51 protein-coding genes and 1 tRNA gene (2 of these 52 cut by a window edge) are annotated in these 56602 nt (G+C 71.3%); 30 read left to right on the top strand and 22 right to left on the bottom strand.

From position 1 onward, the window contains the following. Together QQX13_RS08250 and QQX13_RS08245 are read left to right on the top strand one after the other, a co-directional pair. On the top strand, window positions 1–818 hold the 3' portion of the coding sequence (locus QQX13_RS08250; protein ID WP_301119132.1) for an ABC transporter permease. It extends 49 nt beyond the left edge of the window; only the last 818 of its 867 coding nucleotides appear in the window; its start codon lies off the left edge, out of view; its stop codon occupies window positions 816–818. Further along, window positions 805–1545: an ABC transporter ATP-binding protein gene (locus tag QQX13_RS08245; protein WP_301153090.1), complete on the top strand. Its 741-nt coding sequence runs from the start codon at window positions 805–807 to the stop codon at window positions 1543–1545. The genes QQX13_RS08250 and QQX13_RS08245 overlap by 14 nt, the downstream gene beginning before the upstream one ends. Before the next feature lie 45 nt (window positions 1546–1590). Here the strand turns inward: QQX13_RS08245 and QQX13_RS08240 are convergent, their stop codons facing one another. From QQX13_RS08240 to QQX13_RS08225, 4 genes are read right to left on the bottom strand one after another with little or no spacing between them, the layout of a single operon-like run. Further along, window positions 1591–2802 carry a CDP-glycerol glycerophosphotransferase family protein gene (locus QQX13_RS08240; protein WP_301153088.1) on the bottom strand — a complete coding sequence of 404 codons (1212 nt, stop codon included), beginning with the start codon at window positions 2800–2802 and terminating at the stop codon, window positions 1591–1593. Further along, window positions 2799–3968, bottom strand: a complete 1170-nt coding sequence (locus tag QQX13_RS08235) for a CDP-glycerol glycerophosphotransferase family protein (protein ID WP_301153086.1) — start codon at window positions 3966–3968, stop codon at window positions 2799–2801. The genes QQX13_RS08240 and QQX13_RS08235 overlap by 4 nt, the downstream gene beginning before the upstream one ends. Continuing rightward, window positions 3965–5236, bottom strand: a complete 1272-nt coding sequence (locus QQX13_RS08230) for a CDP-glycerol glycerophosphotransferase family protein (protein ID WP_301153085.1) — start codon at window positions 5234–5236, stop codon at window positions 3965–3967. Before QQX13_RS08230 ends, QQX13_RS08235 begins: the two co-directional genes overlap by 4 nt. A 38-nt stretch (window positions 5237–5274) precedes the next feature. After that, window positions 5275–5676 (bottom strand): FAD synthase family protein, encoded by a 402-nt coding sequence (locus QQX13_RS08225; protein ID WP_301119146.1) that lies wholly within the window; start codon window positions 5674–5676, stop codon window positions 5275–5277. Between the two features lie 210 nt (window positions 5677–5886). On the opposite strand from QQX13_RS08225, the gene pdhA reads away from it, so the two are divergent. From pdhA to QQX13_RS08210, 3 genes are read left to right on the top strand one after another with little or no spacing between them, the layout of a single operon-like run. Then, entirely contained in the window at window positions 5887–7014 is a 1128-nt protein-coding gene (gene pdhA, locus QQX13_RS08220; protein ID WP_301119148.1) for a pyruvate dehydrogenase (acetyl-transferring) E1 component subunit alpha, read from the top strand. Then, window positions 7011–8024, top strand: a complete 1014-nt coding sequence (locus QQX13_RS08215; RefSeq protein WP_301119150.1) for an alpha-ketoacid dehydrogenase subunit beta — start codon at window positions 7011–7013, stop codon at window positions 8022–8024. The genes pdhA and QQX13_RS08215 overlap by 4 nt, the downstream gene beginning before the upstream one ends. A gap of 11 nt (window positions 8025–8035) precedes the next feature. Further along, window positions 8036–9424: a dihydrolipoamide acetyltransferase family protein gene (locus tag QQX13_RS08210; RefSeq protein ID WP_301153084.1), complete on the top strand. Its 1389-nt coding sequence runs from the start codon at window positions 8036–8038 to the stop codon at window positions 9422–9424. 4 nt (window positions 9425–9428) lie between these two features. Here QQX13_RS08210 and cysC read toward each other — a convergent pair whose 3' ends face one another. The 5 genes from cysC to QQX13_RS08185 are packed head-to-tail and all read right to left on the bottom strand — an operon-like array spanning window position 9429 to window position 14398. Then, window positions 9429–10538, bottom strand: a complete 1110-nt coding sequence (cysC, locus tag QQX13_RS08205) for an adenylyl-sulfate kinase (RefSeq protein WP_301153083.1) — start codon at window positions 10536–10538, stop codon at window positions 9429–9431. A 1-nt stretch (window position 10539) separates the two neighbouring features. Continuing rightward, complete coding sequence (locus QQX13_RS08200; RefSeq protein ID WP_301153081.1) at window positions 10540–11481, bottom strand: sulfite exporter TauE/SafE family protein; 942 nt, start codon at window positions 11479–11481, stop codon at window positions 10540–10542. Between the two features lie 12 nt (window positions 11482–11493). Then, on the bottom strand, window positions 11494–12741 hold the full coding sequence (gene cysN / locus QQX13_RS08195; protein ID WP_301119158.1) for a sulfate adenylyltransferase subunit CysN: 1248 nt from the start codon (window positions 12739–12741) through the stop codon (window positions 11494–11496). Beyond that, window positions 12741–13646, bottom strand: a complete 906-nt coding sequence (gene cysD / locus QQX13_RS08190) for a sulfate adenylyltransferase subunit CysD (RefSeq protein WP_301153079.1) — start codon at window positions 13644–13646, stop codon at window positions 12741–12743. The genes cysN and cysD overlap by 1 nt, the downstream gene beginning before the upstream one ends. Beyond that, on the bottom strand, window positions 13643–14398 hold the full coding sequence (locus QQX13_RS08185; protein ID WP_301119162.1) for an inositol monophosphatase family protein: 756 nt from the start codon (window positions 14396–14398) through the stop codon (window positions 13643–13645). The genes cysD and QQX13_RS08185 overlap by 4 nt, the downstream gene beginning before the upstream one ends. 182 nt (window positions 14399–14580) lie before the next feature. On the opposite strand from QQX13_RS08185, the gene QQX13_RS08180 reads away from it, so the two are divergent. Together QQX13_RS08180 and QQX13_RS08175 are read left to right on the top strand one after the other, a co-directional pair. After that, a complete protein-coding gene (locus QQX13_RS08180; protein WP_301119164.1) occupies window positions 14581–15048 on the top strand; it encodes a hypothetical protein in 468 nt (155 codons plus the stop codon). Then, window positions 15045–16070, top strand: coding sequence for a DUF2332 domain-containing protein (locus tag QQX13_RS08175; protein WP_301153078.1), 1026 nt, complete (start codon window positions 15045–15047; stop codon window positions 16068–16070). The genes QQX13_RS08180 and QQX13_RS08175 overlap by 4 nt, the downstream gene beginning before the upstream one ends. A 210-nt stretch (window positions 16071–16280) precedes the next feature. On the opposite strand, the gene QQX13_RS08170 is transcribed toward QQX13_RS08175, so the two are convergent. Then, complete coding sequence (locus QQX13_RS08170; RefSeq protein WP_301119169.1) at window positions 16281–18002, bottom strand: MDR family MFS transporter; 1722 nt, start codon at window positions 18000–18002, stop codon at window positions 16281–16283. 70 nt (window positions 18003–18072) lie between these two features. Here QQX13_RS08170 and QQX13_RS08165 point away from each other — a divergent pair, with 70 nt between their 5' ends. Continuing rightward, on the top strand, window positions 18073–19923 hold the full coding sequence (locus QQX13_RS08165; RefSeq protein ID WP_301153077.1) for a bifunctional copper resistance protein CopD/cytochrome c oxidase assembly protein: 1851 nt from the start codon (window positions 18073–18075) through the stop codon (window positions 19921–19923). Window positions 19924–19935: 12 nt separating this feature from the next. Here the strand turns inward: QQX13_RS08165 and QQX13_RS08160 are convergent, their stop codons facing one another. Further along, window positions 19936–20781: a hypothetical protein gene (locus QQX13_RS08160; protein WP_301153075.1), complete on the bottom strand. Its 846-nt coding sequence runs from the start codon at window positions 20779–20781 to the stop codon at window positions 19936–19938. Between the two features lie 54 nt (window positions 20782–20835). Next, window positions 20836–22218 (bottom strand): UTP--glucose-1-phosphate uridylyltransferase, encoded by a 1383-nt coding sequence (locus QQX13_RS08155; protein ID WP_301153074.1) that lies wholly within the window; start codon window positions 22216–22218, stop codon window positions 20836–20838. Window positions 22219–22817: 599 nt separating this feature from the next. On the opposite strand from QQX13_RS08155, the gene QQX13_RS08150 reads away from it, so the two are divergent. The 4 genes from QQX13_RS08150 to QQX13_RS08135 all read left to right on the top strand — a co-directional run bounded on the left by QQX13_RS08150 (window position 22818) and on the right by QQX13_RS08135 (window position 27455). Beyond that, complete coding sequence (locus tag QQX13_RS08150) at window positions 22818–23381, top strand: hypothetical protein (protein ID WP_301153073.1); 564 nt, start codon at window positions 22818–22820, stop codon at window positions 23379–23381. Window positions 23382–23385: 4 nt separating this feature from the next. Next, a complete protein-coding gene (locus QQX13_RS08145) occupies window positions 23386–24561 on the top strand; it encodes an MFS transporter (RefSeq protein ID WP_301153071.1) in 1176 nt (391 codons plus the stop codon). Window positions 24562–24852: 291 nt separating this feature from the next. Next, window positions 24853–26904: a putative bifunctional diguanylate cyclase/phosphodiesterase gene (locus QQX13_RS08140; RefSeq protein WP_301119181.1), complete on the top strand. Its 2052-nt coding sequence runs from the start codon at window positions 24853–24855 to the stop codon at window positions 26902–26904. Between the two features lie 2 nt (window positions 26905–26906). After that, complete coding sequence (locus QQX13_RS08135) at window positions 26907–27455, top strand: DUF5317 family protein (protein ID WP_301153070.1); 549 nt, start codon at window positions 26907–26909, stop codon at window positions 27453–27455. Here the strand turns inward: QQX13_RS08135 and QQX13_RS08130 are convergent. The 4 genes from QQX13_RS08130 to QQX13_RS08115 form a co-directional block, all read right to left on the bottom strand. Next, a complete protein-coding gene (locus QQX13_RS08130) occupies window positions 27452–28384 on the bottom strand; it encodes a DUF4349 domain-containing protein (protein WP_301153069.1) in 933 nt (310 codons plus the stop codon). The two genes, QQX13_RS08135 and QQX13_RS08130, sit on opposite strands and share 4 nt — an antisense overlap. Before the next feature lie 207 nt (window positions 28385–28591). Further along, window positions 28592–28665: transfer RNA gene (locus tag QQX13_RS08125), tRNA-Gly, on the bottom strand. Between the two features lie 33 nt (window positions 28666–28698). After that, entirely contained in the window at window positions 28699–31251 is a 2553-nt protein-coding gene (locus QQX13_RS08120) for a phage holin family protein (RefSeq protein WP_301153067.1), read from the bottom strand. Window position 31252: 1 nt separating this feature from the next. Further along, window positions 31253–31810 carry an LURP-one-related/scramblase family protein gene (locus tag QQX13_RS08115; protein WP_301119189.1) on the bottom strand — a complete coding sequence of 186 codons (558 nt, stop codon included), beginning with the start codon at window positions 31808–31810 and terminating at the stop codon, window positions 31253–31255. 42 nt (window positions 31811–31852) lie between these two features. On the opposite strand from QQX13_RS08115, the gene QQX13_RS08110 reads away from it, so the two are divergent. The 12 genes from QQX13_RS08110 to QQX13_RS08055 all read left to right on the top strand — a co-directional run bounded on the left by QQX13_RS08110 (window position 31853) and on the right by QQX13_RS08055 (window position 42863). Beyond that, window positions 31853–32671 carry a hypothetical protein gene (locus QQX13_RS08110; RefSeq protein WP_301119191.1) on the top strand — a complete coding sequence of 273 codons (819 nt, stop codon included), beginning with the start codon at window positions 31853–31855 and terminating at the stop codon, window positions 32669–32671. After that, complete coding sequence (locus QQX13_RS08105) at window positions 32647–33522, top strand: hypothetical protein (protein WP_301119198.1); 876 nt, start codon at window positions 32647–32649, stop codon at window positions 33520–33522. The genes QQX13_RS08110 and QQX13_RS08105 overlap by 25 nt, the downstream gene beginning before the upstream one ends. A 203-nt stretch (window positions 33523–33725) precedes the next feature. Beyond that, on the top strand, window positions 33726–33965 hold the full coding sequence (locus tag QQX13_RS08100) for a DUF6458 family protein (protein WP_301119200.1): 240 nt from the start codon (window positions 33726–33728) through the stop codon (window positions 33963–33965). A 116-nt stretch (window positions 33966–34081) separates the two neighbouring features. Beyond that, complete coding sequence (locus QQX13_RS08095; protein WP_301119202.1) at window positions 34082–34324, top strand: DUF4287 domain-containing protein; 243 nt, start codon at window positions 34082–34084, stop codon at window positions 34322–34324. A 116-nt stretch (window positions 34325–34440) separates the two neighbouring features. Further along, window positions 34441–34893, top strand: a complete 453-nt coding sequence (locus QQX13_RS08090; RefSeq protein ID WP_301119204.1) for a VOC family protein — start codon at window positions 34441–34443, stop codon at window positions 34891–34893. 150 nt (window positions 34894–35043) lie between these two features. Next, window positions 35044–36360 carry an ABC transporter substrate-binding protein gene (locus tag QQX13_RS08085; protein WP_301119206.1) on the top strand — a complete coding sequence of 439 codons (1317 nt, stop codon included), beginning with the start codon at window positions 35044–35046 and terminating at the stop codon, window positions 36358–36360. Window positions 36361–36591: 231 nt separating this feature from the next. Then, complete coding sequence (locus QQX13_RS08080; protein WP_301119208.1) at window positions 36592–37881, top strand: extracellular solute-binding protein; 1290 nt, start codon at window positions 36592–36594, stop codon at window positions 37879–37881. Between the two features lie 39 nt (window positions 37882–37920). Next, window positions 37921–38868, top strand: a complete 948-nt coding sequence (locus tag QQX13_RS08075; RefSeq protein ID WP_301119210.1) for a carbohydrate ABC transporter permease — start codon at window positions 37921–37923, stop codon at window positions 38866–38868. 20 nt (window positions 38869–38888) lie between these two features. Continuing rightward, window positions 38889–39725 carry a carbohydrate ABC transporter permease gene (locus tag QQX13_RS08070; protein WP_301119212.1) on the top strand — a complete coding sequence of 279 codons (837 nt, stop codon included), beginning with the start codon at window positions 38889–38891 and terminating at the stop codon, window positions 39723–39725. Window positions 39726–39763: 38 nt separating this feature from the next. Next, entirely contained in the window at window positions 39764–40258 is a 495-nt protein-coding gene (locus QQX13_RS08065) for a nuclear transport factor 2 family protein (RefSeq protein WP_301119214.1), read from the top strand. 125 nt (window positions 40259–40383) lie between these two features. After that, complete coding sequence (locus tag QQX13_RS08060) at window positions 40384–41847, top strand: C-glycoside deglycosidase beta subunit domain-containing protein (RefSeq protein WP_301119216.1); 1464 nt, start codon at window positions 40384–40386, stop codon at window positions 41845–41847. Beyond that, complete coding sequence (locus QQX13_RS08055; RefSeq protein WP_301119218.1) at window positions 41844–42863, top strand: sugar phosphate isomerase/epimerase family protein; 1020 nt, start codon at window positions 41844–41846, stop codon at window positions 42861–42863. Before QQX13_RS08060 ends, QQX13_RS08055 begins: the two co-directional genes overlap by 4 nt. Window positions 42864–42943: 80 nt before the next feature. On the opposite strand, the gene QQX13_RS08050 is transcribed toward QQX13_RS08055, so the two are convergent. The 3 genes from QQX13_RS08050 to QQX13_RS08040 are packed head-to-tail and all read right to left on the bottom strand — an operon-like array spanning window position 42944 to window position 46644. Next, a complete protein-coding gene (locus QQX13_RS08050; RefSeq protein WP_301119220.1) occupies window positions 42944–44434 on the bottom strand; it encodes an MFS transporter in 1491 nt (496 codons plus the stop codon). 49 nt (window positions 44435–44483) lie between these two features. Then, window positions 44484–45461, bottom strand: coding sequence for an ROK family protein (locus QQX13_RS08045; RefSeq protein WP_301119222.1), 978 nt, complete (start codon window positions 45459–45461; stop codon window positions 44484–44486). Window position 45462: 1 nt separating this feature from the next. Beyond that, entirely contained in the window at window positions 45463–46644 is a 1182-nt protein-coding gene (locus QQX13_RS08040; protein ID WP_301119224.1) for an ROK family transcriptional regulator, read from the bottom strand. A 243-nt stretch (window positions 46645–46887) separates the two neighbouring features. Between QQX13_RS08040 and QQX13_RS08035 the strand changes: the two genes are divergently transcribed. The 4 genes from QQX13_RS08035 to QQX13_RS08020 all read left to right on the top strand — a co-directional run bounded on the left by QQX13_RS08035 (window position 46888) and on the right by QQX13_RS08020 (window position 51925). Then, window positions 46888–47988: a Gfo/Idh/MocA family protein gene (locus tag QQX13_RS08035; protein WP_301119226.1), complete on the top strand. Its 1101-nt coding sequence runs from the start codon at window positions 46888–46890 to the stop codon at window positions 47986–47988. A gap of 139 nt (window positions 47989–48127) precedes the next feature. Then, window positions 48128–49210, top strand: a complete 1083-nt coding sequence (locus QQX13_RS08030) for a Gfo/Idh/MocA family oxidoreductase (RefSeq protein ID WP_301119228.1) — start codon at window positions 48128–48130, stop codon at window positions 49208–49210. 130 nt (window positions 49211–49340) lie between these two features. Next, window positions 49341–50474: an ROK family protein gene (locus QQX13_RS08025; RefSeq protein ID WP_301119230.1), complete on the top strand. Its 1134-nt coding sequence runs from the start codon at window positions 49341–49343 to the stop codon at window positions 50472–50474. 155 nt (window positions 50475–50629) lie between these two features. Further along, window positions 50630–51925 carry a C-glycoside deglycosidase beta subunit domain-containing protein gene (locus QQX13_RS08020; protein WP_367281260.1) on the top strand — a complete coding sequence of 432 codons (1296 nt, stop codon included), beginning with the start codon at window positions 50630–50632 and terminating at the stop codon, window positions 51923–51925. A gap of 88 nt (window positions 51926–52013) precedes the next feature. On the opposite strand, the gene QQX13_RS08015 is transcribed toward QQX13_RS08020, so the two are convergent. The 3 genes from QQX13_RS08015 to QQX13_RS08005 form a co-directional block, all read right to left on the bottom strand. Then, complete coding sequence (locus tag QQX13_RS08015; RefSeq protein WP_301144533.1) at window positions 52014–53117, bottom strand: Gfo/Idh/MocA family protein; 1104 nt, start codon at window positions 53115–53117, stop codon at window positions 52014–52016. Between the two features lie 48 nt (window positions 53118–53165). Beyond that, window positions 53166–54863, bottom strand: coding sequence for a GMC oxidoreductase (locus QQX13_RS08010; RefSeq protein WP_301119234.1), 1698 nt, complete (start codon window positions 54861–54863; stop codon window positions 53166–53168). Between the two features lie 126 nt (window positions 54864–54989). After that, the gene (locus QQX13_RS08005) at window positions 54990–55751 is read right to left on the bottom strand and encodes an IclR family transcriptional regulator (RefSeq protein WP_301119236.1); all 762 of its coding nucleotides are present in this window, start codon (window positions 55749–55751) and stop codon (window positions 54990–54992) included. Between the two features lie 135 nt (window positions 55752–55886). Here QQX13_RS08005 and QQX13_RS08000 point away from each other — a divergent pair, with 135 nt between their 5' ends. Further along, the gene (locus QQX13_RS08000; RefSeq protein ID WP_301119238.1) at window positions 55887–56579 is read left to right on the top strand and encodes a CoA transferase subunit A; all 693 of its coding nucleotides are present in this window, start codon (window positions 55887–55889) and stop codon (window positions 56577–56579) included. A gap of 2 nt (window positions 56580–56581) precedes the next feature. Then, on the top strand, window positions 56582–56602 hold the 5' portion of the coding sequence (locus tag QQX13_RS07995) for a CoA transferase subunit B (protein ID WP_301119240.1). The gene runs 621 nt beyond the window's last position; 21 of the gene's 642 nt are visible here — the first part of the coding sequence; the start codon lies at window positions 56582–56584; its stop codon lies beyond the right edge, outside the window.

Here is a 56602-nt window from a genome sequence, read left to right as displayed (position 1 = left end):
GCGTCGGCGCTCGCCCGTCCCTGTGGCGGTACCTCGTCGACCTCTGGCATCGGCGCCGCTTCGCGACCACGCTCGCGCGCTACCGGCTCGAGGCGACGCTCTCCGAGCAGAGGCTGGGCATCGCCTGGGTGGTGATCAGCCCGCTGCTGCAGGCGGCGGTCTACGGCACGGTGTTCGGGATCATCATGACCAGCGACTCGCGGCCGGACAACTTCGTGCCGTTCCTGGTCACCGGCTTCTTCCTGTTCACGTTCTTCTCGCAGTCCTTCTCGCAGGGCGCGAAGGCGCTGACGGGCAACGTGTCCCTGGTCAGGAGCCTCCACTTCCCGCGCATGCTGCTGCCGGTATCGGCGGTGCTCAAGGAGCTGTACACGCTCGCCCCCATGCTCGTGGTGCTGGTGGCGATCCTCATCGGGTTCGGGGAGCTGCCGACGCTGAACTGGCTGCTGATGGTGCCGATCCTCGCCCTGATGACCATGTTCAACCTGGGGGTCGCCCTGATCGCCGCGAGGCTCACCGTCCATCTGCGCGACATCGGCCAGCTCATCCCGATCATCACCAGGATCCTGTTCTACGCGAGCGGCATCTTCTACTCGATCGACCTGGTGCTCGCGCCGCCCGCGCATCCGGCCTGGATGCTGCAGGTCGCGCAGTTCAACCCCGTGCACGCGTTCATCGAGCTCGGCCGTGGCGCGCTCCAGACCACGCAGGAGCTCGAGCCTCTCCTGTGGGTGGTCGCGTCCGGCTCCGCGCTCGTCACTCTCGTGTTCGGAGTCGTCTTCTTCTGGCGGGCGGAGGAGCGCTATGGACGCGCCTGAGACCAGGCGTCCGACCGTGGTGGTCGACGGGCTCGAGGTGGAGTACCGCTCGTTCGCGTCGGGCAAGGCCGCGGGGGACCGTCCGTCGCTGCTGCGCCGGCAGCGGGGCGTGCGGGTGGTCCACGCGCTCAAGGGCGTCTCGTTCCGGGTGGACGAGGGGGAGTCGATCGGCGTCATCGGGCACAACGGCTCGGGGAAGTCGACCCTGATGCGCGCGATCGCCGGGCTCCAGTCGCCGGCCACCGGCGCGGTCTACGCGTCCGCCCGTCCGGCGCTCCTGGGCGTCAACGCCGCGCTGATCCCCGACCTGTCCGGGGACAAGAACATCACGCTCGGCGGTCTCGCGCTCGGCCTCACCCTCGAGGAGGTCGAGGCGGCCCGCGAGGAGATCGTCGAGTTCTCCGGGCTGGCGGAGTTCATCGACCTGCCCATGAAGACGTACTCGTCGGGCATGCAGGCACGGCTGCGCTTCTCGATCGCGATGGCGCGCCACCACCAGATCCTGCTGGTGGACGAGGCGCTCGCGGTCGGCGACAAGGAGTTCCGGGCCAAGAGCGAGCAGCGCATCCGCGACATGCGCGATCAGGCGAGCACCGTGTTCCTGGTCTCCCACTCGATGTCGTCCATCCGCGACACCTGCACCCGCGTCCTCTGGATCGACCACGGCGAGCTGCGCATGGACGGCGAGCCGAAGGCGGTCGTCAAGGCGTACAACGCCTCTCGCTGATCCTTCCCGGAGGCGGCCGGCCGTGCACCGTGCCGCACCCGCGGCTCAGAGGCCTGCGCGCTCCGCCATGACCCGCTCGGCGGCGGCGAGCCAGCGCGCCATGCTCGCCCCCGGCGTGGTGTCCCCGAAGTAGTGATGCACGAGCCTTGCGCGCGTCGCGCGCTCCTCCTCGCCGTCGGCGTCGGTCAGCAGCATCGGCACGTCGGCCGCGCGGTCCTGCGTCACCGTCGGCAGCGTCGCGGCGATGCCGTCCCCGTCGGTGTGCGCGTCGGGGCTCGCGGGCTCGGTGAGCACCAGCGCCTTGCCCGTGGCGAGCCAGTCGAAGGCGACGGCGGAGATGTCGGCGATGCACGCATCGGCCGCGTCGAGCTGCCAGCCGAACGCGCTCTCGGTGTCCACCAGGTGACCGGCGGCCGGGTCCGCGTGCGAGGCGTCCCGGAGCAGCTGCACCACCTGGTCGTGGGCCCGCCGGAACCGCGGGTCCGCGATCCCCGTCCGGGGGTGCGGCCGGTAGATCACGCGATCGCGGCCGGTCGCGAGCAGAGCCTGGACCATCGCGGTCCCGTGCGAGCCGAGCGACGAGTACGTCATCGAGGGGCGGTCGCCCTCCCACGTGGGCGCGTACAGGACCACGCGACGGTCGTCGGCGGGCAGCGGCGCAGGGGGCTCGTGATGGACGTCGAGCTGTGGGCGCCCGATCTCGAGGGTGCGCGACTCCACGTCGAACCCGACCAGCTTCCCGGTGAGCCGCGCGCGGGCGGCGTCTCCGGCGATGAACGTGTAGTCGTAGGCCTTGAGCTGGTTGGACGCCATGTAGTCCTTGTCGGACTCGCCGTGGCTGAGGAACACGTGCGCGGGCCGGCGGAACCGCAGCATCTGGAAGTTGCGCGTGTTCTGGTTGACGTAGAACACGGCGGTCAGGTCGTTGTCGTCGACGAGGGTCTCGATGTCCGCGATGGTGCGCGCGTGCACCACCGGGAGCGGGCACTCCCGCGCGAGCGCGACCGCGCTCTCGATGGTGCGCGTGATCACGGCCACCGGGTGCTGCTCCGCGAGACGGCGAAGGGGCTCGTACCACTGACGCATCTGGTACAGGTTGACCGGCGGGTCCGCGAAGTAGACCACCGCCTCGAGGGTGACCCGGTCCGGGACCGCCCGCTCGGAGGCGAGTCCGCGCCAGGCGTGCGCGGCCCGTCGGCGGTCGGCTACCTGGCGGACCAGGTCGACCGCGCGACGCGCGTCGTGCGAGAGTCTCATGCTGCTCCTGAGGGATGCGGGGGGACGGCGTCGGGGGCGAGCCCGAGCAGTCCGACGAGCCGTCGGGTCGCGAGCCCGTCCGTGACCGCCCAGTGCCCCGCGCGCAGGCGGTCCCAGGTGGCCACGACCTCGGGCGACCCGATCCGGTCATGCCCGGCGATCCGCTCGACCAGGTCGGTCGGGCTCGTGGACGTGATCGGGACCAGGTCGACGGTGGGGTCGGTGAACAGGCCCGGCGAGCGCCGGTACTCGTCGATGTCGTAGGTGAACAGCCAGGTGGGGACGTCGCGCGCCACGGAGTCGAACGCGAGCGCCGAGTAGTCGGTCACCAGGTGGTCCGCGACGGCGAGCCAGTCGGAGGTGGGGACGGCGCTGCCGTCCACCACTCCGGGGCCGTGGACCGCGGTGCGGGCGTCGAGCGGGTGGGGGCAGATGACGGGGGTGTAGCCCGCGTCCTGGAGGGCCGCGGACAGCAGCTCCCAGCGGATCGCGGCGTTCCGCCGCATGGTCGGGGCGTAGACGACGATGCGGCCGCGACCCACCAGGTCGGGGTAGGACGCGCGCAGACGGCGCTCCGCGCCCTCCCAGTGCTCCGGATCGCCGAGCCGGTCGTGGCGGGGCTGGCCGGTCTCGACGACCACCTCGGCGGGCACGCCGAAGCCGGCGCGGAACTCCGCCGCGGCATCGGGGCCGCCGGCGACGATCGCGGAGTACCCCCGATGCATCCGCATTCCGCGCGCGACCGCGGGCGACGCTCCCTCGTCGGTGCCGACGGAGGCGACGCCGAACCGCTTCATCGCGCCGCTCGCGTGCCAGATCTGCACCACCGGCCGGTCCGGCCGGGGGCGCAGCACGCTCACCGGGATGATGTAGGTGTCGACGACAGCGGCACGAGCCGCGCCCAGCAGCCTCGTCTGCTGCAGGATGCGAGCGGCCTCGATGAACGGGTTGCGGGTGCTGCGGTGGTTGAGCACCACGACGCGCGTCGAGGGCGACGCGCGAGCGATCTCCTTGCGGATCCGCGCGAAGTCGCCGGAGGTGGTGCGGTGCTGGCGGCTGATCATGACCACCAGGTCCTCCGTGGGACGGCGGCCGATGACGAGGTCGACGCCGCGCAGGAGCCGCACGGCCGCCTCGACGCCGATGCGTGTCGCCAGGGAGATCATGAGGCCGGCGCCTCGAGGAGCAGGTCGGCGGCGCGCCCGGATGCCCGGCCGTCGTCGACGGTCGCGTACGTCGCGCGGAAGGCGGCACGCGCCGCGGCCTCGTCGCCGGCGCGCTCGCCCGTGGTCGCGACGGCGTCGACCAGGGCGTCCAGATCCGTGACCACCGGCCCCGGGAGGTCGTCGGGCTCGAGGTAGAGCCCGCGCAGCTGCCGCCGGTATCGGTCGAGGTCGTGCATGAAGAAGACCATGGGTCGATCGAGCAGGGCGTAGTCGAACAGCGCGCTCGAGTAATCGGTGACCAGGACGTCGCTCGCGAGGAACAGGTCGTTGATGTCGGGGTGACGTGACGCGTCGACGACGTTGTCGGGGAGAGACCGGGCGTCGATCGCCTCCGACACCAGATAGTGAGCGCGGAGCACCACCACGTGGTCGGGCCCGAGGCGGGCCGCGAGCTCCGCGGGGTCGAGGCCCAGGCTGAGCCGGTAGCCGTGGCGGGTCGAGTGCTGATCGTCGCGCCACGTCGGCGCGAAGAGGACGACCCGTGCGCCCAGGGGGATGCCCAGCTCCTCGCGCGTGCGTGCCGCGTCGGCGGCGTCGGCGTGCACCAGCGCGTCGTTGCGCGGGTTGCCGGTCTCGAGGATCGTGGTCGCCGCCCGGTCCGGGTCCATCGCGAACGCGGATGCGAACGCCTGCGACGCGAATCCCGACGGGCTGAGCAGGTAGGTGGCGACCTCGCCGGCGCGGCGGTAGCGCTCCACGATCTCGCTCTTGCCGCTGGTCGCGGTCGTCGTGTTGTCGATGATGTCGGCCCCGAGCCTCTTCAGCGGGGTGCCGTGCCAGGTCTGGAGCTGTCGCTGCCCGGGCGCGAGCGCGAGGTACTCCGGCATGATCGCGTTGGTGATCCACCACCCGGCGGTCGCGGCCGCGCGGTGGTAGTCGGCACGGCGGTAGATCACCCAGGAGGTGCGAGGGTCGGACAGCGGTCCGGAGAGCAGCGTGGGCGCCGGAGGCTCACGGAACGCCCACACGAACCGCCAGTCCGCGAAGCGCGGGTCGGCCAGCAGGTGCTCGTACACGGCCCGAGGCGACCCGGCGTACGAGCGCGCCTGGAACGACTCGAACAGCGCGGTGCGGGGATCGGCGGGCGCGTCTCCGTGGCGTCGGGTGCCCAGTCGGCGCACCGACCGCACGGCGGCGCGCATCCGCCGTCGGAGCGCGGGGGAGCGCTTCATGAGGCCGCGTGCTGCCGTGGCGGCGAGGTTGTCCATCGCGGAGTCGACCAGGGGCGCGGAGGAGGCCGGGCCTCCTACAGGTCGAGCGCTCGGATGTTCGCGATGATCTCGGTCGTGGAGATGTCGCGCGTGCGCGGCAGGTAGATGACCTCGCAGACGTCTCGGAACTCGTCGAACTTGCCGGCCCAGTCGTCGCCCATCACCAGGATGTCCGCGCGGTGCTCGATCAGGTAGTCGCGCTTGAGCTCGAGCGAGTGCTCCAAGAAGACGTCGTCGACGCAGGACAGGCGGCTGACGATGCCGATGCGGTGCTCCTCGCGGTAGATCGGGTACCGACCCTTCTTCGAGAAGTTGAGATCGTCGGTGGAGACGCCGACGGTCAGGTGGTCGCCGAGCTCGTGCGCGCGCGTCAGCATGTTGACGTGACCGATGTGGAACACGTCGAAGGTGCCGAAGGTGATCACGCGAGTGCCCACGGTTGCGCCCCCTGACGAGAATGGTGGAATGAAGGTGAACATAAGGTTACACGTGGCGCCGAGGCCGGGGTGCGACCTTGGTCGGGAGCGTCGCGTCCCGTGCGCGCTGCGCGGGGTCCGCTTGAAACCTACGGTTCCGTAACCTACGATGGCGTAGGTTCGTGCGGCGGCCCCGCCGCACGCAAGATTGATGCAAGGACGGAGGGACACGTGGACGCTCACGGACCGCTCTCGGACCAGGGTCTGGTCCAGCTGCTGAACCGCCACGGCGAGCGCCTCGAGGACGAGCGCTTCTCGCGGTACGCGGCGGACCTCGATCTCGAGGCGCTGCTCGCGATGTGGCACGACATGACGGTGGTACGGGCCTTCGACAAGGAGGCCACCAGCCTCCAGCGCCAGGGCGAGCTCGGGCTCTGGGTGCCGTCGCTCGGCCAGGAGGCCGCGCAGATCGGCGCCGGCCACGCCCTGCGCGAGTCCGACTTCGTGTTCCCGTCCTATCGCGAGCACGGCATCGCCCTCACCCGCGGCGTGGACCTGCCCGAGATCCTGCGCATCTTCCGCGGACTGCAGCACGGCGCGTGGGACGCGGCGGAGCACGGCTTCCACCTGTACACGCTCGTGATCGGTGCGCACTCCCTGCACGCCACCGGCTACGCGCTCGCCATGGACCGTGACGGGCTGGTCGGCACCGGCGCGGATTCGGACGGCGCGGTCCTCTGCTGCTTCGGCGACGGTGCGACCAGCCAGGGCGACGTCAACGAGGCTCTCACCTTCGCGGCCGTGAACAACGCCCCGATCGTCTTCATGGTGCAGAACAACCAGTTCGCCATCTCCGAGCCCACCACCCGCCAGTCGCGCGTGCCGCTGGCGCAGCGCGGCTCCGGCTTCGGCATCCCCGCCGTGCGCTACGACGGCAACGACGTGGTCGCGTCGTACGCGGTCGCGCGCTGGGCGCTCGAGCACGCGCGCTCGGGCCAGGGCCCGGTGCTCATCGAGGCGTTCACGTACCGGATGGGAGCCCACACCACCTCGGACGACCCGTCGAAGTACCGCAGCCAGGCCGACGAGTCCTACTGGGCCGAGCGCGACCCGATCGCACGCCTCGAGACCTACCTCCGCGCCCAGGGCGCGCTGACGGACGATGCGGTGGACGCCGCCGGCGTCGAGGCCAAGGAGCTGGGGCGGCGCACGCGCGAGGCGGTGAAGGGGTGGGAGCGGCCGCCCGCCGCGAGCATCTTCGACCACGTCTATGCCGAGCCCCACGCGACCGTCGAGGCGGAGCGTGCCTGGTTCGCCCGCTACGAGGCGTCCTTCGCGGACCAGGGGGTCCACGCATGAGCACCATGACCCTCGCGGGCGCGATCAACCGCGGCCTGCGCGCGGCGATGGACCGCGACCCGAAGGTGGTCCTCATGGGTGAGGACATCGGCCAGCTCGGCGGCGTGTTCCGCGTCACCGACGGACTGTGGAAGGACTTCGGCCCCGACCGCGTGGTCGATACCCCGCTCGCCGAGTCGGGGATCGTCGGCACCGCGATCGGCATGGCGATGCGCGGCTACACACCCGTCCTGGAGATCCAGTTCGACGGGTTCATCTTCCCCGCCTACAACCAGATCACCACGCAGCTGGCGAAGATGCACTACCGGTCGCATGGCGCCATCACGCTGCCCGTGGTCATCCGGGTGCCGTACTCGGGACACATCGGAGCCGTCGAGCACCACTCCGAGAGCCCCGAGGCGCTCTTCGCGCACACCGCCGGCCTGCGCATCGTCTCCCCGGCGACCCCTCAGGATGCCTACGACATGATCCAGCAGGCGATCGCGTCGCCCGACCCGGTGCTGTTCCTCGAGCCCAAGGCTCGCTACTGGGACAAGGGCGAGGTCGACGAGTCGCGCGTCGCCTCCCAGCTGGACGCCGACGGAGGCGCCTCCGCGGCGACCGCCGAGATGAGCCGGGGCCGGATCGCCCGCGAGGGCAAGGACGTGACGGTCGTGGCGTACGGGCCGTCGGTGCGTCTCGCACTGCAGGTTGCGGACGCTGCGGCCGCGGAGGGCACCAGCGTCGAGGTGGTCGATCTGCGGTCGATCTCCCCGCTCGACTCGGACACCGTGGTGCGCTCCGCCAAGCGCACGGGTCGCGTGGTGGTCGTGCATGAGGCCCCCACCGCCTTCGGCGCCGGAGCGGAGCTCGCGGCGCGCGTGATGGAGCAGGCGTTCTTCCACCTGCACGCCCCCGTCCTCCGGGTCGGCGGCTTCCACACGCCCTACCCTGGAAGCAAGTTCGAGCACGACTACCTGCCGAACCTGGACCGCGTGCTCGATGCCGTCGACCGCGTCATGACGCACTGAGAGGCCTGGGAATGCCCACCTTCGAGATCTTCCACATGCCCGACGCGGGCGAGGGCCTCACCGAGGCCGACGTGGTCACGTGGCGCGTCGCCGTCGGCGACACCGTCGAGGTCAACCAGCCGCTGGTCGAGATCGAGACCGCGAAGTCGCTGGTCGAGCTGCCCTGCCCGGTCGACGGCGTGGTGACGCGCCTGCTCGTGACGGAGGGCGAGACGGTCGAGGTGGGCGCCCCGATCGTGGAGTTCGACGTCGACCCCGGCGGCGAGGCGCCCCCGCAGGTGCCGGCGGACGATGCGGCGGCGCCTGCCGCCACTCCCGCGCCGGAGGCGCCCGCCCCCGCCCCCGCCGCGCCCGCGCCCGCCCCCGCCGCGGCGGACGAGCCGGCCCCGGCCGTGCTCGTCGGCTACGGGGTCAAGGCCGGGGCCGTGCATCGTCGCCCCCGCAAGGAGGGCTCGCTCGAGGCGATCGGCGGTGCCGGGGAGGCGAGCGAGTACCCGGTGCTCGCGAAGCCGCCGGTGCGCAAGCTCGCGAAGGAGCTCGGCGTCGAGCTCACCACCGTCACCCCGTCGGGCCCCGGCGGCCTGGTCACGCGCGAGGACGTCGAGCAGGCCGCGAAGGCGAAGTCGACCCGCACGCTCACCACCTACGACGTGAACGACGACCAGCCGTGGCTCGAGTCGGGCTACACCAGCGACGGTGGGCGCTCCACCCGCGTGCCGGTGAGGTCGGTGCGCAAGCGCACCGCCGAGGCGATGGTCAGGTCCGCCTTCACCGCTCCCCACGTCACGGTGTTCCACACCGTCGACGTGACCGAGTCGATGGAGCTGGTCAAGCGCCTCAAAGCGGACCGCGAGTTCGCCGACGTCCGCGTGACGCCCCTGCTGATCGCAGCGAAGGCCCTCCTGCTGGCGGTGCGCCGCCACCCGGAGATCAACGCGAGCTGGGACGACGAGGCGCAGGAGATCGTCTACAAGCACTTCGTCAACCTGGGCATCGCGGCCTCGACGCCGCGCGGCCTGCTGGTGCCGAACATCAAGGACGCTCACCGCCTGCCCATGAAGGAGCTGGCGATCGAGCTCGGCGAGCTGACCGCGCTCGCGCGCGCCAACCGCACCTCGCCGGCATCCCTCACCGGGGGCACCATCACCATCACCAACGTCGGCACGCTCGGCATCGACAACGGCACGCCGATCCTCAACCCCGGCGAGTCGGCGATCCTGGCGTTCGGGGCGATCCGCGAGCAGCCCTGGGTGCACGACGGCGAGATCAAGATCCGCTGGGTCACGCAGCTCGCGCTGAGCTTCGACCACCGTCTGGTCGACGGCGAGCTCGGTGCGCGTGTGCTGGCGGACATCGCGCGGGTGATGAACGACCCGGCGCAGGGGCTGGTCTGGGGCTGAGCCCTCAGATGATGTAGCTGCCCACGCCGCCGGTGATGGCGGCGAGCACCTGCTCGGTGCATTCCTCGATGGACTCGCCGTGGGCGCCGACGGTCACGTCGGCGTCGGTGGGGTCCTCGTAGGGGTCGGAGATGCCGGTGAACTCGGCGATCTCGCCGGCGCGGGCCTTGGCGTAGAGGCCCTTGCGGTCGCGTGCCTCGCACACCTCGAGGGGTGTGGCGACGTGGACCAGGACGAACCTGCCGGCGCGCTCGGCCATGGTGCGGACCTCGTCGCGCATGGACCGGTACGGGGCGATGGGGGCGCAGATCGCGATGCCGCCGTGGGCGGCGAGCTGGGAGGCGACCCAGCCGATGCGGCGGACGTTGAGCTCGCGGTCGGCGCGGGAGAAGCCCAGGCCTGAGGAGAGCATGGCGCGGACCTCGTCGCCGTCGAGGAGGGTGACGCGCTGGTGGGTCTCCGCGCGCAGGCGGCCCGTGAGCTGGCGGGCGATGGTGGACTTGCCGGAGCCGGACAGGCCGGTGAAGAGGACGACGAGGCCGTTGCCGCGGGGCGCGCGCTGACGTCGGGAGACGGTGACGTGGCCGGCGGTGGTGACCTCGGCGAGGTGGCTGAGGAGCTCGATGCGGGCGTCGCCGTCGAGGTGCTCGGCGGCGGGTTCGGGCAGGACGCGGACGGTGCGTCGGTCGCGCTGGGCGGTGTGGACCGCGCGTGACAGCGCCTCGGGGTCGCCGGCGTCGAGGTGGATGACGGGCTCGTCGCCGGGGACGTGGTCGTGGCCGACGGCGAGGACGGCGTGGTCGAGCAGGGGGCGGCCCGGTCCGGGGCGCAGGGGCGCGAACGGCGGGGTCGCGGGTTCGCGCAGGGCGGTGACGGTGCCGGCGACCCAGGTGCCTCGGTCGGTGGTGGTGGACTCGTCGACCTCGATCACCGCGATGGGAGTGGTCTCGGTGTCGAGCAGCTCGATCTGGCGGCCCGCGGTGACGTCGCGGATGAGGAGGGTGGCGACGTGCCCGGCGACCGTGGGCAGGTGGTAGCGGGGCCGGGTGCCGTAGGCGCCGGCGAGGACGAGCTCGAGCTCGTTGAGCTGGGTGCGGGTCAGCCTGAGCTGCACGTCAGTCTCCCTTGGTGGGCCGGGTCTTGCGGCGCTTGTCCTGGTGGATGAAGAACGAGAACCCCAGGGACCGGCGGATCAGGCCCCACGCGAGGGTGCCGCCGACGAGCGCGACGGCCAGGGCGACCAGGGTCCACTCGTTGGACACGCCGATGAGCTTGAGCCCGGCGATCATGAGCACGATCGCGAGGGCGCGGCGGACGATGCCGCCGGAGACCCGCGAGGAGATGTGCGCGCCGATGTAGGCGCCCGGGATGGAGCCGATGATGATGGGCCAGGTGACGGACCAGTCGACGTCGCCGAAGATGAGGTGCGCGATGGCCGCCGCGAACACGAGCGGAACGGCCTGGACCAGGTCGGTGCCGACGAGCTGGGAGGCCTTGAGGGTCGGGTACAGCGCCATCAGGGCGACGATGATGAGGGAGCCCGACCCGACGGAGGTCAGGCCGACCATGAGGCCGCCGACGACGCCGACGATGATGGTCGGGATGGGGCGGGCGATGACCTCGGGGCGTTCCTTGGGCAGGGGGGAGCCCTTGCCGTCGCGGGACTGGGCGCGCTCGCGCAGACGAAGGTAGGCGCGGGCGAGCAGGCCGGCGGAGGCGACCATGAGCACGTAGCCCAGGGCGTGCTTGATGAAGGCCTGCACCTCGGGCCCGGGGCCGATCCAGTGGGCGATCAGCACGCCCAGGAACGCGGCCGGTACCGAGCCTCCGACCAGCAGCTTCACGAGCGTCCAGTTGACGGTGCCGTTGCGCCAGTGCACCCACGAGCCCGCCGGCTTCATGGCGGCGGACGCGACCACGTCGGAGGACACCGCCGTCAGCGGTGGGATGTTGAAGAACAGCACGAGCACCGGGGTCATGAGGGCGCCACCGCCCATGCCGGTGAGCCCGACCACGATGCCGATGCCGAACGCGACGGCCAGCAGTGCCGGGTCCATGCGGGAGGGCTCCTAGCTGTGACGGATGACGCCCGCGCCGACCGTGCGGTTCGCGGACTCGTCGATCAGGATGAACGAGCCGGTGGCGCGGTTGTCGGCGTAGTCGTCGACCAGCAGCGGCGACGTGACGCGCAGCTTGATGCGGCCCAGGGAGTTCAGGCCCAGCTGGGTGGCGTCGGGGTCGCGGTGCAGGGTGTTGACGTCAAGCTCGTACGCGATGTCCTTGACCATCGCGCGGGCCATCCGCGTGGTGTGGAGGATGCCGTACTTCTTGCCGACCACGAGCGGCTCGGCGTCCATCCAGCAGATGGTGGCGTCGACGTCCTGGGTGGGCTCGGGGTGGTTGCCCACCCGGCACAGGATGTCCCCACGCGAGACGTCGATCTCGTCCTCCAGGCGCACCGTGACCGACTGCGGCGGCTGGGCCGTCTCGAGGGGGCCCGAGGGGCCGTCGATCGCGGCGATCTTCGACGTCATGCCGGACGGCAGCGCCATCACCTCGTCGCCGACCTTGAGGATGCCCGAGGCGACCTGTCCCGCGAAGCCGCGGTAGTCGTGGACGTCGTTGCGCATCGGCCGGATCACGTACTGGACCGGGAAGCGCACGTCCTGCAGGTTGCGGTCCGACGCGATGTGGACGTGCTCGAGGTGGTGCATCAGCGACGCGCCGTCGTACCAGGGCATGTTCACCGACCGGTCCACGACGTTGTCACCCAGCAGGGCCGACAGCGGGATCGCCGTCAGGTCGGGCACATCGAGCTTCGACGCGAACTGCGAGAACTCCTCGTAGATGTCGTTGAAGACGGCCTCGTCCCAGCCGACCAGGTCCATCTTGTTCACCGCGAGGACCAGGTGGGGGACCCGCAGCAGCGACGCGATGGTGGCGTGGCGGCGCGACTGCTCCGTCATGCCCTTGCGGGCGTCGACCAGGATGATCGCCAGGTCCGCCGTGGAGGCGCCCGTGACCATGTTGCGGGTGTACTGCTGGTGCCCGGGGGTGTCCGCGATGATGAACTTGCGCCTCGGGGTCGCGAAGTAGCGGTACGCCACGTCGATGGTGATGCCCTGCTCACGCTCGGCGCGCAGGCCGTCGGTGAGCAGCGCGAGGTCCGTGTACTCCGTGCCACGGGCCTTCGACGCGGCCTCGACGGACTCCAGCTGGTCCTCGAAGATCGACTTGCTGTCGTACAGCAGGCGCCCGATCAGGGTGGACTTGCCGTCGTCGACCGAGCCGGCCGTGGCGAATCGCAGCAGATCCATCAGAAGTACCCTTCCTTCTTGCGGTCCTCCATCGCGGCCTCCGACACCCGGTCGTCGCCGCGGGTGGCACCCCGCTCCGTGAGCCGCGTCGCCGCGGTCTCCGCGATGATCTTGTCCACCGTGTCCGCGTCGGACAGCACGGCGGCGGTCAGCGTCGCATCGCCGACGGTGCGGTAGCGCACCGTGCGCCGCTCGATCATCTCGTCCTCGCGCGGCTGGCAGAACTCGTTCGCGGCCATCCACATCCCGCCGCGGTGGAACACGTCGCGCTCGTGCGCGAGATAGATCGAGGGGACCTCGATCTCGCGCGACGCGACGTAGTCCCAGATGTCCAGCTCGGTCCAGTTCGACAGCGGGAACACCCGGATCGACTCGCCCTGGTGGACGCGGCCGTTGTACAGCGACCACAGCTCGGGACGCTGGTTGCGCGGATCCCACTGGCCGAACTCGTCGCGGAAGGAGAACACGCGCTCCTTCGCGCGGGCCTTCTCCTCGTCGCGGCGGGCTCCGCCCATGCACGCGTCGAACCTGTTCGACTCGATGGTCTCCAGCAGCACCGGCGTCTGGATCCGGTTGCGCGACCCGTTGGGCTCCTCGCGGACCGTTCCCTTGTCGATCGCGGCCTGCACCGACCCGACCACCAGCTGCAGGCCGTACTGCTCCACGATCCGGTCGCGGTAGTCGAGCACCTCGGGGAAGTTGTGACCCGTGTCGATGTGCACCACCGGCATCGGCAGCCGCGCCGGCGCGAACGCCTTCAGCGCGATGTGCAGCAGCACGATCGAGTCCTTGCCGCCGGAGAACAGCAGCGCCGGCCGCTCCATCTGCGCCACGACCTCGCGCACGATGTGGATCGCCTCGGCCTCGAGCGCATCGAGCTGGCTGAGAGTGTTCTGAGACGTCATGCGGTTCCTCCGTCGCGCTCGCCGGCCACCGCCGCGAGGATCGGTCCGGCCAGATCCGGACGGCACACCACCAGATCCGGAAGATAGGGATCTGCGCCATTGTAGACAAGGGGCGAGCCGTCGATGCGCGACGTGTGAAGACCAGCCGCTCGCGCGAGCGCGACCGGCGCCGCGGAGTCCCACTGATACTGGCCGCCCGCATGGACGTACGCCTCGACCTGACCGCGCACCACCGCCGCGATCTTGACGCCGGCCGAGCCCATCGGCACCAGCTCGGCGTTCAACGCGGCACGCACCGGCTCCGTCACCGCCGGTGGACGCGACCGCGACACCGCCAGCCGCACGGGAGCATCGGGAGCGCCCGCCGGCACCGCGGCGACCGACGACGAGTCGAGCACCAGGTCCTCCCCGGGGATCGCGACCGCGCCGAACACCAGCTCGCCCGCCTCCCACAACGCCACGTGCACCGCCCAGTCCGCGCGGCCCTCCGAGTACTCCCGGGTGCCGTCGAGCGGATCGATGATCCACACGCGATCCGCCGCCAGGCGTGCCGCCGAGTCCTTCGCCTCCTCGCTCAGCACCGCGTCGCCCGGGCGGTGCTCCGCCAGCAGGCCCGCCAGCAGCGCCTGCGCGGCCGCATCCCCGGCGTCGCCCAAGGCGCGACCTTCCAGGCCCGACACCTCGCGCACCCGCAGCAGCTCCTCGCCCGCAGCGCGCGCCAGCATCACCCCCAGCGCGGAGTCGTCGCGCATGGCCTGTTCCATCGGTCGCATCCCATCGTCGTCACGGATCGTCGGGACAACGGTAACGGTCCGCCTGGCCGTCGCGCGCACCGGTCGCCGCACCGAGGCGTCCCGGCGCCTGCCGCGCGGGCATCCCCGGGGCCGCCCGCTCCGATCGATAGGGTGAGGGCAACCGGCCGAAGGAGTGCGCCATGCCGACGACGCCCGACGACCCGCGGACGCCCTCAGCCGAGGGCGGTCCCCTCTCGCTCCCGGACGAGTGGGTGGGGATGCCTCCCGCCCGTCCGGAGTCCGCGCGGGGCGTGCCCGACGCCGCCCCGGCCGCCGGCACGTGGCCGGCCGCGGCTGCTCCCCTCGCCTCCTCCACGCACAACAGCCGCGCGCTGATCGGCGTGATCCTGGGCGGTCTCGCGGCCGCGGGGGCCGCGGCCGCGTGGGTGGGACTGGGATTCGTCCCGCTGCTCGGGGTGATCGGCCTCGGGATCGGTGGGATCGTCCTGTCCGCGATGGCGCTGACCTCGGTGCGCCGGGGCCTCGCCACCAACCGCGGTCTCGCCGTCACGGGCCTGGTGCTGTCGATCCTCGGAATCGTCGGAGTGGTCGCGCTCTACGCGTACGTGATCGCGCTGGTCGGCGCGCTCGTCGGCGGCACTGCTTGACCGACCGTCTATGGCACGCGGGTGACGCCGCCGAGCTCGGCGCCGTCGCGGAGGCGGTGCGCGCGTGGGCGCCGGCCGCGGCGGACTCCCCTCTCTACCTCCTCTACGCGACGCGCATCGCCGACGATCCGGAGCTGCTCGCCACGGTGGCGCAGATCCGCTCGACGCCGCCGCTCAACGTCCTCTTCGCCGCGGTGCAGCTGCTGCTCGCTCCCGACGATGCGCTCGCGGCCTGGTACCCGCGCCTCGGGGGTGGCCGTGCCGTGCACGACGGGGACCCGTACGGGGTGTTCCGGCGGTTCGTCCTCGCCCGCCACGGGGAGATCCTGGCGATCGCGCGCGCCAGGACGACCCAGACCAACGAGGTCGGCCGATGCGCCGCGCTCCTGCCCGTGGTCGCCGCCGAGGTCGCGAGCCGTGGGTGGGGTGCGGTGCACGCCGTCGACGTCGGCGCGGCGGCCGGGCTGAACCTGCTGATGGACCGGGTCGCGTACGACTACGGCGCCGCCCGGCTCGGCGAGGGTCCGTTCACGCTTCCCGGTCATCGTCGCGGCGGCCCGCCGGTGCCGGCGAGCGTCCCCGTGATCGCGTCGCGCACCGGGGTCGACCTCGCGCCGGTGGCCCTCGACCACCCCGAGAACGTCGCGTGGCTCGAGGCGCTCGTATGGCCCGAGCAGACCGCGCGCCTCGACCGGTTGCGCGCGGCCGTCGCCCTGCGCGGCGAGATGGAGGTCAGGATGATCGCCGGCGACGCGGCCGAGGTGCTGGGCCCGACGCTCGCCGGCCTGCCGCCGGGTCCGACGGTCGTATGGCACACCGTGGCGCTCTATCAGGCGCCCGCGGGGGTGCGCGAGGCGATCGACGATGCGGTCGAGGAGGCCGCGCGGACCCGTCCGGTGGTGCGGATCGGGATGGAGCCCCGGGGATACGGCATCACCGAGGTGCGGGTGGGTCCCCGGTACGCGACCGCGGAGACGGTCGCCCTCGCGCACGCTCACGGCGCCTGGTACGACGCTCCCTGATCCGCGCCCGGCGGTGTCGCCCGAGGGCCTCCGCGGTGGTGGAGGGCACCATCGGTGACGCTCCCGAATTCATGCGGGAACGCACGGGCCTGCGCCGACGCACCCGCGCGCATGGACCGACCGACGCGTGTGCACCCACCCATGTCTGCTCGTGCATGAATACGGGAGCGTCGGCGCCGATGGTCCCCGGGCCGCCGCGCGGGACGCCGGTCAGGGGCTGCGGTCGCCCTCGGGCAGGTCCGCGCCCTCCGTCCGGTCCGCATCGTCCGCTGCCGCCCCTCCGCCGATGGCGTGGTCGCCGTCGCGCATGGTCTCGAGCCCGGACTTCTCCCGCAGGGGCAGCTGGGGGAGCGCGATCGCCAGCGCGAGCCCCAGGATCGAGAAGAGCGAGGTCATCAGCAGCACGTTCGCGATCGCGTCCGCGAAGCCCGCACGGAAGGGCGCCGCGAGCACCGGGTCGAGCTCCGACAGGAACGACGTGTCATCGAGCGACAGCCCGTCGGCGGCGTCCAGCGACCCGCTCTGCACCACCGCGAGCACCTGCGCGTTCACGGGGTTCTCCAGCGTGGCCGGGTCCGCGACCACCTCCTGGAACTCGGGCGTCTGAGCCGCGACCTCGAACTCCTCCGCGATGTCCCCCGTGACCGAGGAGAAGAGGATCGACAGGAAGATCGCGGTCCCGAGGGAGCCGCCGATCTGCCGGAAGAACATGACCGACGCCGAGCCGGCGCCCATGTCGCGGGGCTCGACCGCGTTCTGCACGGCGAGCATCACGGGTTGCATGATGCCGCCGAGCCCGAGTCCGAACAGGAACGCGCCGAGGCTGAAGAACCACATCGAGCTCTCCGCCTCGAGCCGCGACAGCACCAGCCCAGCGACCACCAGCAGGGTCCCGCCGACCACGGGGAACGGCTTGTACCGGCCCGTCCGGTGGATGATGGGCGCGGCCGAGCCCGCCATCGCCATGATGCCGGTCATCATCGGCAGCATCGCCAGCCCCGCCTGCGTGGGCTCCATGCCCTTGGCGATCTGGAGGTACAGCGGCAGGCCCGCCATCCCCCCGAACATGGCGAAGCCCATGACGAAGTTGAGCCCTGTCGACACTGCGACCGTGCGGTTGCGGAACATCCTCAGGGGCAGGAGCGCATCGTCCTGCGCCGCCCGCTCGGCCACGACGAATCCCGCGATGCCCACGACCGACAACGCCGCCAGCGCCAGCACGCTCGGCGAGGTCCATCCCCAGGAGCGCCCCTGCTCCACCACGAGCAGCATGGGCACGATCGCGGTGATCAGTGCCGCGACGCCCCAGTAGTCGATGCGCGGATGATGCGGCGAGTGCGGCACGTGGAGCACGCGCAGGATCACGGCGAGCGCGATGAGCCCCAGCGGCACGTTCAGCAGGAAGATCCATCGCCAGCCGGCGACACCCAGGATCGCGTCGGCACCGGCGAAGAAGCCGCCGAGCACGGGGCCCAGCACCGATGCGATGCCCCACACCCCGAAGAACGCGGCCTGGTACTTGGTGCGCTCGCGCGGGCTGAGGATGTCGCCGACGATGATGAGGGCCAGCGCCATCAGGCCGCCCGCCCCCAGGCCCTGAAGCGCCCGATAGCCCGCGAGCTGGTACATGTCGCCCGCGGTGCCGCAGAGGAGCGAGCCGAGCACGAACAGACTCAGCGAGATCACGTACAGCGGCTTGCGCCCGTAGATGTCGGAGAGCTTGCCGTACAGCGGTGTGGAGATGGTCGACGCGATCAGGTACGCCGTGGTGACCCAGGCCTGCAGCGTGAGCCCGTTCAGGTCGTCACCGATGGTCCGGATCGCGGTCGCGACGATCATCTGGTCGAGCGCCGCGAGGAACATGCCGACCACCAGGCCGCCGACGATGAGGTTGATCTGGCGGCGGCTGAGCAACGGGGAGGGTGCGGGCATGGGGACCTCTCGCGGGTGAGGCACCGGGGTGCGAACAGCGTCAGCCTACGCGCGCCCTACTCTGGGAGCCATGTCCGCCGAGCTGCTCGTGACCGTCGCCGCGGGTCTGCGGGACGTCTCGATCGCGATGACCGCGGGAGCGCTGCTGATCATCGCCGGGGTGCTGCCGCGCGGCCACGCCGCGGTCGACCGGGCCGCCATGATCGCGCGCGTCGGCTCGATCGTCTGGGTGCTCTCCGCGCTCGGACACTCGATGGCGACCTACGCGTCGATCCGCGGCGAGCTGCCCGACGCCTCACGGTTCATCGAGGAGTGGTGGAGCTACTCGCAGTCGGTCGATCTGCTGGCCGCCTATCTCCAGGTGCTCGCTGCCGGGCTGGTCGCGTCCGTCCTGTGCACGCTCGTGCGCACCCCGACGGTCGCAGCCTGGTCGCTCGTGCCCGTCCTGTGGGCGCTCGGCTGGCTCGCGCAGACCGGGCACGCCGCGGGAGCCGCGGACCACCACCTCGCGACCTCGGCGATGTTCCTCCACCTGGCGGGCTCCGCGATCTGGCTGGGCGTGATCGGCGCCATGCTCCTGCTGCGGGGGCCGCTGGGCGACGATGCGAAGGCCGCGGTGCGTCGCGCCTCGCGCCTCGCGGTGTGGGCGGCGGCGGTGCTGATCGTCTCGGGCGCCGCCAACGGATGGATCCGGCTGAGCTCTCCGGCGGAGCTGGTCACCACGACCTACGGCAGGCTCCTGCTGCTCAAGATCGGGCTGATGTCGGTCGCGGTCGCGCTCGCGGTGCTCCACCGCCGGGTGTCCCTGCCGCGGCTGTCGGAGCGTCAGGTAAGGGAGCGCTTCTGGCGGGTCATGATGATCGACGTCGGCGCGCTCGTCGCGGTGGTGACCGTGGCGGCGGTGCTGGCATCGACCGCGCCGCCGATCCCCATCGAGCCCGTCGAGGAGCCGAGCCCCGCCTACTTCCTCACCGGCTACGAGCTTCCTCCGGCCCCCAGCGCGCTCAACTGGATCGTGCAGTGGCGACTCGAGATCATCAGCGCCTTCGTGCTGGTCGCGCTCGCGGTCCTGTACCTCCGCGGAGTCGCCGTGCTCCGCCGCCGGGGGGACGCGTGGCCTTGGTACCGGACCGCCAACTGGCTCGCCGGCATCGTCCTGATGCTGTGGATCACCCAGGGCGCTCCCTCGATCTACGGGATGGTCGCCTTCAGCTCGCACATGGTCGAGCACATGCTGCTGGTGATGGTGGCGCCCGTGCCGCTGACGTTCGCCGCGCCCATCACGCTCGCGCTGCGGGCGATCGAGCCGCGCCGCGACGGCTCGGTGGGCCCGCGCGAGTGGATCCGGGCCGTGGTGGAGTCGCGGTGGATGCGGTTCTGGGCCAACCCGATCGTGGCCGCCGTGAGCTTCGCGGCCTTCCTGGTGGCCTTCTACTACTCGCCGCTGTTCGAGTTCGCGCTGCGCAACCACGCCGGCCACCTGTGGATGATCCTGCACTTCACGGTGGTCGGGTATCTCTTCGTCAACGCGCTCGTGGGGATCGACCCGGGGCCGACCCGCCCGCGCTACCCCCTGCGCATCGTCCTGCTCTTCTCGACCATGGCGTTCCACGCCTTCTTCGGCGTCTCGCTCATGATGTCGACCGTGCTGCTGGCACCCACGTGGTTCGGTCTCATGGGCCGTGATTGGGGGCCCGACGCCATCACCGACCAGCAGTACGGCGGTCAGATCGCCTGGGGGATCGGCGAGCTGCCGGTGCTGCTGCTCGCGATCGGGATCGTCACCGCGTGGCGCCGCGCGGACGCGAAGGAGACCCGCCGGAAGGACCGACAGGCCGACCGTGACCAGGACGCGGAGCTGCGCGCCTACAACGAGATGCTGGCGCGCACCGCCGAGGAGGACGTCGCCCAGGAGCGCTGAGCGGCGCCGGGCTCAGCCCGGGCCAAGGAGCGGGTCCGCACGGAACTCGGCGACCGCGGCCTCGAACCGAGCCGTATGCGCCTGGATGAGTCGCTGGTCGGCGTCCCAGCTCACGAAGGGCTGCCGCTTGCCCATCAGGAGCGTGTCGTGGCCACCTAGCGCGTGACCAAGGCGGCGGTAGGGGCGCAGGCTCGCGGCCTCGACGGTGGACGGCAGGCGAGCACTCAGCCACGCGAGCTGCCGCCAGGTGAAGATGTTGGATGGGAGGGTGAGACGCTCAAGACCCACGAGCGCTCCCAGGGGTTCGACCCGGCCGTCGCGAGGGCGCGTCGCGCCGAGGCTCAGCGAGCGCAGCCCGGTCAACGCGCCTACCGGCTCGTACGTGTCGACCGTGACCGGGCTGGAGTTGCCACCCTCGATCTCGAGCTCGTTCAGGGAGACGCCGCGGGCCACATCGTCGAGGGCGCGCAGCTTGATGAAGTCGGTCAGATGGAGACCCTCGAGCGCGGGGGTGCGGGAAAGGTCCCACAGGTGAGCGCTTCGCTGGTTCCAGAAGGCTGACACCAGCCGCAGGTGGGTCATGTCCTCGAGCGGGCTCAGGTCCGCGATGCGCGGGCACTTCCACAGGTCGAGCGCGCTGAACCGCGATCCGTGCTCCGCGACCACGAGCTCGAACGTGCGTTGGTCGAGCCCGCTGACCCGGAGCGCCGTCGCCTCGGGCCGCTCGTCGAGCTGGGCGAGGTCCCGGGGATCGAGCCGGCCACCGTTGAGCTGCGGCTGCACGAGCGACACCAGCCACGTCGGTTCGCGGCGGTTCACCCGCCGCAGATCGAGCAGCGACCGTGGGCCCGCGGTCACCGCTGGCCCCGGCGGCGGATAGCGGAGCCGCCGGGCCACGACCTCATGCCGACGTCAGCCCTCGAGCACCGTGCCGTCGGGGATCACCTCGGCCGAGCCGGTGTCCTCGAGCCTCACGTCGCCCCGGCAGACCACGCCGGCGCCGAAGGTCCAGTCGCCCTTCACGGTGAGCGAGGTCGCGCCGCGCAGCGAGGGGGCGCCGTACGGGAAGCGGGCCTCGAACTTGGCCATGGTCTTGTAGAAGCGCGAGTCGAGGTCGACCAGCGGGGCCGTGTCGATCGCGAGCCGCAGTCCGCCGTCGTCGCCCAGGTCGTACGCGTCGGACCGGAGCAGCAGCAGGTCGTTGGTGGTCTTCACCGGCAGGAAGCGGTCGCGGCCGACCACGATCGACGTGGCGCCCTCGAAGACCTCGATCGCCGCGCCCATCGCGGTCTCGATCTGGAACACCTCGGGGCTCGAACCGTCGGTCGGGTCCACGTTCTTGACGTTGCGGATCAGGGGCAGCCCCAGCACGGCTCCACGCTCGGTCAGGGCGGCGTAGAGCTTCTCGAGGTCGAACCACAGGTTGTTCGTGTGGAAGTACGGGTGGTGGAACTCGTCGGTGAAGTAGTGCATCTCCTCGGGCGCGGTCTGCGCGGTGTCGCGCAGGATCAGGCGGCCGTCGGACTTGCGGACCGCGAGGTGGCCGCCCTTGCGGTCGGCCGCGGTGCGCGGGCACAGCTCGGCGGCGTAGGGCGCGCCCGAGGCGGCGAACCAGCCCGCGATCGTGGGCGAGGGGACCGAGCCGAGGTTGTCCGAGTTGCCGGTCGCAGCGTACTTGAAGCCCGCGTCCAGCAGCGCCTTGAGGATCCCGGAGCCGAGCAGCGCGGTGTAGATGTCGCCGTGACCCGGGGGGCACCACTCGAGGGTGGGGTCTGCTGGCCAGTCCACGGGCATCAGCCCGTCGACGAGCAGCTTGGGCTCCTGGTTCTGCAGGAAGTCGACCGGCAGGCCGTCGACGGCGACGTCGGGGTGGAAGCTCAGCGCGTTGAGCGAGTCCTCCTGGGTGCGGAACGAGTTCATGAGGATCAGCGGCAGCGGCGCCCCCGTGGCCTGACGGGCGTGCCGGACCTGCTCGACGATCAGGTCCAGGAAGCTCTTGCCGTCGCGCACCGGCAGCAGCGACTTGGCGCGGTCCATGCCCATCGACGTGCCCAGCCCGCCGTTGAGGCGGATGATCGCCGTCTTCGCGAACGCCTCGTTCGCGGCGGCCTCGTCGATCGCGACGTCCGCGAGCAGCGGCGGGTCCGTCAGCGGCTCGATCGTGTCCTCGAGGATCAGGCCGGTCGCGCCGGCCTCCAGCTCTCCGAAGTAGTGCGAGAAGACGTCGATCGCGGTCTGGTCGACCCCGGCGTCCCTCATCTTGGCCTGCGCAGCGAGAAGTCCAGGTGCGGTCATGGGCCCAGCCTAGGGCGTGGGACCGGGCACGGCCCCATGACCCCGATGAACAACGAGCGAACGTCGCCGGGGCATCCGCGCGACCGCCGACTTCTCCACAGATTCTGTCCACAGGTGTGTGAAAACACCGTTGGCCGTGCGGGGGAGCCGTGGATAACGATGTGGGGATCCGGTGGATGAGAATCGACCCCCCTCCACGCCTTGCGGCGCGCCCGGCACCCGAGTAGAAACGTGTCATTCGAGACGGGTCGCACCGGTTCGGCGGGGGGCGTGAGAGCGTTCCCCGTGACGGGCCTGAGCACCGATGGGGGACCTCTCCACCGGCGCCAGGGACGTCGCCGACGGAGCTCCCGGATCGGACTTCCCGGACAACGGCGGTCCGCATCCGCCTGCCCCAACCCCCGTGGGCAGGTGAGACCTGTGGGTGACGGCACAGGGGCTGACGGGCCCGGGAGGTCGGCCTTGGGGCGTCGCCGCGACGTGTGGACTTCGCGGACTCAAGTGCACTCGGCAAGGCCCCCCGGACCCGAATTCCGGGGGGCCTTCGCCATGCGCCCGACACGCCGTGCCAGACTGGGCCCGAACCCCTGGGAGGACCCATGACGCAGACCGCCGAGAGCCCCGCGGAGCACGCCGCCGAGGCGCCGCGCGAGAGCGGCGGCAACGGAATCGGGATCGCCGCGTTCGTGACGGGGGCCCTCGCGCTCGCACCGGTCGCTCTCGTCCTCGGGCTCATCGGGCTCGCCCGCTACCGCTCGGGCAAGGCGTCTCGCCGCAGCTGGCCGCTCGCCGGCACCATCCTCGGCGCCGTCGGCATCGTCGCCGGCACCGCGATCGGCGTCGCCTACGCTCTGTCCGATGCGCCGCAGGTCGCGCAGGACGCCCACGCGAAGGTCGACGTCGTGAACGTCGGCAACGCCCTCGTGGACTGGTCGGCCGCTCACGCGGGCGCGACGACGCCCGTGTCCCTCACCGACACCGGCTACGAGGTCGATGGCCTCGCGATCCCGTCGGAGCTCGACCGGCTCGAGGCTCGCGGCGTCACCGTCCTGGACCCGGAGCCCTACGCGTGGTGCCTCACCCTCACGTACGACGGCGGCACCTCCTCCGCGGTGGCCTTCTCGGCGACCGAGGGCCTGATCGACTCCTGCCCGGCCGGCTGAGGCCGTGAACGGGACCGCGCGGCGGCCGCCCGTCGCCGCCCTCGCGATCTTCCTGGTCGCGCTCACCCTGCGGCCCGCGATCACCGCGGTCGGGCCCGTGCTCGGGCGGATCGGTGACGACCTGGGTCTCGGAGAGGCAGGGCTCGGGCTCCTTGGGGCGCTGCCGCTGATCGCCTTCGCGGTCGTCTCGCCGCTAGTCCACCGGCTGTCCGCGCGCGGTGGTGTCGAGCGCACGCTGCTGTGGGCGCTCGTCGGGCTGACCGCCGGGATCATCCTCCGCTCGTGGACGGGACAGGCGGGGCTGTGGATCGGCACGCTCGTCCTGGGGGCCGCCATCGCGATCAGCAACGTCCTGGTCCCGGTGGTGGTCAAGGGGGACTTCCCCGGACGGGTGTCCTGGGCGACGGGCCTCTACTCGGCGTTCATCGCGGGCTCCGCGGCGGTCGGCGCGGCCGTGGCGGTCCCCCTCGCGGACGTCGGAGGGTGGCGCCTCGCGCTGGGCGCGTGGGCGCTGCTCGCGGCCGCGGTGACCGTCGTCTGGTGGGTGCGCTCGCGTCGGCGCCACGTCGCCGCGGCGGTGCCCGAGCCGGATCTCGCGCACGCCACCGTGTGGCGCTCGCCGACCGCGTGGCTGGTCACGCTGTACATGGGGCTCCAGGCCACGACGTTCTACGTGCTGGTGACCTGGCTCCCGACCATCGAGGTCGCGGCCGGCTACTCGGAGCACACCGCGGGCGTCCACCTGTTCGTCTTCCAGATCGTCGGCATCGTCGGCGGGCTCGCGGTCCCGTCGCTGATGCGCCCCGACTCGCAGCGGGCGGCGGCGGTCGCAGGCGCCCTCACCCTGGTGACCGGGCTCGCGGGGATGCTGCTCGCTCCGGACCTGATCCTCGTGTGGGTCGCCATCACCGGGATCGGGTCGGGCGCATCGCTGGTCGTGTCGCTGACGCTGATGAGCGTGCGCGGTCGTACCGCCGCCGAGGCGACCCAGCTATCCGGCATGGCGCAGTCCCTCGGGTATGCGCTCGCGGCCGTCGGGCCCGTCGCGGCCGGCGTGCTCGGCGAGCTCACGGGAGGCTGGACGCCGGTGCTGGTCATGCTGCTGACGGCCGCGCTGCTGCAGATCGGGGTCGGGATCGCGGCCGGCACGGGACGGGATCGGGGGCCAAAAGCCGCATAACGGACGAAGCCCGAGGAATCCCTTTTCAGCGACCCGACGAGACGACACTATGGGTCATGGTCGCCGCCGTGGCGGCCGATACAGATGGTGGCGGCGTCGCCGGCCACCCCAGGTCCCGGGAACCTTCAGCACTCGGGAAGCGGGGCGGTGCGGATTCGTCGTCACCACCAACGCACCGAAGGAGACCGAAGTGAGCAAGTGGACTGCAATGAAGAACAGCGCGATCGTCAAGGTGTCGGCCAGCGCCGGCACCCTCGTCGCCGTCGCTGTGGTGGTCGGCGCCGGGTATAAGTGGAACTGACCCCCGCCGTGGGCGAGGACGGCGCCCGGGACTCACGCCCGGGCCCGTCCTCTGCTCTTGATGCCTACGTCGCAGCGGTCACGGCGCTGGGGCTCGTAGGAATCGTCGCGGTCACGGTGCTCACACCGTGGAGCGACGTATTCAGCCAGGTGGTGCTGTGGCCCGCGCTCGTGCTCGCCGTCGGGGCGATCATCGGCGAGGTGCGGCCCGTCCGCCTGGTCCGTGACACCTCCGAGGTGCGCACCTTGTCGACCTCGGCGCCCTTCGTGCTCGCGCTGCTCGCGGTCGCGGGCGGAGGAATCGCCGTGGTGGTCCAGGCGATCGCGAGCCTCACCGACGACGCGCTCAGCAAGCGGCCGCTCAAGAAGTCGCTCTTCAACACCGCCCAGTACGCGCTCTCCGTGATGGCCGCGCGCGCCGTGTTCGCCGCGCTGACCGGCGTGCCGTTCTTCGGCGGACCCGCGGCGGTCCATGGCAGCGACATCCTGGCGCTTCTGGTCGCCGGCGCGGTGATGGTCGCCGTGAACTGGGTGCTGGTCGCGGGCGTCATCTCGCTCGCGTTCCGCGAGCGCTTCCTCACCGTGCTCAGCGAGGAGAAGGGCTTCACGCTGCTGATCCACGCCGTCCTGGTGAGCATCGGCGGCATCGCGGCCGTCGTCGCCGACGACGGCGTCCTGGCACTGATCCTGCTGGTCGCGCCCGTGGTCGCGGCCCACCTGTCGGCGACCGTCGCCGCCCGATACGCCCACGACGCGGCGCACGACCCGTTGACGAACCTGCGCAACCGCACCCAGCTGCAACGGACGCTCGACCGGGTGCTGGCTCGACACGACAAGACCCGGCCCGAGACCTCCCTGGTCATGCTCGACCTCGACCACTTCAAGGACGTCAACGACACCCTTGGCCACGGAGTGGGCGACCACATCCTGGTGAGCGTCGCCGAGCGGCTCGAGGCGGGGGTTCCGGGAGACTCTCCCGTCTACCGCATCGGCGGCGACGAGTACGCGGTGGTGGTCGAGGGTGGCGTGGACGCCGCGCAGCGTGTCGCGCGCGACCTCCTCGCGGCGCTCGACGAACCGCTCCACACCGACGAGCTCGACCTCCTCATGCGCGCCAGCGTCGGCGTCGCGACGGCGCCCGAGCACGGCGACACCCGCGAGGAGCTGATGAAGCACGCGGAGATCGCGCTGTACCACGCCAAGGTCGAGCGCGACCGGGTGAGCACGTACGCGCCGGAGCTCGACCGCCGCACGGTCGACCGCCTCCGCCTGCTCGCCGATCTCCGCGCGGCCTTCGAGGCCCAGGAGCTCCACGTGGTGTACCAGCCGCAGGTCGAGCTCGCCTCGGGCAAGGTGGTCGCCGCGGAGGCGCTGGTGCGGTGGACCCACCCGACGCGGGGGCTGGTGCCGACCGACGACTTCATCGCCCTCGCCGAGAGCTCCGGCCTGATCGTGCCGCTGACCGCCTTCGTGCTCGACACGTCGCTCGCGCAGGCCGCCGCCTGGCATGCGGAGGGCCACCGCATCCGCATCGCCGTGAACCTCTCCGCCCGCCACCTGTCCGACCTGGATCTCCCGGACCAGGTCGCGGCGGCCCTCGCGCGTCACGACTTCCCGCCGGGTGCGCTGGTGCTCGAGGTGACCGAGACGGGGATCCTCACCGATCCCTTCCGCGCCGAGGTGGTCGTGCGCGCGCTGCGGGGCCAGGGCGTCGAGATCTCGATCGACGACTACGGCACCGGCAACTCCTCGCTCACGCATCTCAAGCGCCTGCGCGTCGACGAGCTCAAGATCGACCGGTCCTTCGTGAGCAACGTGGTGCGGGACTCGCACGACCACGCGATCGCCCGCTCGACGGTGGCGCTCGCGACCGCTCTCGGTCTGCGTGTGGTCGCCGAGGGCATCGAGGACCAGGCGACGGCGGAGGCGCTGAGCGCGCTCGGTTGCGGCATCGGTCAGGGCTACCACCTGGGCCGTCCCGAGCTCGCCGAGGTCCTCACCGCGCGCCTCGAGGGAGCCGCCGTCCCGGGCGAGGGCGCCTGACGGTGCTGATCCTCGCGCTGTGCCTGATCGCTGTCGCGTCCCCGCTCGTGGCGGGGCGCTGGCCCGCAGGCCTGCTGCTGCGCAGCTGGCGCTGGCCGATCCTGGTGTGGGCGGCGCTGCTCACGCAGATCGTGGTGATCGACGTCGCGCTGCCCGAGCCGTGGGCGGAGATCCTCCACGTCGGCACCTACGTCGCCGCACTCGTGTTCGCGTGGCTCAACAGGGCCGCGCCCGGCGTCCTCGTCGTGGGGGCAGGCGCCCTGCTCAACGGCGTGACTATCGCGCTCAACGGCGGGGTGCTGCCCGCCTCGGCCGCGGCGATCGAGGCCGCCGGTCTCGACCGGGAGCACGAGTTCGCCAACTCCGCGGTGGTCGCGGACCCGGTGCTGCCGTGGCTCGGCGACGTGTTCGCCTGGCCGGCGCCGCTCCCGCTCGCGAACACGTTCTCGGTCGGCGACGTGCTGATCGTCGCGGGCGTGGTGATCGCGGCGTGGGCCGGGACCCGCCGGCTCGGACGGTCGGCCACGTCGCCCGAGGCCGCCCGAGACTAGGGGGCGGACGGCGGTTCGGACGATGCGGGGGCCACGTCCCGCCTCCGGGCGCGCCGCGAGCGGAGCACCAGCCAGGCCGCGATGACGATCACGCCGGCGGCGGCGAGCCAGGGCAGGACGACGCCGGTGATCACCAGCGCCCCCGTGAGGAAGCCCACCAGGGCGTCCCAGCCGGAGACCACCCCGGCCCAGAACGACCGCGGAGCATCGTCGACCACGACCACCGGCTCGGTGGTGAGGGACAGCTCGATCGTGGACATCGCCACCTGGTCGTCGAGCCCGCGCTGCCAGGCCTCGAGGCTCTCGAGCTCGGCCTGACGGCTCGCGAGCTCGTTCTCGAGAGTGATGATGTCCGCGATCTTCTCGGCCTCGCCGAGCAGCGCCGCGATCCGTTCGGTCGACGCGCGCAGCGTCGAGATCCGCGCCTCGAGGTCCTGGACCTCGCGGGTGACGTCGGCGGAGGTGGTGGAGTACTCGTCGACCGTCCCCAGGCCGCGCAGGTCGTCGACCACGGCGTCGAGCCGCTCCTGGGGGATCCGCAGCGTGAGCCACGCGGATCCGCCGTCGTACTCGGTCGCCGCCCGCTCGCTGCGCGCGTCGATCCGGCCCCCCGCGGACTCGACCATGGCGGCGGCGCGATCCGCGGCCGCGATGGGGTCCTCGACCGTGACGTACATGGAGCCGGTCACGATCAACGCACGGTCCTCGCCCGCCGTGTCGGCGGTGGACGCCGTGCTGCCGTCCGCGGAGTCCTCGGCCTCTGCGGGCGCGCCCTGGTCGTATGCGGCGTCGCCGCCGACGGCCCCGCCCTCCGAGGAGTCCGACGAGCCCGACGTGCATCCGGTGAGCGCCCACACGACCGCGAGCACGGCGCAGAGGATCGCCGCCCAGCGCAGCAGCGGTCGCGGCGGATGTGCGTGCGTGCTCACGGTGCTCATACAAGGATGACGATCGGCGGGGCGCGGACCGTTGGGCCGCCGCCGGTCCTACGCGTGGAATGGGATGCCTTGTGCCCTGATGGAGGATCGGTGCGCACGAGCGGCCGTTTCCGTGCGCGGATCCTCCATCTCGCACGGCTTGGGTCGCGGGCGGCCCGAGAAGGTGAAAGGCCCCTCCGCGGAGGGGCCTTCGGCTGGTGGAGCGGGTGACGGGAATCGAACCCGCGCTATCAGCTTGGGAAGCTGAAGTTCTACCATTGAACTACACCCGCGCGCCCCGCCTGAGCGGCGGTGCGTGACCCATTCTAGGGGGATTCCGCCGGCTCCTCGACAGCCGCCGCCCCGTGGCGCTCCTTGTCGGACGGCATCCCGGCCCGATGCCCGAGGCCCTCGAGCCATCTCACGAGCTGCCGGTGGAGGTTCTCGGCGGTGTGGAGGTGACCGTCCTCGGCGACCAGGTCGGCGTCGACGGACCAGTCCGCGGGGTGGACCAGCAGCGCCCGCGTCTGCCATCCGCCCAGGCCGCCGTGGCAGCCCACGAGCTCCTCGAACGCCATCACCTCGTCGAGCGAGGCGTCGTAGGAGGAGTTGAGGTAGATGTCCGGGGCGGAGGGGAAGTGCGACACGTGGAGGAAGTCGCGGCGCGCGTGCGGGCCGAAGCCCTCGAGGGGATCCTCGCCCTCCACCTCGCCGGTGGCAAGGCGGTGGAGGCCGCGGGGCCCGATCGCGACGGGGCCCGTCCCCGCCTGCACCACCACGAAGGCCACGCCGGGGTGCGTCGCGAGCGACTCGATCAGGCCCGGGTGCTGCTCCTCGAGGTCCGCGAGGGTGAGCCGCGTCGGGGAGTCCGTGAGCCAGATGCCGCCCAGGTTGCCCGAGCCGACCACGGCCAGTCCCGGGCCGTCACCGGAGGCGACGGGCGAGTCCTGCTCGCCCCCCGCGTCGTCCCGGCGCCGCATCGCTCGCCGCGCCACGCGGCCGGTCACGGAGTCCTGCTCGGCGAGTTGGCGCACCAGGAGACGCGCGGGCCCGCCGTCCTCCGCCTCGTCCCGCGGCGCCGTCACCGCACGCCCCCCGGTGCGCTCCCGCACGAAGTCCTCCAGCGAGATGCCGTAGCGCTGCAGGAAGGTCGCGCCCTGGCTCTGCCCATGGTCGGAGACCAGCACGATGCGGTAGTCGCGGGGCGCGATGCCGCGCGCGATGAACTGCTCGAAGGTCCGCAGGACGGTGTCGAGGCCGTAGAGGGACGCGAGCGACTCGGGGCGGGTGACGCCGGCGTGGTGGGCGATCTCGTCGTAGTCGACGAAGTCCACGTAGATGGACTTGGCGCCGTCCATCATCGCCTCGATCACGAGCGCGACGTTGAGGTCGCGCAGCAGCACGTTGGTGACGCCGCGCAGCGCCACGTAGTCGGCGCCGCGGTGCACGCGCGGCTCGACTCCGCGCCACTCCTGGCGTCGCGCCTGCCACACCTCCTTGAGCATCTCGCCGATCGTGCGGGGAACGGCGCGCGCGAGGCCCGCGGGGTGCGTGAAGAAGTGGGCGTACGACCGCGAGGCGCCCACCTGGCGGTCGCCGCTGCGCAGGCCGCTCACGGTGAGGTAGGACCGGGCCGCGTCGCCGGAGAAGAGGTTCGAGATCGAGACCCCGTCGTCGGCGAGCAGACCGAACCCGCTCGACGTCCGCGCCTCGATGTCGGCGGCGTCGTTCGGCTGGTTGGCGGCCATGAAGCGACCGAGCTCACGGTCCCACCAGCGGAAGCAGGGGATCCCCTCGGCGGAGCCCTGCAGGATGCCGGACTGGGAGGCCGGTGTGGTCGACGGGATGCCCGCGGTCCACTCGGTGCGGGCATGGGTCCCCGACCGCAGCCACCGGGTGATGGTCGGCAGGTTGCCGGCGCGGATCTCCTGCTCGAGCAGCGGCGCGGAGACGCCGTCGAGCTGGATGAACAGGACCCCCTCGGCGTCGTCCGCGGGCTGGGCCGCGTCGTCGAGGCTCATGCGCGCGGCATGCACGAGCAGGTAGTCGTAGGAGCTCGCAGTGAAGAGCCAGGTCACCAGGGTCATCAGCGCCGCGAAGATCCACGAGGCGATCAGCGCCCACCCGGGGCTGGAGACGTCCACGCCGGGCGCGATCCACAGCGCCACGCCAACGGTGACGGCGTTGCCGAGCAAGGCGGCGACCAGCGCGCCGGCCCAGCCGAAGCGGCTCGCCACCTTCAGCCACAGCGGCCGCAGCAGCCAGGTCACGATCGCGACGGACACCGCAGCGCCGAGCGCCGCCGCCCAGCCATCCGCCGAGATGCCGGGGGTCAGGCCGATGGTGGCCCACACCACGAGCGCCTGCACCGCGAGCTCCGTGGCGCGCTTGAGGCGCCAGCGGACGGTGCGGCGCTCGAGGCCGAGCGCGTCGGCGAGCTGGCGCTCGCGCTCAGGCTGGAACCATGCGTTCGCCCTCGGGCTCCACGCGAGGGCGAGGTTGAGCGCCGCCCCGACGATCGACGGCGCGGCAGCCGCCCAGTTCCCGCCTGAGGACGCGACGTACAGGTCTTGGACGATCCGGAACGCGAGAACGGCGGTGAGCAGCACCCGCGCGGTGTTCGAGCCGCGCCAGAGCGCGATCGCCAGAGCCACGAGGGCCGCTGCCGCCGCGCCGGTCACGATCGCCGCCGCCATCAGCGTGGCGCGGTCGTCACCCGTCGCGTCGGCGGGGTCGGTGATCGCGGCCAGCGCCACGATGGCCAGCGCCGACGCAGCGATCGCGGCGAACGCGCTCAGCCAGGTCAGCGCCACCAGCGCCACCACGGGCCCGGGCCGAGCGATCCGTTCAGGGGCGGCCGGGGCGTCGGTGCGGCTCATCTCAGCGGTTCTGCAGGAAGTCGAGGCCGGTGGCCATCGCGAGCAGCAGGCGGGCGTCGTAGCGCTCGTCCTCGACGGTGATCCGGTAGGCATCGCGCACGCCCCACTTGCGGACGATGCTCATCACGGGCTGCCCGGTGTCCTCCGCGGTGAACAGGAAGTCGTAGGGCACGAACTCGAAGCCGATGCGGCGGACGATCGCGTACAGCTGGCTGACCTCCTGGCCGATCGCGCGCGGCAGCCCGGGCTGGTCGACGTACCAGGTGGAGATGAGCAGCGACTTCTTGAAGTCCTTGCTGAAGGACCCGATCACGCTGCCGTCCACGTCGACGACGTCCACCACCGAGGCGACGTCCATGACGTTGCGCGCCTTGAGGCTGAACCGCACCGCCTGCTTCGAGTCGTCGGCGAAGAACGGCACCTCCTCCTTGAGCTTCATGCGCTTCTGCTGCGCGAAGGCCAGCTCGGTGACCGGAGCCCAGCTCGCGTCGGAGGTCCACAGCTCGTAGCGGTTGACGCCGAGCGTGATGCGCTGCCTGATCAGGTAGTGAGCGGTCATGCGTTCACCCTAGAACCGGCGATGCCGCGCCACAATGAGGTCATGCGGCATCGTCTTCCACTGCTCGCCCTGGTAGTGCTCGGGTTCTCGGTGATCGCGGGCTGCGCCGCCACGCCGGTGTTCCCGGTGGTGGAGCCGACCGCCGTCCTGGGCGAGGATCCCGAGGCGGGCGGCCGGTGGATCGAGGTGCCGGTCACCGCGGCCGACCGTGACATCCGGATCACCGGCGCGGCCTTCCTGACGCCGTACTTCACCACGACCGACGGCGTCGAGGTCGGGCTCGATGTGGCCGCGGGCGCATCGGACACGATCAACGTGCCCGTGGGCGCCGCCACCTGTCCCGCGGGCCTGGGTGCCACCACGCTCCAGCTGGTGGTCGAGGTCGACGGTGTCGAGGTGCTGCAGTCGGTGGCGGTCGAGGGCGACGTGTTCGAGCAGCGCAACGGCGAGGAGTGCGGGCAGACCGCCATCACCGGCGCGATCACGCCGAGCTTCGGCTCGGTGTCCGCGTCGGATGCGCCGGCGGTGAGCACCTCCGTGCTCTTGGTGCGCGTCAGCGGCACGGAGGCCGTGACGCTCGAGTCCGTCAGAGGCTCCGAGCAGTTCTCCGTCACGGTGGATGAGGGCGCGCTGCCGGCGACCCTGGAGGCCACGGGTCAGCGCCTCGAGGTGCCCGTCACGATCACGTCGATCCGCTGCGACGGGCTGCCCTTCGGAAGCACCACCACGGCGTTCGCATTCGGCCTCGAGCTGAGCCGTCCCGGCGAGGATCCGGTGCCGGTGACCATCCGCCCCGAGGGGGAGCTGCTCGCGACGCTCGAGGACATCGTCGCCTCGTGCGATCAGGCGCCGAGCGGGTGAGCGCGCGGCGCCGGCTCGCGGCGGCCGGATGTGCGATCGCGCTCGCCGGGGCCGGCTGCGACACGGCCGCCCCGGCGCCCCTCGAACCCCCGGCGCCCCTCGAGGCGTCGGCGACGCTCACGTATCCGCGCACGCTCCAGGCGGACCGGATGGTGGAGGTCCGCGTCTCCTCGACGAGCGAGGGCGAGGTCCGCGTGACCGCGGCGACGCTGCAGAGCGGGTACTTCGCGGACGTCCCGGCGACCGAGCGCGAGGTGCGCGTGTGGGAGGGGCACGAGGCGCGGATCAGGGTCGCGCTCGGGGAACCCGTGTGCCCCGCCGGGGTCGGCGCGGCGGACGATGCGCGGGTCGCCCTGTCCGTCGCCGTCGAGGGGACGGGCGTCGCGCAGGAGGTCGCCGTCCCGACCGACGTGCTGGCGGCGATCAACGCCGCTGAGTGCACGGCCCACGAGGCGATCGCCGTCGCGGCGCCCGCGCTCGGTGCTCCGGGAGAGGCGGTGGGCGGCACGCTCGCGACCACGCTGGTGCTCGAGCGCGCGCAGCGCGACGTGCCGGTCACGGTGACAGCCATAGCCGGCTCGGTGATCTTCGCCGTCGACACCGAGCAGGGAGCTCTTCCCGCGACGCTCGCCGCGGACCAGGGCCGCCTCGAGGTGCCGGTCTCCATCCGCGTCGCGCGCTGCGAGCCCCACGCCTTCGCCGAGTCGAAGAAGACCTTCCTGTTCAAGACCTGGCTGGAGGCGGGCGAGGCCGACGAGGCCTACGTCGAGCTGTACGCCGAGGGCGACCTGCGAGACGCCCTGCAGGCGCTCGTCGACGCCTGCGGCGAGGAGGCCCGTGGCGAGGGTTGAGCCGCGACCCTATTCCCGATCGTCTGAAAATCTATAGTACCTGGTAGATGGCGGACAAAAGCAGGGCGAAACGGGCCAGGGCGACCCCCGCATGGTCCCGGCCGACGTTGCACCCACGTCGGACCGGCGCCCTCGAGGCGCCCGTCCCCCGGGTGGTCCGGGGCGACGGACGCGGTCCGCGGGAAGCAGGGGAGGAACACATCATGGCTCTTGGATCCGGGATCTTCCTGATCGTCATCGGCGCGATCCTCGCGTTCGCCGTCCGCGACTCGATCGACGCCGTCGACCTCACGATGGTCGGCTACATCGCGCTCGCCGCCGGTGTGATCGCGATCATCATCTCGCTGGTGGTCAACGCGCAGCGCAGCAACACCACTCACCGCGAGATCCGCGACGAGCACGTCGACGAGCACCGCGTCGACAACCGCCGCGTCGAGCACTGACCCGGCGCGCCCATGCGCGCACCGCAGCAGACGGGCGGCCGTCCCCAGCGTCGGGGGCGGCCGTCGTCGCGTCTCCATCCCGCGCATCGTCCCTGGTCCGGACGTACCATTCCGGCATGAGCGAGCGCATCCTCGCCCCGGAGCTGGCGCCGGGGCAGAAGCTGGCGGGTCCCGTGTCCTACTTCCCGTCGATCGAGAAGACCTACGGGCGCCCGATGCAGGAGTGGATCGACCTGGCGCAGCCGCGGGTCGAGACCGACCGCCACATGGAGGTGGTCGCGTGGCTCAAGGAGGAGCACGGCATGGGGCACGGGCATGCGAACGCCCTGGTCGCGTGGCTGCGCAAGAAGATCGCTTGACCCTCCCGTCGCGCTTCGGCCGTCCCCCGCCTGGCTGCCCGCGCGCATCGTCCCGCCCGGACGTAGCCTGGCGCTGACCGCGCCGGACGATGCGCGGCGCACCCTGGGGAGGGGACATGGCCTCGGTCGCGACGTATCTCAACTTTGACGGGAACTGCCTCGAGGCGTTCGAGTTCTACAAGGGGATCTTCGGCGGGGAGTTCCTCGGCGAGCCCATGCGCATGGGTGACGTGCCGCCCTCGCCCGGTATGCCGCCGCTCGCCCCGGGAGAGGCGGAGCGGATCATGCACGTCGCGCTCGAGACGGTCGCCGGCCACCAGATCATGGGGTCGGACACCATGCCCTCGATGGGGCACGTGCTGCGGCCCGGCAACACCACCTACATCAACCTCATGGTCGACACCGAGGAGGAGGCGCGCGACCTGTTCACCGCCCTGTCCGACGGGGGCGAGGTCGAGATGCCGCCCACCCCGATGTTCTGGGGGGACCTCTACTCGGCGTTCACCGATCGGTTCCAGATCCAGTGGATGGTCATCGCCCCGCTCGAGGAGGAGCTGGGCCACTCCTGACGTATAGAAGCCGCTTTCCCGCCCCATCAGCCGGAGAAATGTCGATGTAATCAATTCGTTATGGCGAAAGTCAACGTAATCCTCTACGCTCGGAGTCAGCGACGCCGTCGACGGCGCGCGACAGGACAACGACGTCTAGGAAGGTTCGACATGTCAACTCGCAACTCCTTCGCCCGCACGGGTGTCGCGGCGTTCGCGCTCGCGGCCACCGTCACGCTGGCGGCCTGCAGCTCGGGGACCTCCGACCCGGCCGCTTCGGAGAGCTCGGCGCCCGCGGCCTCCGAGGGGGTGGACCTCGCCGGCTCCACCGTCACCATGACCGTTCCGGTCACCGAGTCGGGCGACAGCCCGTACGTCCTGATCAGCGACGCCTACATGGCCGAGTTCCCGGACCGCACCATCGAGCTCCAGGAGCTGCCGGGTGACTCCTATGCGCAGTCCGTCCGCACGCAGCTCCAGGCCGGGAACGCGAGCGACATCATCTACGTGACCCCGGGCGGCGGCAACCCGCAGGCGCTGCAGCCCTTCGCGGCGTCCGGCTTCCTCGCACCTCTGGACGGCACCGGCGCCGAGGACACGATTCCCGACTCGAGCCGGTCGCTCTTCGAGGTCGACGGCGTCCTCTACGGCCAGGGCCTCGACCTGACCGTGGTCTCCGCGGTGGTCAACGCAGGCGTGATGGCCGAGGATGGCGTCGAGATGCCCGCCACCTACGACGAGATGCTGGGCCTGTGCGGCGACATCGCCGCCGACGGCAAGTCGCTGTTCGTCGTGGCGGGCACCGCGGTGCCCAACACCGGTCTGACCTCGATGGCCGTCGCCGCGAGCCGGGTCTACGCGCCCGAGCCTGACTGGAACGACAAGCGCGCCGCCGGCGAGGTCACCTTCGCGGAGTCCGAGGGCTGGCTCGACACCCTCAACGCGCTCATCGAGATGAACGACTCGGGCTGCTTCCAGGAGGGCGTCGAGGGCGGCGACTTCGGCACCATCACCGTGGGACTGGGCCAGGGCACCTCTTACGCCGCGTTCATCCCCTCGGGCGCCGCGTTCCAGCTCGCGACCGAGACCGGAGGCACGTTCACGGTCGACGCCATGCCCGGCCTCACCGAGGACACCACCCTGATCTACGCCTCGATCAACAATGCGCTCGCGCTCACCGCGGACGCGGAGAACGCCGAGGCCGCCCAAGCCTTCCTCGACTGGCTGGCCCAGTCCGAGAACCTGGTGACCTACGCGAACGACTCGGGCAACCTCCCGCTCGGTCCGATCACCGCCGACGACCTGCCCGAGGCCTACCAGCCTGTCGCGCAGTACATCGTGGACCAGAACTACGCCGTGCTGCCCAACCAGGCGTGGACCAACGGCGAGGTCTACAACGCCCTCGGCATGGGCGTGCAGGGCCTGTTCACGGGCCAGACCACGCCGGAGGACGTCCTCGCCGCGATGGATGCGGCCTGGGACAAGTAGCGGCCTCCCTCTCCGATCTCGATGCCCCGGTGCGCGCGAGCGCACCGGGGCATCGGCGCGTCCGGGGCGACCGCCGACCCCTACGCTGATGCTTTTAGACGGCGTTCGCCATGGCTTAAGTCGCAATACATCGTCAGTTATGTTGACAATCGCCGCAACTGCTGTCAGGCTTGGGCTTAGCCGAGGTGGCCCGACCACCGGCCACGACAACGATGTCTCGAAAGGCTTGACATGATGACCCTCACCTTCGCCCGTCCGTTCCGCGCCGCGGCGCTCGCCGGAGCCGGGGCGCTCGCCCTGGCCGCCTGCTCATCCGCGGTCGGGGATACGCCCGAGGACGGCGGCACGGTCGACGGGTCGAGCATCAGCATCTCCGTGCCGGCGACCGAGGCGGGCGTCAACCCGCACGTCGAGTTCGCCGAGCGCTACATGGCGGAGTTCCCCGACCGCACCGTCGAGGTGGTCGAGCTCCCGGGCGACGGCTACGCGAACTCGACGCGCACGCAGCTCCAGGCGGGCAACGCCGCCGACCTCATCTACGTGACCCCGGGCGCGGGCAACCCCCAGTCGCTCCTGCCCTTCGCCGAGGCGGGCTTCCTGGAGTCGCTCTCGGGGACCTCCGCAGAGTCGACCGTCCCGGCCAGCAGCGCCGCGCTGTTCGGCTCCGACGGCGAGATCTACGCCCAGGGCCTCGACCTCACCGTGATCGCCTCGGTCGCCAACGACACGGCGATGGCCGCCGCCGGCTACGCGCTGCCGGACGACTTCGGCGCGCTGCTGGCCTCCTGCGCGGATGTCCAGGCCGACGACGCCAGCGTCTACGTCATCGCGGGTACGGCGGTCCCGAACACCGGTCTGCTGGGCATTTCGCTCGCCGGCGCCCGCGTCTACGCCGAGGACCCCGACTGGAACATGCGTCGCGCCGCCGGCGAGGTGACGTTCGCCGACACCGCGGCGTGGCACGACACCCTGGAGGCCGTCATCGAGCTCCAGGAGGCCGGCTGCTTCCAGGACGGCGCGGAGGGCGGTGACTTCGGCACCATCACGGTGGGGCTGGGCCAGGGCACGTCGTACGCGGCGTTCATCCCCTCGGGGGCCGCCGAGCAGCTCGCGACCGAGACCGGGTCCGAGTTCTCGCTCCACGCGCTGCCCGGCGCGACCGCCGAGTCCACCACCGTGTACGCCAGCGTCAACAACGCGCTCGCCCTCACCTCGGGATCGAAGAACAAGGCCGCGGCGCTCGCGTTCCTCGACTGGATGGCGCAGCCGGAGAACCTCGCGGCGTACGGCGAGACGTCCGGGAACCTGCCCGTCGGCGACCTCGACCCGGCCGACCTGCCCGCCGCGTACGCGCCGATCGCGGACTTCATCGCCGAGGCCGACTACCTGCCGCTGCCCAACCAGTCGTGGTCGTCCGGCGAGGTCTACAACGCCCTGGGGGCCGGCATCCAGGGCCTGCTCACCGGCCAGACCACGGTCGAGGACGTACTGGCCGCGATGGACGCGGCCTGGGACAAGTAGTCCGACCCCCTCACGCCGGGAGATCGAAGGATGAGCGTCATGACGATCAAGAAGCCGACAGCTGAGTCCGCACCGCCCGCCGCGCCGCACCAGCCGCGACCGGCCGAGAGCCGGGCGCAGCGCCGGTTCCACGCCGGCGACTACGGCTCCTGGTGGTGGGCCCTGCCCGCGCTGGCGATGGTGTTCTGCATCCACTACCTCGCGACCGCGTTCGGCGGGTACTACTCCTTCACCGACTGGAACGGGCTCGGCCCGGCCACCTGGGTCGGCATCGACAACTTCGTCGCGATCTTCAACGACCCGCAGATGGCGGGCGCGGTCAGGAACACGCTCGTGATCGCGATCGTGTTCGTCGTGGTCGCCAACGTGATCGGCCTGCTGTTCGCGCTCGCGCTGAACCGCACGCTCAAGTCCCGCTACCTGCTCCGCGTCCTGCTCTTCGCGCCGGTGGTGCTGAGCTCGCTCGCCGTCTCGTACGTCTTCCGGTTCATCTTCGCCCAGGAGGGCGCGCTCAACGCGCTGCTCGAGGCCGTGGGGCTCGAGTCCTGGCAGCGGACGTGGCTCGCGGATCCGACGTGGGCGATCGTCGCGATCATGACCGTCCTGATTTGGCAGAACGTCGGGCTCACCATGGTGATCTATCTCGCGGGCCTGGCGACGGTCCCGCAGGAGCAGGAGGAGGCGGCCGCCGTGGACGGCGCCAGTATGTGGCAGCGGTTCCGCCACGTGGTGATGCCGGGCATCCAGCCGGCCGTGGCCATCGCCACCACGCTCACGCTCGTCAACGGCCTGCGCGTCTTCGACCAGGTGATGGCGATGACGGGCGGCGGGCCCTTCGGGGCGACCGACACCCTCGCGACCGTCGTGTACCGCGAGACCTTCGCGTTCGGCCGGTTCGGCTACGGCGCGGCGCTCTCCCTCACGCTGACCTTCTTCGTGGTCGTCGCGGCGGGATTCCAGCTGTACATCACGCGACGCAAGCACTAGCAGAACAAGGAGGAACGACGATGTTCCGCTACACCAAGCTCACCCTCGTCCGCGAGATCGGCGTCGTGCTCGCCGCGCTCGTGATGCTCTCGCCCTTCTACATCCTGATCGCCACGGCGCTCAAGCCGCGACAGGCGCTCCTCACCACTCCCGCGATCTCCTGGCCCGAGACCCCGACCTTCGACGCGTTCCGGGAGGTCATGGGCGAGGCCGGATCCAGCGGGGTGTGGCAGGGGCTGATGAACAGCCTGATCATCACGGTGGGTGCCGTCGCCGGCCTCGTGGCGATCGGCTCGATCACCGCCTATGTCCTCGCGCGCAAGCTGTCCAAGGTCAGCAACGTGGTCTACGCGCTGGTCATCGCGGGCATCGTGGTGCCCCCGCAGCTCGGGCTCATCCCGATCTACACGTCGGCACGCTCGCTCGGCCTGATCGGCAGCCAGTGGGGCATGATCGTGCTCTACATCGGCATGATCATGCCGTTGTCGATCTTCCTCTACGCGGGCTTCGTGCGCGCCATCCCCCGCGAGTACGAGGAGGCCGCGACCATCGACGGCGCGAGCAAGTTCAAGGTGTTCACGCGCGTGATCTTCCCGCTGCTGGCGCCCGCCACCGGCACCGTCGCGATCATGACCGGCCTGGTCATCTGGAATGACTTCTTCAACGCGCTGATCTTCCTGCAGGGGACCGACGCCGCCACCCTGCCGGTCTTCATGTACGGCTTCGTGGGCTCGCTGACGTCGCGTTGGGACCTGATCTTCGCGGTCGTGATCATCTCCATGATCCCGATCCTGACCTTCTACCTGTTCGCGCAGAAGAAGTTCATCCAGGGCTTCGCCGGTGGCATCAAGTCCTGACGCACGCGACCGCACACCCGAGCGATGGGACACATCAGGTGACCGAGACCGCCCCCCGCATCCCCCCGATCCGCTCGGTCGCGCCCACGGAGCCGGCCGACCAGCTGCGCTGGCTCGTCGACCGGGCGCAGATCTCCGACCTGCTGATCGAGTTCGCCCGATCGCTCGACGAGCGCGACTGGGAGGTCAACCTCGCGCTGTACGTGCCGGACGGCGTGTTCATGCTCGGTGACAGGCTGCGCGTCGAGGGGCACGAGGCGATGCGTGCGAACACTGTGGGGGACGCGGGCCTCGACCAGTACCGCGGCACCTGGCACCTCTCGGCGAACCATGCGATCGAGATCGCCGGCGACACCGCGCGCTCCCGCTCCTACCTGATGGGTGTGCATCGCCTCGACGGGGACACGTATCGCCATGCCGACGGGGCTGGGTGGTACGACTGCACGCTGCGTCGGACCCCCGACGGGTGGCGGTTCGTCACCGTCCGCATCCATGAGGTCTGGCATGGCGGAGAGAGGCTTCCGCACGCCTGACCCCCTGCGCCGGGCGGGCCCGGGCGCGAGGTGCCCGCCTCGCGGCACCCCCCTTATGTTGACAAGTGACGTAAGTACGGCTACAATCGACATTGTTCCCACCAACGTACTCAACGAGGAGAATCGTGGCCACGTCAGACAGCCTCATCAACGACTCCAGCCTTCGCGTCCACCCGGACGGCGTGGCGGTCTCGCTTCAACTTCCCTGGTACCGGAGCCTCTGGCTGTCCGCGGTGAACTCTCTCGAGCTGACGATCGACGGCGTCCCGGTGCCGTCCGACCGCCTGCGCCTGGAGCTCGACGGCACGGCCTACCCCGTCGAGGGCCTCCGCGAGCGCTTCGAGACCCTGTGGTTCCTCGAGGAGCGGCCGCTGCTCGTCGCGACCCTGGAGGAGCCGCTCGCGCTCGGCACGACCCACGAGGTCGAGGTCACCGCCGATCTCACCATCGTCTACATGCAGATCAAGCCCGGCCTGTACGTCCCCAACCGCGTCAGCATGACGCGCACCCTTGAGGTGGTGGACCTCGGAGCGCCGCCGCCGGCCCTGCGCGTCGACGAGGTTCCCGCGCCCGTCGACCGCTCCGACCTGCCCTTCAAGCTCGGCACCACGCTGTACTCGGCCACCGCGGAGCTGGCGGCGGGCCAGTACACGCTGGAGACGCTGCTCGACCGCGTCGCGGAGGCGGGGATCGGGCCCGGCATCGAGATCGTCGCGTCGCAGAGCCTGCGCGACTATCCGGTCGTGACCGAGGAGTTCGCGACGAACTGGGAGCGCATCTTCGACAAGCACGGCTTCGAGGCCAGCTCGTTCGGCGCGAACCTCGACCTTGGACGACGCCGCGACCGCGACATGACGCCCGACGAGGAGTTCGAGTTCTCGAAGACACTCTTCGAGGGCGCGAAGCGCCTGGGCTTCCCGCTCGTGCGCATCCAGAGCGCGAAGCCCGAGCTGCTGCGCCGGCTGTTGCCGCTGGCCGAGGACCTCGAGCTCAAGATGGCGTATGAGATCCACGCACCCGAGGGCCCCAACTCGCCCAAGATCCTCGAGGTGCGAGAGACCTACGCCGAGCTCGACTCACCGCTGCTCGGCTTCGTCGCCGACTTCTCGTCGACCATGCGCGCGATGGCTCCGGTGCTGCTCACGGCGCTCGGCCGGATGGGGCTCGACACCGCGGCGCTCGACCGCCTCCAGCAGATCTGGGCGACCGACGCGTCGATGTTCGAGCGCCAGGAGGAGTTCGCCGCGTACCTCACCGGCCGCGGGATCGATCCCATGTCGCTCGCCCCGTTCAACCGCCTCGCGTTCAACATGCAGGGCACGGTGCCGGTCGAGGAATGGCTCGACATCATGCCGCAGATCCTCCACGTGCACGCGAAGTTCTACGACATCGACGCGCACGGCGACGAGCCGTCGATCGACTACCCGGCGCTCGCACGCATCTTCATGCAGGGTGGGTACCAGGGCTTCTGGTCCTCCGAGTACGAGGGCCACGCCTTCGCGGACCTCGGCGAGGTCGACCCGATCGCCCTGGTGCGCCAGCAGCACGACCTGATCGCCCGATCGCTCCTGCAGGAGGTGGCACGATGAGCGCCCTGGAGTCCCGCCTCCCCGTCACGCTGTTCACCGGACAGTGGGCCGACCTCCCGTTCGAGGAGGTCGCGCGGCTGGCCGCGGAGTGGGGCTACGACGGCCTCGAGATCGCCGCGTCGGGGGACCATCTGGACCTCAAGCGCGCGGACGAGGACCACGCGTACCTGCAGTCCCGCCTCGACATCCTCGACGCGCACGGACTGACGGTCCACGCGATCTCGAACCACCTCACGGGCCAGGCGGTGTGCGACGACCCGATCGACTTCCGCCACCAGGCGATCCTGCGTCCCTACACGTGGGGCGATGGCGATCCCGAGGGCGTGCGTCAGCGCGCGGCGGAGGACATGAAGCGCGCGGCTCGCGTCGCTCGCAAGCTCGGCGTCGACACGGTGGTCGGGTTCACGGGGTCCAGCATCTGGCCCTACGTCGCGATGTTCCCGCCGGTGCCCGCCGAGGTCATCGAGGCAGGATTCGAGGACTTCGCCGCCCGCTGGAACCCGATCCTCGACGTCTTCGACGCCGAGGGGGTGCGGTACGCGCACGAGGTGCACCCCGGCGAGATCGCCTACGACTACTGGTCCTCGGTGCGCACGCTCGAGGCCATCGGCCACCGGGAGGCGTTCGGCTTCAACTGGGACCCGTCCCACATGATGTGGCAGAACATCGACCCCGTGGGCTTCATCTGGGACTTCAAGGACCGGATCTACCACGTCGACTGCAAGGACACCCGCATGCGGCCGCACAACGGCCGTGCCGGGGTCATGGGCTCCCACCTGCCGTGGGGCGACCCCCGCCGCGGCTGGGACTTCGTCTCGACCGGGCACGGCGACGTGCCATGGGAGGACTCGTTCCGCGCGCTCTCGGCGATCGGCTACACCGGCCCGATCTCCATCGAGTGGGAGGACGCCGGGATGGATCGCCTCCACGGTGCCAAGGAGGCCGTCGGCTACATCCGCGGCCTGCTGTGGAACCTGCCCAGCGCATCGTTCGACTCCGCGTTCTCGAACCAGTAGACGCTCCTCCTCGGCGGCGCCGGCGGGCCTGGGCCCCCGGCGCCGCTTCGTCGTGCCGCGCCGCGGACGATGCGTGCGGGTCAGTCGGCGTCGGCCCTCGCCGGCTCGACGTCCAGCAGATGACGCGGCAGCACCACCGCCGCGACGATCGCGCAGGCGTACAGTCCGCCCGCGGCCAGCAGGATCGGCGCCATGGCGCCGGAGTAGGCCGCCGCGATCTCCGCCCGCACCTCGGTGGTCGCCTCCGCGAGCACGGCCGGCGTGAGGGACGATGCGGAGACTCCGTCGGGCAGCGAGGTGTCGGCGAGGCGGCGCGCGAGCTCCGCGCCGAGGAACCCGCCGGCCATCGCGGTCCCGAGCGTGATCCCCATCTGCCGGAAGAGGTTGGTGGTCGAGGTCGCGACCCCGAGGAAGCGGCGCGGCGCGCTGCTCTGGATGAGCACCACCGACAGCTGCAGGAAGGTGCCGGTCCCGAGCCCGACCAGCACGAAGAGGCCGGCGAGCAGCCACAGCGGGAGTCTGGGCAACGTGAGCCCCGCGAGCAGCAGGGCGGTCGCGCCGATGATGGTGCCCACGACGGGGTAGGCCCAGTAGCGGCCCGTGCGGCTCACCAGATGGCCGGTCGTGTTCGACGCGATGATGAGCCCGACGGTGATGCCGACGGGCACCATGCCCGCCACGACGGTCGACGTGTTGTAGTGCATCTGCGCGTAGGCGGGCAGGTACGAGACCAGGCTCAGCATGCCGGCGCCGGTGGTGACCGCGAGCACCATGGCGGGCCGCACCCCGAACGCACGGAACATCTGGAACGGCACGATCGGCTGGGCGGCGCGGCGCTCCACCAGCACGAGCCCGACGGCCGCGGCGACGGAGACTGCGGCCGTGAGCAGCGCGGGGGGTGACGTCCACGCCCACGCCCGTCCGCCTAGGGTCGCCAGGAGGGTGAGGCCGGTGACGGCGACCCCGACCAGCGCGGCTCCCGGGTAGTCGAGGCGGGTCACCCGCTCCTCGCGGATCTGGGGGACGCTGCGCCACGCGAGCGCGAGGGCCACCAGCGCGAACGGCAGGTTGAGGAAGAAGATCCAGCGCCACCCGAGCGTGTCGGTGACGATCCCGCCGATCGCGGGCCCCGCGACCGTGGCGATCCCGAACACCGACGCGAGAAGGCTCGCCCACTTCGCTCGGTCCCGGGGCGGGAACACGTCAGCGATGATCGTCTGGGGAAGCAGCCCGATCGCGGCTCCTCCGGCCCCCGCCAGCGCGCGGGTGAGCGTGAGGGTGAGCATCGAGTCCGCGAGACCGCACAGGAGCGAGCCGATCGTGTACACGACGATCGACCCCAGCAGCACCGGACGGCGTCCGAGCAGGTCGCCGAGCTGGCCGACGACGGGGATCATCACCGTGCCCGCGAGGGTGTACGCGGTGACGGCCCAGGCGATGTGCTCGAGACCGCCGAGGTCGCCGACGATCGTGGCGAGCGAGGCGCTGACGATGGTCACGTTCATCGCCCCGAGCAGGGAGACGATGAAGAGGGCGGTGATGAGCGAGCGGTGCGCGGTCGCGCGGGGCATGGGAACTCCTCGGGGAGCGGTGCGCCCCACGGTCGAGGGGCGGGACCCGTCAGGCGGGCGTGAGGACCGCCGCACGAGCGAGGTCGGCGGCACCGAGGATCCCGGCCTCGTTCCCGAACGTCGCCGGGACGATGCGGGGGAACGGGCGGTGGTCCGCGCCCGTCAGGTGCCGGCGCAGACCGCGCTCGATGCCGGCGAACAGCGGCGCTCCGGTGGACGCCACGCCGCCGCCGATGACGATCACATCCGGGTCGACGACGGCGACGAGGCTCGCCGCGCCACGGCCGATCCACTCGCCCAGATCGTCGAGAAGGCCCAACGCGAAGGCATCCCCCTCGGCCGCCGCCTGGGCGATGTGCCGGCCGCGGAGGCCACCGTCGGCATGGGCGAGCTCCGTGAGCCGCTCCGCGCCGGGGGCGCGGTCCTCCACGGCGCGGACGCCGTGGCGCTCGAGAGCGGTGCCCGAGGCGTACGCCTCGAAGCATCCGCGCTGGCCGCAGCCGCACTCCTCGCCCTCGGCCACGATCTGCAGGTGACCCACCTCGGCGCCCGCGCCGCAGCCTCCGCGCAGCAGGCGTCCGTCGGCGACGATCGCTCCGCCGACGCCCGTGCCGATCGTCAGCATCAGCATGTCGCTCGCGCCGTGGCCCCCGTGGGCGAACTCCGCCCAGCCCGCGGCGTTCGCGTCGTTCTCGACGACCACGGGCATCGCATCGTCCAGCAGCGCCCGCACGCGTGCGGCGATGGGGTGGTTCCGATAGTGGATGTTGGGCGCGAACATCACGGTCTCGCGGTCCGAGGAGACGAGGCCGGCGACGGCGATGCCGACCGCCTCGACCGGGTGCGTCGCGGCGAGCGACAGGCACAGGTCCGCGGTCGCGCGGTCGATCGCATCGGCGCCGCGAGGTGTAGGGACCTCCGCGCGCCGCACGATCCGGCCGCCGGCGTCGACGACCCCGGCGGCGATCTTGGTGCCCCCGATGTCGACGCCGAGCGCTGCCCGATGCTCGTCCTGGCCGATCTGCATGTCAGCTCCTTCGCTGCGTGGCCGGGGTGGGCCGTGCGCCCAGCCCGGCGAGATGGAACACCTGGCTCTGCACGAGCCGGGACACGCCGGTGACGCCCGCGAGCTCGAGGTCGGTGGCGGCGACGACGCGCAGCTGCTTCGAGGCCAGCGGCTGTGACCGCTGATAGACCACCTCGCGGATCCCGGCGAGCAGCGGTTCGCCGACGGACGCGATCGAGCCGCCGATCACGATGACCGAGGGGTTGATGAGGCTGATGCAGGTGGCCAGCGCCTCGCCGATCGCGCGCCCGGCCTCGCGCACCGCGCGCGTCGCCTCGATCGAGCCCGCGCGCACGAGCGCGACGACGTCACGGCCGTCGTCCGTGTCGACGCCCTGCTCGGCGAGCGTGCGCGCGATGCCGATCCCGCTGGCGAAGGACTCGAGGCAGCCGGTCTGGCCGCAGCGGCAGACGCGGTCGCCGGCCGCGGACACTCTGATGTGACCGATCTCTCCTGCGGCGCCGTCGGCGCCGTGCACGAGCCGCTGGTTGACCACCACGCCCGCGCCGATGCCGGTGGCGACCTTGATCATGAGCATCTCCCGCTCGGCGACCCAGTGGGTGATGCCCTCGCCCACGGCCATCACGTTGACGTCGTTGTCCACCATCACGGGCACGTCGAAGACCAGCCGGACGTATGCGCGGATGTCGAAGCGGTCCCAGCCCGGCATCAACGGCGGGCTGACCGGGAGGCCGGTCGCGAGCTCGACCGGCGCCGGGATGCCGATGCCGAATCCCGCCACGTCGGACTCCGGGCGCCCGGCGGCGGCCAGGAGGTCGCGCGCCTCGGTGAGGATCGCTGCGAGCACGGGCTCGGGCCCGTCCACGACGTCGACCACGATCCGGTGGTGCGCGGTGACGCCGCCGGCCAGATCGGTGAGCGCGACGAGCGCGTGTCGGGCCCCCAGCTCGACGGCGACGATCACGCCGGCGTCGGCGGCGAGCGCGTACAGCATCGACGGACGTCCCTTGGTCGCCGCGGTCCGCTCCAGCTGGGTGACGATGCCTCCCTCGACCAGCTTGGCGAGGTGCGCGGTCACCGTCGAGCGCGAGCGGTCGGTCGCCTCGGCGAGCTCCGTCTTGGTGCGTGACCGGCCGTCGCGAAGCACCGCGAGCAGGTCGCTCGAGGTGGTCGTGTCCGGCATGGGGGCTCCTCCTGGGGAATGCGGCATCGCACTATCGACTTCTGACGAGCATCATCATAAGTCAAGCGGGCGATGCGCACAAGTCGCGGACGCTTCGGGCGTTTCTCGCGCCATCTGACGAGACCCCGACCTACTAACGGCGTTGTGTTACTTGACTTATGCCGAACAACGACATATGATCGAGCCGTACCCACACCCGCGTGGGATGGGCAGCGCATCACAGCGATTCAAAGGAGAACAGCCATGGCGAAGCTCAGGGTCGGCATCATCGGCCTCGGGTTCATCGGGACCCAGAAGCACCTTCCCGGTCTCAAGAGTCAGAAGGACCGCATCGAGCTGGTCGCGTTCTGCGACCTCGAGGAGGCGCGGGCGCAGAAGGCCGCAGACGAGTACGGCGACGACGGCCACTACGTCACCACCGACTGGAAGAAGGTGGTCGAGGACCCGTCGCTCGACGTCATCCACATCTGCACGTGGAACACCTCGCACTGCGAGCTCACGGTCGCGGCGCTCGAGGCCGGCAAGCACGTCATGGTCGAGAAGCCGATGGCCGTGACGGGCGAGGAGGCGCGCCTGATGCGTGACACCGCGAAGCGCGTCGGCAAGAAGCTCACGGTCGGCTACCAGTACCGCTTCGCGACCCACAACCAGTTCATCCGTGACGTGATCGACGACGGCCGCGTGGGCGAGATCTACCACGCAAAGGCCCACGCCGTGCGCCGCCGCGGCGTCCCCATCTGGGGCTGCTTCATGGACAAGAGCAAGCAGGGCGGCGGCCCGCTGATCGACCTGGGCACCCACGCTCTCGACCTCACCCTCTGGTACATGGGCAACTACGAGGTCGAGTCCGTGACCGGCCAGAAGTACCACAAGCTCTACGACAAGCCGCAGGGCAACCTCGCCGGCCCGTGGGACCCCGAGAAGTTCGAGGTCGAGGACTCTGCGTTCGGGTTCATCAAGATGAAGAACGGCGCGACCATCTTCCTCGAGGCGGCGTGGGCGCTGAACGTCAAGGAGGGGCGCGAGTCGTGCGTCGAGCTCGTGGGCACCGAGGCCGGCGTCGAGACCAACCAGGTCGGCAGCGACCACCAGGTGACCGTCAACGGCCCTGTCGGCAACGAGCTCACCCGCATGCAGCCCGACGTCGCGCCGCCCTTCTTCGGAGCGGAGGCGGGCCACCACTCGGGCTTCGTGATCATGGGCTCCGAGGAGTGCCGCCGCTGGGTCGACGCGATCCTGAACGACACCGATCCGTACGTCCTGCCCGAGCAGGCGTGCGTGGTGACCGAGATCCTCGACGCGATCTACCGGTCCGCCGAGTCCGGCGAGCCCGTCACCTTCTGACGCTCGTCGCGACCCTCGCCCCCGCCTCCCTCGAGGGAGGACGCGGGCGAGGGTCGCCCGCCCGTCCTGATGGGGGCGGGTCGGCCCGGTCCCGTGCGGGATCGGGCCCGCCATCGCGGCCGTCGAGGAGGACGGATCCATGGAGCACAGCATCGTCATCGTCGGCTACGGGACCATGGGGATCTCGCACACCGCGAAGCTGCGCGCGCTCGGCGGCGTGCGCGTGGCGGGGGCCGTCGACATCGACCCGGTCCGTCAGGGCTACGCCCGCGAGGACGGCCTGCACGTCTACGCCGACCTCGAGGATGCGCTCGCCGACCCCGACGTCGACATGGTCTTCGTCTGCACCCCGAACGACTCGCATCGGCCGATCGCGCTCGCGGCGCTCGGCGCCGGCCGGCATGTGATCTGCGAGAAGCCGGCCATGCTCGACAGCGCGGAGCTCGAGGAGGTCATCGCGCTCGCCGAGTCTCGCGGGCTCGTCTTCGCGGTTCACCAGAACCGCCGCTGGGACGAGGACTACCTGTCGATCAAGCGGCTCTACGACGACGGCACCATCGGGCCGATCACCCGGATCGAGAGCCGCGTCCACGGCTCGCGCGGCATCCCCTCCGACTGGAGGGCGCTCCCCGAGAACGGCGGCGGGATGCTGCTCGACTGGGGTGTCCACCTGGTCGACCGCCTGCTGGTCATGATCGACGCGCCGGTGGTCGCGGTCTACGCCCGTCTCAGCCACGTGCTCGGACACACCGTCGACGACGGCTTCACGCTCCTGATGACCTTCGGGAACGGCGTCGAGGTCGTGGTCGACGTCTCCACCACGTCCTACATCCCGCTGCCGAAGTGGGTGGCCGCCAGCGCCACGGGCACGGCGACCATCGACGACTGGGAGATGCATGGCAAGGTGCTGCACCGGAACACTCGGTCGGAGGCCGATGCCGCGCCGATCGTCGCCGGTGCGGGGATGACCAAGACCATGGCGCCGCGGGCCGTCGACTTCGCGGCGCTGGTCACCAACGACGAGTCGGTCGAGTTCCTCGAGCTGCCGCGCGTCGAGACCGACGTCTCGGACTTCTACCGCAACGTGCTCGCCGCGGTCGACGGGCGCGAGGCGCTGATCGTGACGCATGCCCAGGTACTCCGCTGCATGCGGCTGCTCGAGGCGGTGGCCGAGTCGCACCGGACCGGCGCCGCGGTCGCGTTCGAGCCGCCCGCGATATAGCGATCCGCACTGTTAATGGTCAGGTGACCGACACAAGACGCCTGGCACGCGCACATAACTCGCGTGATGCACCGTACGATGGGGACGCGAAGGCGCCTGACGCGCCTCCCGAGGCGTATGGAGGGCCGGCTTGGCGACGACCGACAACCACGACGTTCTCGCGCTGCTGCGTGAGGGCCGTCCGCGGACCAAGACCGAGCTCGCCCAGCTGACCGGCCAGGCGCGCTCGACGATCGGCATCAGGCTCGACGCGCTCCTCGAGCGCGGGCTCGTCACCATCCTCGACGAGGCGGTCTCGACCGGTGGCAGGCCGTCGCTCTCCTATGCGTTCAACGCGAAGGCGGGCGTGGTGCTGGCGGCCGACCTGGGCGCGACGCACGCGTACCTCGGGGTGACGGATCTCGCGGGTGAGATCCTCGCGCACCGCCGCGAGGAGCTCGCGATCGGCGACGGGCCGGTGGCCGTCCTCGACCGGGTCGCGGACGCCTGGGACGACCAGCTCGTGGGGCTGGGGCTCACGGCCGCGGATGTGCGCGGAGCGGGCCTGGGCCTGCCGGGCCCGGTGGAGCACTCGACCGGTCGGCCGGTGAGCCCCCCGATCATGCCCGGGTGGGACGACTTCGACGTGCCGGCCTATGTCGCCGGACGCTTCGACGTGCCCGTGCTGGTCGACAACGACGTCAACATCCTCGCGCTCGGCGAGTGGACGGAACGGTACCCCGACGAGACGGATCTGCTCGTGGTCAAGGTCGCGACGGGCATCGGCGCCGGTCTCGTGTGCGCCGGGCGGCTGAGCCGCGGAGCGCAGGGCGCCGCGGGCGACATCGGGCACATCCAGGTGGCCGCCGAGTCGTCCCGGGTCTGTCGCTGCGGCCAGAGCGGATGCCTCGAGGCGTACGCCTCGGGACGCGGGATCGCGCAGTCTCTCGCCGACCTCGGGTCCGCCGCGGCGACCTCGGACGACGTGGTCGAGCTCGTGCGCTCCGGCGACCCGGAGGCGACCCGCCTGTCCCGCGAGGCCGGCCGGCTCATCGGCGAGGTCCTGTCGGCATGCGTCGCGATCCTCAACCCGGGCCGCATCGTCGTGGGTGGCGAGATGGCGCGCTCAGGGGAGACGCTGCTCGCGGGGATCAGGGAGGCGATCTATCAGCGCGCCCAGCCGCTGGCGACCCGTCAGCTGTCCGTGGTGACCATGCAGGATCCCGAGCGCGGAGGTGTTCGCGGCGCGGCGAGGATGGCCCTGGACGCGATCCTCGCCGCGTAGATCCGGGGTGCGGCGACGCCCCACATAAGTCGCGATCTTCTTGACTTATGGTTGTTGTCGACATAAACTGGAGGCGTGCCGTGGCGACCCGACGTGGGGTCGTCCGCTCAGCCTCGGCGGTGGCGTCGGGGCCAGCCATCCGAAAGCGAGAGATCGTGCTCGACATCAACCCCATCCAGTCGCGTGGATTCGCGAACACCCTGGTCGACGGCGCTGCCGTGGGCTTCCAGCTGGACCTGCGCAACCCGAACTATCGCGGCCTGTCGGCGAGCCTGGTCGACGGCGTGGACGTCACCGTGGACGGTCACCTGTTCCCGCACGAGGGCAACGTCTACGTCCTCGAGGGCCGCGAGCTGACGCTCGCGGAGCTGCGCCGGACCACCTCGGGCCGGTGGGACCTCGACCGGACGATGACCGTGAAGGTGCCCCTGGCGGGCGGCCTCGAGCGCGGGGTGCACCGCGTCGCCGTCGACGTGCGGCTGCGCGCGCCCTACATCCCGATCGAGTTCCAGCCGAACGTGTTCCACTTCGAGCGCGAGGCGATCCTGATCGGCGCCGTGTCCGAGCCGCGCTTCAAGTACGGCGTGTCCACCTACAGCTACACGGGCGACATGAACACCGTGATGACCCTCGAGGACGCGATGGCGCACGTCGCGGACCTGGGGGCGACCGGCTTCGAGATCCTGGGCGAGGGGAACGTCGCCGGCTACCCCGACCCCACCACGGAGTGGATCGATCGCTGGTTCGCCGGCCTCGAGCGCTACGGCCTGAAGCCGACGAACTTCGGCAGCTGGATCGATAGCCGCATGTGGCTCGACCGCGACCTCACGGTGGACGAGGGCGCGGCGGCGCTCGAGCGGGACATCCGTCTCGCCGCTCGGCTGGGCTTCAGCTTCGTCCGCCCGAAGATCGGCGTGGTGTCGCTCGACCTGGTGCCGCACCCCATCTGGGACGAGGCTGTCGAGCGGAACCTCGAGCTCGCCCAGGAGAAGGGGATCGTGATCTGCCCCGAGATCCACAGCCCGACGCCCATCAAGCACAAGGTGGTCGACGACTACCTGGCGTTCATCGAGCGGACGGGCACCAGGAACTTCGGCCTGCTGATCGACACCGGCATCTTCATGACCAGGACCGCCTTCCAGGGCATGGACGGCAAGGAGCCGGAGAACGAGGACGACGTGCCGGTGCCGCTCCGTCCGCTGCACGTGCCGGCCTCCGACCTCGCCGAGGTGCTCGAGCACGTGGTCTTCATCCAGGCCAAGTTCTACGAGGTGGACGACGACCTGGTCGACGTCCACATCCCCTGGGAGCCGGTGCTGCAGGTGCTCCGCGACGGAGGCTACGAGGGCTACCTGTCCTCGGAGTACGAGGGTCCGCGCATCCCTTATCGCGGGATCGAGCAGGTGCGTCGCCAGCACGCCATGTTCCACAAGCTCGAGCAGCAGCTCTGACGTCCGGGCGCCCGGGTCCCCTCATGGGGCCCGGGCGCTGCGGTGCACGGCGGCTGCCGCCGCGGCGGTCAGGCTCGTGGTGACGGGCTCACCCGGAGGCGGGGACGTCGACCCAGGCCTCCGACGCGGCGGACTCCAGCACCGCCTCGGTCAGCCGCGCGGCCCGCAACCCGTCGGCGAACGTCGGCAGACCGTCGACCTCATGCCCGACGATCGCGCGGTAGTGATCCTCGATGAAGGCGTCGAAGGCGTCCTGGTAGCCCTGCGGGTGGCCGGGGGGAAGCTTCGAGTACGCGGCGACATCCGCAGGGTCGGCGCTCCCCCGCATGAGGATCCGGTTCGCGTCACGAGCGCCGACCCAGAGCGAGTCCGGGTTCTCCTGGTCGAAGGCGGCAGCCCCGTCGATCCCGTCGACCGAGAGCCAGAGGCGGTTCTTGCGTCCGGGGCTCACCTGGCTCAGCACCACGGAGCCCGTGGCCCCGGCATCGGTCTCGAACATCAGCACCGCCGTGTCCTCCGTGGTCACGGGTCGCCCCGACCGCTCGGCGTGGGCGATGGCGGTGCGGGCGTGCAGGCGGGTGATCCGCTGTCCGGCGACGAACTCCGCGAGGTCGCACCAGTGCACGCCGATGTCCGCGAAGGTGCGCGAGGGGCCTCCCCTGGTCGCGTCGGTGCGCCAGTTGTCGCTGGCAGGGTGGCTCAGCCAGTCCTGCAGGTACGAGCCGTGGATGAGGTGTACCCGTCCCAGCTCGCCCGACCGTGCCAGCACGCGCGCGTGGCGGGCGCTCGCGAAGAACCGGTACACGAACGGCACGGAGGCGACGGTCCGCGCGTGTGCCGCGGCCGTCGCCATCGACTCCGCCTCGTGCACCGTGACCGCGAGCGGCTTCTCGCACACGACGTGCTTGCCGGCCTCGAGCGCCGCGATCGCGAACTCGGCGTGCGTGCTGTTGGGGGTGCAGATGTGCACCACGTCGACGTCGTCCGCCGTCGCGACGTCCCATCCGTCGCGCGCGGGTCGCACCGCGAAGTGCCGGCGTGCGGCCTCGAGGGACGATGCGGCGGTCGAGCCGGCGATGGCCTGCACCACCCCGCCCGCACGTCGCACGGCGCGCGCGTGCACGTCGCCCATCTGCGCGGCGCCGATGATGCCGGTCCGAAGGACTGGTCCTCCGCCTGCGAATCCGGGCATGGGGGGGTGCTCCGTTCCGTGACTCTCGGGGTTGGCGTCGTGCCGCGCCTAGCGGTACTGGACGTCCTCGGTCGGGGAGGTGAGCCCGCCCGCGGCGTGCTGCTCGGCGATGAAGCCCGAGGCGCGTGCCGACAGCGCCATGATCGTGAGCGCGGGGCCCACGTTGGAGCCGCTCACGAAGGAGGCCGCGTCCGGCACGAACACGTTGGGGGCGTCCCATAGCTGGTTGACGCCGTTGACCACAGACATCGACGGGTCGGAGCCCATCCGGGCGCCTCCGGTCTCGTGGATCGCGGCGCCGAGCACCACCGACATCTTGATCCCCTGGCGGAAGATCTCTCTCTGCACCGGGTTGAAGCCCGGCCAGATCTTCTTGGTCTCGAGGCCGGCGGCCGAGCCGATGAAGTTGACGCGGTAGCCCGCCTCGTCGCCCATCTCCTTGAGCGCGGTCATCGACCGCTTGAGCAGCAGGCGGTCGTTCTCGCCCATGCTGATGTCGATGTGCGGGACCGGCATCCCCCACCGGTCCTTGACACGGCTCAGGCGCACGTGGTTGTCGTAGCGCGCGAGCATCTCGCCGGCGCCGCCGAGCCCCATCACGGCGGGCTCCCCGTCCGGCACCGGGATGCGTCCGCCCAGGCCCTGGAAGGAGATCCCGCGGAGGAACGAGGGATCGTGGTGACCAGGGATGTTCTCGTACCGAGGGATCAGGATCCCGCCGCCGACGCCGTAGAACGGGTCGGCCGGCATGTTGTCGGGACGCTCCCAGACGCCCCGGTGCTGCGGGGAGTCGAAGAACCCGATGGAGATGGTCTGGTCCATGAAGTACCGGCCCAGCAGGCCGGACGAGTTGCCCAGGCCGTTCGGGTGGCGGCTCGATCCCGAGTTCAGCAGGAGCCGGATCGACTCGATGGTCGAGGCTGTGACCACCACGGCGTCGGCGAACGCCCGACCCTCGCGCTTCGACGCCCGGTTCACGAACTCGACGCCGGTGGCGAGGCCGGTCGCGTCGTCGGTGGTGATCCGGGTCACCTCGGACTCGGTCAGGATGGTGAGGCGGCCGGTTGCCCTCGCCGCGGCGATCCCCGGCGGGACCCGGTCGGGGAAGGGGGCCTGGCAGCGCCAGGAGATCACCTTGCGCTCGGGCCAGCGGCCCTCGATCCGATCCTTGAAGTCACGCTCGACAGTCGTGAGGTAGCCCGGTCCCACGTACTCGCCGTCCGGCGGGTGGACCAGGCCGTCGGCGTCGCCGTAGACGCCCACGGACCGCTCGACCTTGTCGTACCAGGCCTTGAGGTCGTCGTACTCGATCGGCCAGTCCTGGCCCTCGCCGTCCGCGCTCGCGGCCTTGAAGTCGACGTCCGACATGCGCTGCAGCACCCGCCCGTAGGAGTGCATCCGGCCGCCGAGGAGCTTGCCGCGGATCCACAGGTAGGGGCGGGTCAGGGGCGTCGTGTACGGGTCCTCGAGGTCGTTGACCAGGAATCGGTTGGTGCCCTCGCTGTAGTACGGGCGCCGCGCCTGCGTGATCCTGCCGTGCGCCATGGCGTTCGCGCGGGGGAGCAGGTCGAGTCCCACGCCGCCCTTCTTGCGCGACGGCGGGACGAAGTCCTCCTCGCGCACTTCGCGACCGGCGTCGATGAGCAGGACCTCCAGCCCGCGCTCGGTGAGCTCCCTCACCGCGGAGCTGCCGCCCGGACCGGAGCCGATCACGATCGCGTCGTAGCGGCGGTCGAGGTTGACCATGCTGGTGCTCGCTTCCTCGTCGAGACGCATGGACGCCCGGACTTATGGGCATCATGCATGTGACTTAAGACTGTATCACCATAAGTGCGGGCGGTGTCAGGACGAGAGGCCCGGCACCGGCCGGCGTCACGAGGCCCGGAGCCGCTGCGTGACCACGTGCGCCTGCTCGAGAAGCACCCGGCCGATCTCCTCCTGGCGCTCGCCGGCGAAGCGCGCCTCCACCCCCGTGGCGGACAGCGCCCAGGCGGCACGCCCCTGCGCGTCGAAGATCGCGGCCGCCATTCCCCAGCTGCCCTCGACGATCAGCCCGGGGTTGACCACGTAGCCGACGCTGCGCGCCGCCGCGAGGCGCTCCCGCAGCGCCTCCGCCGAGTGCGACGCCCCCCACGCCGGGGCGAGATCCACGCGCCGGAGGTAGGACTCGCGCTCCGGCTCGGGCAGCATCGCGAGGATCGCGAGCCCCGCGGACGCGACGCCCAGCGGGAAGCGGATGCCCTCGTGCAGGACGTGCGAGCGCAGCGGGAACGCGCCCTCCTCGCGCAGCAGGCACACCGACTCGTCGCCGCGCCGGGCGGAGAGGAACGCGCTCTCGCCGGTGGCGCGGGCCACCTCGCGCACGGCGTCGCGGGCGAGCTCGGTGATGTCGTACCGGTCGGCGGCGAGCGCGCCCATGACGTACAGCTCGGGGCCGAGCATCCAGGTGCCCCGGCCCGCGTCGCGGTCGACGAAGCCCTCGTCGGCGAGCGCCGCGAGCAGACGATGCGCGGTCGGGCGCGTGAGCGACGTCGCCGCCGCGAGGCGGGACGTGGTGTGCGGCCCCTCCTCGGCGCTCAGCGCGCGCAGCAGCGCGCCGATCCTGCCCACCACCTGGGCGCCATCCGTGCTCATGCCGACCTCCGCATCGTCCACATTCTGAACGCTCGCCCGCAAGGTGAGCAAGATCCCGGGGCGGATTGACCCGGATTTCCCCCGACACTAGCGTCGGCGTATCCATCATGTGGGCAGACAAGGAGGTCTGAACGGATGAAGCTGTATCCGAGCGCCGCAGAGGCGCTGGCGGAGGTGGTCCGCGACGGGCAGGTGATCGCGGTTGGCGGGTTCGGCCTCAGCGGCAACCCGACCGACCTGATCGAGGCGCTGCGCGACACCGGCGTCAAGGACCTCACGATCGTGAGCAACAACATGGGCGTGGACGGCAAGGGCCTCGGGATCCTGCTCGAGGCCGGCCAGGTGCGCAAGGTTGTCGCCTCGTACGTGGGTGAGAACAAGCTGTTCGCGCAGCAGTTCCTCGCGGGCGAGCTCGACGTCGAGTTCGCGCCCCAGGGCACCCTGGCCGAGCGGATGCGCGCCGGTGGCGCGGGCATCGCCGGGTTCTACACCCGCACCGGCGTGGGCACCCCCGTCGCCGAGGGCAAGCCGACCATGGACTTCGACGGCGTCGAGCACGTCCTCGAGCGCGGGATCGTCGCCGACGTCGCGCTGGTCAAGGCGCACCGCGCCGACATCGCGGGCAACCTGCGCTACCGCTTCACCGCGCGCAACTTCAACCCGCTGGCCGCGATGTGCGGCCGCGTCACGGTGGCGGAGGCCGAGGTGGTCGACAACGCCCCGCTCGACCCCGACACGATCGAGACCCCCGGGGTGTTCGTGCAGCGGCTCGTGACGTCGGCGCCGCGCGTCAAGGACATCGAGCAGCGGACCGTGAGGAGCGCCTGACCATGTGGACCCGTGAGGAGATG

The organism is Demequina lignilytica (assembly GCF_030418375.1).
Taxonomy (GTDB): Bacteria; Actinomycetota; Actinomycetes; order Actinomycetales; family Demequinaceae; genus Demequina; species Demequina lignilytica.
This window is presented reverse-complemented; position numbering and strand designations above follow the sequence as displayed.

What these genes read in the sequence shown, in the direction of transcription:
- QQX13_RS08100 (WP_301119200.1), top strand. Translation starts at nt 33,726, where the DNA reads ATGGCTCTTGGATCCGGGATCTTCCTGATCGTCATCGGCGCGATCCTC.
- QQX13_RS08180 (WP_301119164.1), top strand. Translation starts at nt 14,581, where the DNA reads ATGCCGACGACGCCCGACGACCCGCGGACGCCCTCAGCCGAGGGCGGT.
- QQX13_RS08115 (WP_301119189.1), bottom strand. Translation starts at nt 31,810, where the DNA reads ATGACCGCTCACTACCTGATCAGGCAGCGCATCACGCTCGGCGTCAAC.
- QQX13_RS08185 (WP_301119162.1), bottom strand. Translation starts at nt 14,398, where the DNA reads ATGCGCGACGACTCCGCGCTGGGGGTGATGCTGGCGCGCGCTGCGGGC.
- QQX13_RS08165 (WP_301153077.1), top strand. Translation starts at nt 18,073, where the DNA reads ATGTCCGCCGAGCTGCTCGTGACCGTCGCCGCGGGTCTGCGGGACGTC.
- QQX13_RS08215 (WP_301119150.1), top strand. Translation starts at nt 7,011, where the DNA reads ATGAGCACCATGACCCTCGCGGGCGCGATCAACCGCGGCCTGCGCGCG.
- QQX13_RS08050 (WP_301119220.1), bottom strand. Translation starts at nt 44,434, where the DNA reads ATGCCCCGCGCGACCGCGCACCGCTCGCTCATCACCGCCCTCTTCATC.
- QQX13_RS08040 (WP_301119224.1), bottom strand. Translation starts at nt 46,644, where the DNA reads ATGCCGGACACGACCACCTCGAGCGACCTGCTCGCGGTGCTTCGCGAC.
- QQX13_RS08095 (WP_301119202.1), top strand. Translation starts at nt 34,082, where the DNA reads ATGAGCGAGCGCATCCTCGCCCCGGAGCTGGCGCCGGGGCAGAAGCTG.
- QQX13_RS08030 (WP_301119228.1), top strand. Translation starts at nt 48,128, where the DNA reads ATGGAGCACAGCATCGTCATCGTCGGCTACGGGACCATGGGGATCTCG.
- QQX13_RS08110 (WP_301119191.1), top strand. Translation starts at nt 31,853, where the DNA reads ATGCGGCATCGTCTTCCACTGCTCGCCCTGGTAGTGCTCGGGTTCTCG.
- QQX13_RS08005 (WP_301119236.1), bottom strand. Translation starts at nt 55,751, where the DNA reads ATGAGCACGGATGGCGCCCAGGTGGTGGGCAGGATCGGCGCGCTGCTG.
- QQX13_RS08150 (WP_301153073.1), top strand. Translation starts at nt 22,818, where the DNA reads ATGACGCAGACCGCCGAGAGCCCCGCGGAGCACGCCGCCGAGGCGCCG.
- QQX13_RS08090 (WP_301119204.1), top strand. Translation starts at nt 34,441, where the DNA reads ATGGCCTCGGTCGCGACGTATCTCAACTTTGACGGGAACTGCCTCGAG.
- QQX13_RS08210 (WP_301153084.1), top strand. Translation starts at nt 8,036, where the DNA reads ATGCCCACCTTCGAGATCTTCCACATGCCCGACGCGGGCGAGGGCCTC.
- QQX13_RS08015 (WP_301144533.1), bottom strand. Translation starts at nt 53,117, where the DNA reads ATGCCCGGATTCGCAGGCGGAGGACCAGTCCTTCGGACCGGCATCATC.
- QQX13_RS08245 (WP_301153090.1), top strand. Translation starts at nt 805, where the DNA reads ATGGACGCGCCTGAGACCAGGCGTCCGACCGTGGTGGTCGACGGGCTC.
- QQX13_RS08085 (WP_301119206.1), top strand. Translation starts at nt 35,044, where the DNA reads ATGTCAACTCGCAACTCCTTCGCCCGCACGGGTGTCGCGGCGTTCGCG.
- QQX13_RS08035 (WP_301119226.1), top strand. Translation starts at nt 46,888, where the DNA reads ATGGCGAAGCTCAGGGTCGGCATCATCGGCCTCGGGTTCATCGGGACC.
- QQX13_RS08080 (WP_301119208.1), top strand. Translation starts at nt 36,592, where the DNA reads ATGATGACCCTCACCTTCGCCCGTCCGTTCCGCGCCGCGGCGCTCGCC.
- QQX13_RS08200 (WP_301153081.1), bottom strand. Translation starts at nt 11,481, where the DNA reads ATGGACCCGGCACTGCTGGCCGTCGCGTTCGGCATCGGCATCGTGGTC.
- QQX13_RS08155 (WP_301153074.1), bottom strand. Translation starts at nt 22,218, where the DNA reads ATGACCGCACCTGGACTTCTCGCTGCGCAGGCCAAGATGAGGGACGCC.
- QQX13_RS08230 (WP_301153085.1), bottom strand. Translation starts at nt 5,236, where the DNA reads ATGGACAACCTCGCCGCCACGGCAGCACGCGGCCTCATGAAGCGCTCC.
- QQX13_RS08120 (WP_301153067.1), bottom strand. Translation starts at nt 31,251, where the DNA reads ATGAGCCGCACCGACGCCCCGGCCGCCCCTGAACGGATCGCTCGGCCC.
- QQX13_RS08170 (WP_301119169.1), bottom strand. Translation starts at nt 18,002, where the DNA reads ATGCCCGCACCCTCCCCGTTGCTCAGCCGCCGCCAGATCAACCTCATC.
- cysD (WP_301153079.1), bottom strand. Translation starts at nt 13,646, where the DNA reads ATGACGTCTCAGAACACTCTCAGCCAGCTCGATGCGCTCGAGGCCGAG.
- QQX13_RS08235 (WP_301153086.1), bottom strand. Translation starts at nt 3,968, where the DNA reads ATGATCTCCCTGGCGACACGCATCGGCGTCGAGGCGGCCGTGCGGCTC.
- QQX13_RS08000 (WP_301119238.1), top strand. Translation starts at nt 55,887, where the DNA reads ATGAAGCTGTATCCGAGCGCCGCAGAGGCGCTGGCGGAGGTGGTCCGC.
- QQX13_RS08055 (WP_301119218.1), top strand. Translation starts at nt 41,844, where the DNA reads ATGAGCGCCCTGGAGTCCCGCCTCCCCGTCACGCTGTTCACCGGACAG.
- QQX13_RS08075 (WP_301119210.1), top strand. Translation starts at nt 37,921, where the DNA reads ATGACGATCAAGAAGCCGACAGCTGAGTCCGCACCGCCCGCCGCGCCG.
- cysN (WP_301119158.1), bottom strand. Translation starts at nt 12,741, where the DNA reads ATGGATCTGCTGCGATTCGCCACGGCCGGCTCGGTCGACGACGGCAAG.
- QQX13_RS08045 (WP_301119222.1), bottom strand. Translation starts at nt 45,461, where the DNA reads ATGCAGATCGGCCAGGACGAGCATCGGGCAGCGCTCGGCGTCGACATC.
- QQX13_RS08010 (WP_301119234.1), bottom strand. Translation starts at nt 54,863, where the DNA reads ATGGTCAACCTCGACCGCCGCTACGACGCGATCGTGATCGGCTCCGGT.
- QQX13_RS08070 (WP_301119212.1), top strand. Translation starts at nt 38,889, where the DNA reads ATGTTCCGCTACACCAAGCTCACCCTCGTCCGCGAGATCGGCGTCGTG.
- QQX13_RS08240 (WP_301153088.1), bottom strand. Translation starts at nt 2,802, where the DNA reads ATGAGACTCTCGCACGACGCGCGTCGCGCGGTCGACCTGGTCCGCCAG.